Source organism: Brevundimonas sp. (assembly GCF_016463485.1).
GTDB lineage: Bacteria > Pseudomonadota > Alphaproteobacteria > Caulobacterales > Caulobacteraceae > Brevundimonas.
Genome location: NZ_JAEMRD010000007.1, coordinates 1 through 44,982 on the forward strand (window position 1 = coordinate 1; position 44,982 = coordinate 44,982).

General features: G+C 67.9%; 33 protein-coding genes and 1 pseudogene. 16 read left to right on the forward strand and 18 right to left on the reverse strand.

Annotation, left to right across the window (positions count from 1 at the left end):
- The first annotated feature begins 39 nt into the window (after window positions 1-39).
- Window positions 40-843, forward strand: a complete 804-nt coding sequence (locus tag JHC99_RS02380; RefSeq protein WP_292151904.1) for a folate-binding protein — start codon at window positions 40-42, stop codon at window positions 841-843.
- Between the two features lie 289 nt (window positions 844-1,132).
- Here the strand turns inward: JHC99_RS02380 and JHC99_RS18725 are convergent.
- A pseudogene (locus JHC99_RS18725) lies at window positions 1,133-2,698 on the reverse strand (alpha/beta fold hydrolase); the annotation flags it as partial.
- Window positions 2,699-2,724: 26 nt separating this feature from the next.
- Between JHC99_RS18725 and JHC99_RS02390 the strand changes: the two are divergent.
- Genes JHC99_RS02390 through JHC99_RS02400 form a run of 3 tightly spaced genes read left to right on the forward strand, consistent with a single transcriptional unit; the run spans window position 2,725 to window position 4,627 of the window.
- Window positions 2,725-3,375, forward strand: coding sequence for a cyclase family protein (locus JHC99_RS02390; RefSeq protein WP_292151867.1), 651 nt, complete (start codon window positions 2,725-2,727; stop codon window positions 3,373-3,375).
- Complete coding sequence (locus JHC99_RS02395; RefSeq protein ID WP_292151868.1) at window positions 3,372-3,944, forward strand: DNA-3-methyladenine glycosylase I; 573 nt, start codon at window positions 3,372-3,374, stop codon at window positions 3,942-3,944. The genes JHC99_RS02390 and JHC99_RS02395 overlap by 4 nt, the downstream gene beginning before the upstream one ends.
- A complete protein-coding gene (locus JHC99_RS02400) occupies window positions 3,941-4,627 on the forward strand; it encodes a ribonuclease HII (RefSeq protein ID WP_292151869.1) in 687 nt (228 codons plus the stop codon). Before JHC99_RS02395 ends, JHC99_RS02400 begins: the two co-directional genes overlap by 4 nt.
- Window positions 4,628-4,635: 8 nt before the next feature.
- Here the strand turns inward: JHC99_RS02400 and JHC99_RS02405 are convergent, their stop codons facing one another.
- Entirely contained in the window at window positions 4,636-7,647 is a 3,012-nt protein-coding gene (locus JHC99_RS02405) for a DUF6298 domain-containing protein (protein WP_292151870.1), read from the reverse strand.
- 272 nt (window positions 7,648-7,919) lie between these two features.
- Here JHC99_RS02405 and JHC99_RS02410 point away from each other — a divergent pair, with 272 nt between their 5' ends.
- The 3 genes from JHC99_RS02410 (at window position 7,920) to JHC99_RS02420 (ending at window position 11,782) form a co-directional block, all read left to right on the forward strand.
- Window positions 7,920-9,410, forward strand: a complete 1,491-nt coding sequence (locus tag JHC99_RS02410) for a family 43 glycosylhydrolase (protein WP_292151871.1) — start codon at window positions 7,920-7,922, stop codon at window positions 9,408-9,410.
- Between the two features lies 1 nt (window position 9,411).
- Entirely contained in the window at window positions 9,412-11,007 is a 1,596-nt protein-coding gene (locus tag JHC99_RS02415; RefSeq protein ID WP_292151872.1) for a pectate lyase, read from the forward strand.
- 100 nt (window positions 11,008-11,107) lie between these two features.
- Complete coding sequence (locus JHC99_RS02420; RefSeq protein ID WP_292151873.1) at window positions 11,108-11,782, forward strand: hemolysin III family protein; 675 nt, start codon at window positions 11,108-11,110, stop codon at window positions 11,780-11,782.
- Between the two features lie 9 nt (window positions 11,783-11,791).
- On the opposite strand, the gene hflX is transcribed toward JHC99_RS02420, so the two are convergent.
- The 7 genes from hflX to JHC99_RS02455 form a co-directional block, all read right to left on the reverse strand.
- Window positions 11,792-13,099 (reverse strand): GTPase HflX, encoded by a 1,308-nt coding sequence (gene hflX / locus JHC99_RS02425; RefSeq protein WP_292151874.1) that lies wholly within the window; start codon window positions 13,097-13,099, stop codon window positions 11,792-11,794.
- Window positions 13,100-13,355: 256 nt separating this feature from the next.
- The gene (hfq, locus tag JHC99_RS02430) at window positions 13,356-13,601 is read right to left on the reverse strand and encodes an RNA chaperone Hfq (protein ID WP_013269198.1); all 246 of its coding nucleotides are present in this window, start codon (window positions 13,599-13,601) and stop codon (window positions 13,356-13,358) included.
- Between the two features lie 140 nt (window positions 13,602-13,741).
- Entirely contained in the window at window positions 13,742-14,602 is an 861-nt protein-coding gene (locus tag JHC99_RS02435) for a D-amino-acid transaminase (RefSeq protein WP_292151875.1), read from the reverse strand.
- Complete coding sequence (locus JHC99_RS02440) at window positions 14,602-16,011, reverse strand: sigma-54 dependent transcriptional regulator (RefSeq protein ID WP_292151876.1); 1,410 nt, start codon at window positions 16,009-16,011, stop codon at window positions 14,602-14,604. The genes JHC99_RS02435 and JHC99_RS02440 overlap by 1 nt, the downstream gene beginning before the upstream one ends.
- 11 nt (window positions 16,012-16,022) lie before the next feature.
- The gene (locus JHC99_RS02445) at window positions 16,023-18,290 is read right to left on the reverse strand and encodes a PAS domain-containing sensor histidine kinase (protein WP_292151877.1); all 2,268 of its coding nucleotides are present in this window, start codon (window positions 18,288-18,290) and stop codon (window positions 16,023-16,025) included.
- Window positions 18,287-19,342, reverse strand: a complete 1,056-nt coding sequence (gene dusB, locus JHC99_RS02450; RefSeq protein WP_292151878.1) for a tRNA dihydrouridine synthase DusB — start codon at window positions 19,340-19,342, stop codon at window positions 18,287-18,289. Before dusB ends, JHC99_RS02445 begins: the two co-directional genes overlap by 4 nt.
- 50 nt (window positions 19,343-19,392) lie before the next feature.
- Window positions 19,393-19,812, reverse strand: coding sequence for an MAPEG family protein (locus JHC99_RS02455; protein WP_292151879.1), 420 nt, complete (start codon window positions 19,810-19,812; stop codon window positions 19,393-19,395).
- A 111-nt stretch (window positions 19,813-19,923) separates the two neighbouring features.
- Between JHC99_RS02455 and JHC99_RS02460 the strand changes: the two genes are divergently transcribed.
- Window positions 19,924-21,066 (forward strand): bifunctional 2-C-methyl-D-erythritol 4-phosphate cytidylyltransferase/2-C-methyl-D-erythritol 2,4-cyclodiphosphate synthase, encoded by a 1,143-nt coding sequence (locus JHC99_RS02460; protein WP_292151880.1) that lies wholly within the window; start codon window positions 19,924-19,926, stop codon window positions 21,064-21,066.
- A 160-nt stretch (window positions 21,067-21,226) separates the two neighbouring features.
- Here the strand turns inward: JHC99_RS02460 and JHC99_RS02465 are convergent, their stop codons facing one another.
- Window positions 21,227-23,530: a spermidine synthase gene (locus tag JHC99_RS02465; protein WP_292151881.1), complete on the reverse strand. Its 2,304-nt coding sequence runs from the start codon at window positions 23,528-23,530 to the stop codon at window positions 21,227-21,229.
- Between the two features lie 98 nt (window positions 23,531-23,628).
- On the opposite strand from JHC99_RS02465, the gene JHC99_RS02470 reads away from it, so the two are divergent.
- Together JHC99_RS02470 and JHC99_RS02475 are read left to right on the forward strand one after the other, a co-directional pair.
- Window positions 23,629-24,117 carry a CinA family protein gene (locus tag JHC99_RS02470; RefSeq protein WP_292151882.1) on the forward strand — a complete coding sequence of 163 codons (489 nt, stop codon included), beginning with the start codon at window positions 23,629-23,631 and terminating at the stop codon, window positions 24,115-24,117.
- The gene (locus JHC99_RS02475) at window positions 24,114-24,344 is read left to right on the forward strand and encodes a sulfurtransferase TusA family protein (protein ID WP_292151883.1); all 231 of its coding nucleotides are present in this window, start codon (window positions 24,114-24,116) and stop codon (window positions 24,342-24,344) included. Before JHC99_RS02470 ends, JHC99_RS02475 begins: the two co-directional genes overlap by 4 nt.
- Here JHC99_RS02475 and JHC99_RS02480 read toward each other — a convergent pair.
- Entirely contained in the window at window positions 24,304-25,263 is a 960-nt protein-coding gene (locus JHC99_RS02480; RefSeq protein ID WP_292151884.1) for a YihY/virulence factor BrkB family protein, read from the reverse strand. The two genes, JHC99_RS02475 and JHC99_RS02480, sit on opposite strands and share 41 nt — an antisense overlap.
- A gap of 188 nt (window positions 25,264-25,451) precedes the next feature.
- On the opposite strand from JHC99_RS02480, the gene JHC99_RS02485 reads away from it, so the two are divergent.
- A complete protein-coding gene (locus JHC99_RS02485; protein ID WP_292151885.1) occupies window positions 25,452-26,789 on the forward strand; it encodes a diguanylate cyclase in 1,338 nt (445 codons plus the stop codon).
- Window positions 26,790-26,803: 14 nt separating this feature from the next.
- Here JHC99_RS02485 and JHC99_RS02490 read toward each other — a convergent pair whose 3' ends face one another.
- The 6 genes from JHC99_RS02490 to JHC99_RS02515 form a co-directional block, all read right to left on the reverse strand.
- On the reverse strand, window positions 26,804-28,837 hold the full coding sequence (locus tag JHC99_RS02490) for a TonB-dependent receptor (protein WP_292151886.1): 2,034 nt from the start codon (window positions 28,835-28,837) through the stop codon (window positions 26,804-26,806).
- Window positions 28,834-29,481, reverse strand: coding sequence for an ATP-binding cassette domain-containing protein (locus JHC99_RS02495; protein ID WP_292151887.1), 648 nt, complete (start codon window positions 29,479-29,481; stop codon window positions 28,834-28,836). Before JHC99_RS02495 ends, JHC99_RS02490 begins: the two co-directional genes overlap by 4 nt.
- Window positions 29,478-30,185, reverse strand: coding sequence for a molybdate ABC transporter permease subunit (gene modB / locus JHC99_RS02500; protein ID WP_292151888.1), 708 nt, complete (start codon window positions 30,183-30,185; stop codon window positions 29,478-29,480). The genes JHC99_RS02495 and modB overlap by 4 nt, the downstream gene beginning before the upstream one ends.
- A complete protein-coding gene (modA, locus tag JHC99_RS02505; protein ID WP_292151889.1) occupies window positions 30,169-30,969 on the reverse strand; it encodes a molybdate ABC transporter substrate-binding protein in 801 nt (266 codons plus the stop codon). The genes modB and modA overlap by 17 nt, the downstream gene beginning before the upstream one ends.
- A gap of 57 nt (window positions 30,970-31,026) precedes the next feature.
- On the reverse strand, window positions 31,027-32,538 hold the full coding sequence (locus tag JHC99_RS02510; protein WP_292151890.1) for a tryptophan halogenase family protein: 1,512 nt from the start codon (window positions 32,536-32,538) through the stop codon (window positions 31,027-31,029).
- Window positions 32,539-32,692: 154 nt separating this feature from the next.
- Window positions 32,693-35,470 carry a TonB-dependent receptor gene (locus JHC99_RS02515; protein WP_292151891.1) on the reverse strand — a complete coding sequence of 926 codons (2,778 nt, stop codon included), beginning with the start codon at window positions 35,468-35,470 and terminating at the stop codon, window positions 32,693-32,695.
- A 352-nt stretch (window positions 35,471-35,822) separates the two neighbouring features.
- Between JHC99_RS02515 and JHC99_RS02520 the strand changes: the two genes are divergently transcribed.
- Both JHC99_RS02520 and JHC99_RS02525 read left to right on the forward strand, forming a co-directional pair.
- Window positions 35,823-37,568, forward strand: a complete 1,746-nt coding sequence (locus JHC99_RS02520; protein WP_292151905.1) for an alpha-amylase family glycosyl hydrolase — start codon at window positions 35,823-35,825, stop codon at window positions 37,566-37,568.
- Window positions 37,565-39,196 (forward strand): alpha-glucosidase, encoded by a 1,632-nt coding sequence (locus tag JHC99_RS02525; RefSeq protein ID WP_292151892.1) that lies wholly within the window; start codon window positions 37,565-37,567, stop codon window positions 39,194-39,196. The genes JHC99_RS02520 and JHC99_RS02525 overlap by 4 nt, the downstream gene beginning before the upstream one ends.
- A gap of 182 nt (window positions 39,197-39,378) precedes the next feature.
- Here JHC99_RS02525 and JHC99_RS02530 read toward each other — a convergent pair whose 3' ends face one another.
- Window positions 39,379-40,437 (reverse strand): LacI family DNA-binding transcriptional regulator, encoded by a 1,059-nt coding sequence (locus tag JHC99_RS02530; protein ID WP_292151906.1) that lies wholly within the window; start codon window positions 40,435-40,437, stop codon window positions 39,379-39,381.
- Between the two features lie 67 nt (window positions 40,438-40,504).
- Here JHC99_RS02530 and JHC99_RS02535 point away from each other — a divergent pair, with 67 nt between their 5' ends.
- The 3 genes from JHC99_RS02535 to JHC99_RS02545 form a co-directional block, all read left to right on the forward strand.
- The gene (locus JHC99_RS02535; RefSeq protein WP_292151893.1) at window positions 40,505-42,574 is read left to right on the forward strand and encodes a glycoside hydrolase family 97 protein; all 2,070 of its coding nucleotides are present in this window, start codon (window positions 40,505-40,507) and stop codon (window positions 42,572-42,574) included.
- Window positions 42,571-44,091: an MFS transporter gene (locus JHC99_RS02540; RefSeq protein ID WP_292151894.1), complete on the forward strand. Its 1,521-nt coding sequence runs from the start codon at window positions 42,571-42,573 to the stop codon at window positions 44,089-44,091. Before JHC99_RS02535 ends, JHC99_RS02540 begins: the two co-directional genes overlap by 4 nt.
- The coding region (locus JHC99_RS02545) for an alpha/beta hydrolase-fold protein (protein ID WP_292151895.1) at window positions 44,091-44,982 on the forward strand (892 nt) is incomplete at its 3' end. The genes JHC99_RS02540 and JHC99_RS02545, both read left to right, overlap by 1 nt.

Consider the following 44,982-nt stretch of genomic DNA (forward strand, 5'->3'; position numbering starts at 1 on the left):
GTCCTCGCGTATCGGGCCGGGTCGCCCTATCTAGCGACGATGACGCACATCGCCCGCCTCGACAGTCGTTCCCTGATCCGGGTCGCCGGGCCAGACGCCCGGCCGTTCCTGCACAATCTGCTGACCCAGGACGTCGAGACGTTGGAGGACGGCGATGTGCGGTTCGGGGCCCTGCTGTCGCCGCCGGGACGGCTGCTGTTCGACCTGTTCCTGATCGGTGAGGCGGATTCGGTGCTTCTGGACGTGGCGGCGGAGCGGCGCGAGGCCCTGGTCCAGCGACTGTCGATGTATCGGCTGCGCGCGCAGGTGGAGGTCACCTCCGACGAAAGCGCAGTCTTCGCCAGTTGGCCTGAGGTGGCGCCGGGATTCGTGGTCGATCCGCGGCTGAGCGCGCTCGGCGGACGGGGGTACGGCGGCGTCGCCACGGTGACGGCGACCAAAGCCGACTATGATGCGCATCGGCTGGCGCTCGGCGTACCCGACCCGTTTGCGGACGCCGGGTCTGACCGCACCTATCCGATCGAGGCCAACCTCGACCTGCTGAACGGGATCGACTTCGCCAAGGGCTGTTTCGTCGGTCAGGAGACGACGTCGCGAATGAAGCGGCGCGGGACGATCAAGAACCGGATGCTGCCGCTCGCCTTCGACGGCCCTACCCCGACCTTCGGGGCCGAGGTGCTGAGCGGCGAACGGCGCGCGGGCGAGGTGCTGAGCGGCGCTACGAACGCGGCGATCGGACTGATGCGGCTCGACCGGTCGCAGGGCGAGCTGACGATCGACGGGGTGTCGGCGCGGGCGTGGCGGCCGGACTGGATGCCGGAGTGGCAGTCGCCCGAGGCGTAGGCGCGGCCAGGCCGAACATGACGGCCAGCCGCTCGCGCTTGCGGATCAGGGCGTCGCGAGCCAGGGCGGCGGCCTTGGACGCATCGTCGTCGAGCCGGGCCAGGGCCTTTTCGATCGAGCCGTCGGCGCGGACGGTCTGGGTGTCCTCGACGAACTCCTGTTCCGGGCAGCCGCCGCCGAAGGCCCAGTAGCGACGGCCGGCGGTCTCGGCGGTTTCCAGCACACAGCGCCGTTCGGGGGCGAGCGACAGCCACATCACCGCGCGGAAGTCGGCCAGGGCACTGCCGGCGAAGTCGTCGTGACCCAGCAGGCCGCCCGAGGCCGAGGTGGTGTCCACGGTCTGCAGACCCTCGCGGACCACGACGTTGCGGGCATCGCCGACGCGCTGCATCCGGTTGATCTGTTGCGATATCTGCAGCGCCCGGTCGCGCTGGGAGGCATAGAGGGTGAACCTCTGGCCGGTCGGCAGGATGCGGGGGAAGGTCGCCTCGAACTCGTCCACCCCGACGTCGGGGGCGGCGAAGACCACCTCGTTGAACATAGGGGGGCGACCCGGCGTGCGGGCGGCGATGACGTCGAGCGCCCGCTCCAGCACCCGGTTTCCCATCGAATGCGCGACGAGGTGGACACGCCCGGCCCCCGTGCGATTGGCGACGTCGGTCAGGAAGTCGGCGACCTCGTTCAGCAGGGCTCTGTCGGCCACGGCGCGGGTATCGGCCTGATAGCCCAGCAGACTGGCCCGCGACGGCCAGGAATAGAGAATCGGCGCGCCGTCCAGGTTCATGTCCACAGCCAGCTGCGCCGTGCGGATCGCCGCCCCCTCGAACGAGGTGTTGTAGCCATGGATGAAGACGAAGACCTCCTTGCGCTCGGTCCCCGCCACCACGCTGGACACCCGGTTGAAGAAGGCGTCGCGGTCGGTCACCGGCGTCACGCTGTTCAGGATCATGTGCTTGTTGGGGTCGGGCCGGAACTCCAGGGTCCAGATCGAGGGCCGGGGGATGGACCCCGGCGCGCGGTCGCGCGGCACGCTGACCTCCGCGACGCCGAAGCTGAGTGGCGCACGATCTCCGCCGAACATCCCGGCCGGCGTCAGCTGACCGGTCCGGGCCCGGTGGGTGGCATAGTAGACGTCGATCAGGTCGAAGTTGGACGCGCCGTCCGCCGGGGCCGCGCGGGTGCCGAGCGGGTTCAGGTTGGCGGCGCGGCGGGCGGCGTCGAGCTCGGCGCGATAGGGAGCCAGGTTCGGATTGTTTGCGCCATAGACGCTCTCACGGATCTCGTAGGCCCTCAGAAACCAGTCGGCCTTCAGGCTGGGTTCGGTGGCCAGACGCCCGACTGCCTCCAGCGGCTCGATCATGGACACGTGGCCCTGCCCCCGGAACTGCAGGATGGAGACCAGGGCCTGCACGTAGGCGGCGGTCGCGTCGCCCTTCAGGCCGGCATTCTCATAGGCTTCGGCGAGGGCCAGCTGGAATTCGATCAGGGTGTCGGGGTCGGTCGCGCGCAACCGGTCGATCAGGTCGCGGTCCATAGCGGCGACGCGCAGGGCGGCGATGTCGCCCTGGTCCATGGCCTGGGCCACGGCCTCCAGCGAAACCGGGCTTGCCTCGGCAGCGGCGGGTGTGGGCTGCGGCGGCGTCTGGGCCTGAGCGCCCGTCCCGGCCAGCAGGGCACCGATCATCGCGACGGCGGTCCAGATCCTGATCGTCATGGCGGCGCTTCCCCAAGTCTTCCCCGAGCCGATCCTGTGCCAGATTTTTCCTGACGACCACGACTTTCCGAACATGACGGCGATAGGATGAGGGATGGCTGAAGCCCCGGATGACTCGAATCCTCGAGCCAGACATGCCATCCGCGCCCGCACCCATCGGAGAGCCCATGCGACTGCTGGACCTGAGCCACACGATCGAAGGCGGGATGATCACCTACAAGGGGCTGCCCGCGCCACTGATCTGCGACCACCTCAGCCGCGAAGCGTCGCGCGGAAACTATGATGCCGGGGCCGAGTTCCAGATCGGGCGGATCGACATGGTCGGGAATACGGGAACCTACCTGGACTCCCCCTTCCACCGCTACGCGGACGGCGACGACCTGAGCGCCCTGCCTCTTGAGCGCCTGGTTTGTCTGCCGGGTGTCACCGTCAGGGCAAAAGACATCCAGGCTGTGGATGTCGAGGCGTTCCGTGGTCTGGATCTTCTAGGCAAGGCCGTGCTGATCCATACCGGCTGGGATCAACACTGGCGGACCGATGCCTATTTCGAGGACCATCCGTTCGTGACGGAACAGGCGGCGCGATATCTGGTCGAGGCCGGGGCGACACTGGTCGGCATCGATTCCCACAATATCGACGACACCCGCGGCAAGGCCCGGCCGGTCCACACCGTGCTGCTGGGCGCGGGCATCGCGATCGTCGAACACATGCGTGGCCTCGAGGCCCTGCCTGACCACGGTTTCCGCTTCAGCGCCGCGCCACCCAAGATCACCGGTTTCGGGACCTTTCCGGTCCGTGCCTTCGCAGAGGTTCCATGACTCCGATCCATCGCTGCGCCTGGTGCGGGACCGACCCGCTCTATGTCGCCTATCACGACACCGAATGGGGGGTGCCCGAGTATGATGCCCGGGCCCTGTGGGAAAAGCTGGCACTGGACGGATTTCAGGCGGGGCTGGCCTGGATCACCATCCTGAGGAAACGCGAGACCCTGCGCGCCGCCTTCGACGGTTTCGATCCTGAAAAGGTCGCCCGCTACGACGACATCGACCGGGCACGGCTGCTGGCCGATCCGGGCATCATCCGCTCGCGGGCCAAGATCGATGCGACGATCCGGGGTGCGCAGGTCTGGCTGGACATGCGCGACGGCGGCGAGGACTTTTCCGCCTGGCTGTGGTCGTTCGTGGACGGTCGGCCGGTGCAGGGCAGCCCCGTTGGACTGACCCAGAGCGATGCCTCGGTCGCCATGGCCAAGGCGTTGAAAAAACGCGGGTTCAACTTCTGCGGACCGGTGATCGTCTATGCCTTCATGCAGGCCACCGGCATGGTCAACGATCACGTCTCGTCCTGCTTTCGCTGCGAGGAAGTTCGTGCGATGGGCGAGCCATGAATGCCCCGAAGGCTCCGACAACCCGCAAACCCAAGACGCCTGCGCGACCATTTCCGACGCTGACGCTGGAGACCCTGCTGGCCCAGTCGGCGGGCGGGCTCGTCTGTGGCGTGGACGAAGCGGGTCGCGGGCCGTGGGCCGGGCCGGTTTCGGCGGCGGCGGTGATCCTGAACCCCGGTGACGTGCCCCCGGGCATCGACGACTCCAAGGCCCTGACCCATGCCCGGCGAGAGGCGCTGGAGATCGAGATCAAGGCGCGCGCGGTCGCCTGGGCCGTCGGCTTCGCCTCGGTCCAGGAAATCGCCGAGCTGAACATCCTGCATGCCACGGGCCTGGCCATGTGCCGCGCGGTCGAGGGGCTGGGCCAGCCGGTCGCGGCGGCCCTGGTGGACGGGAACTACCGATTCAAGCTGCCCTGCGAGGTCCAGACCGTGATCGGCGGCGACGGCCTGTCCTTGTCGATCGCGGCGGCCTCCATCCTGGCCAAGACCGCGCGCGACCGGCTGATGGTCGAGCTGGACGCGACCTATCCCGGATACGGATTCGCCAGCCACAAGGGCTACAATGCGCCGATCCACCAGGCGGCGCTGAAGGCCATGGGCCCCTGCCCCGCCCACCGGGGTGCCTGGGCCCCCATTCGGGCCCTGCTCAAGGCCGAGCGGATCGCTGACGTTTCGGCCTGACCGACGGATCAGATCGCCGGCCTGATCCACACCGCAACGGGTCGCCCCGCCATGGCCGGCGGCGGAGTCAGCGTCGTGGTTCCGGCGGCTAGCGCGGCCTCGAGCGGAGTGCCGTCCTCCCCGATCCAGACGGCTCTCGCCGCGTCGCCGAGCGGTTGCGAGAGGGTGACGACGCCACCGTCCAGGCTGTAGGTCAACGACGCCCCGCCTCCTGCACCGAGGCTCCATGCCTTGGCGGTCTCGGTGACCGGGCCCGATACTGACCGCATCGTCTCGCGAACCGTCGCCGGGACGATCTGCTCGACGGCACGGCTGAGGCCCGGCCAGACGTCCTCGGCCCCGACGACCACGAGACCGCCGCGCCGGTCGCGGTACTCGCGATAGAGCCGATAGCGCATCTCCGGCGTCGACCGCCAAAGCGCCTGACGCGCGGCGCCGACATCCGCCTCCGCCACGCCGACGAGGTCTTCGGGCCTCGCGATCGCGTCGACCTGTTCGCGCGGTGCCTTGTTAATCCCGCCGACGACGGCGAACAGGCTGCCGTCCGGGCGATAGGCCCAGTGATGGATCTCGATCCCGTCGACGATGCGCGACCGGACCGGATCATCCAGTACGGCATCGACCTGATGCTTCGGCGCCTCCAGCACGACGTGAAGCGACGTTCCGGTTTCGGCCTCCCAGGCGGCGATGGTGTCCAGCCAGAAGCGGGTGAACTCCAGGGGCCCGGTGTATTCGGGATCCAGACCGATGACGACGTTGGGGCGGTCCTTCAGCACATCCAGGGTATGCCGGATATACAGTCGGTGAAGGTCGCGACGCATTGGGTCGGACACGTCCCAGAACACGGTGGCGGCCGGAACCTCGTTCGGCATGCCCGTCGCCTGGATGGCGTTCATCGGCCGCCACGGGAAGTCGACATAGTGCGACCGGCTCTCCAGCAGCCAGTGCTGCATGTACATCTGGTGATACAGGACCACGCCCCGCTGCGCCGCCAGGTCGGCGAAGGTCTGGATGCGGTCGAAGAACCACGGATTGAAGCGGGTCAGGTCGTACTGGCTGAGCCCGTCCCAGGCGCGGCCGGTTCCGCTGCGGGCCCAGGGAAGCTCCATGAAGGGGCCCCAGACCTCTCCGTCCTTCTGGTCCGGCGAGCCGTAGAAGTCATGATCGACGCGGCGCCGGTCGTACCAGAGGCCGTAGTTGTGGGACACCACGTCGCCGGTGTTCAACGAGGCCGCCAGGGCCGGCAGGTCGTCGGTCAGGCCGCCCCCCTCCAGCCCCGGAGCGAACCGGGTCAGGGCAGGGCCGAAGGCCGGGGCCAGGGCGGGCACCATCTGGGCCTGGAAGAAGGAGAAGCCCAGGACACGCCGCCAGGCTGGCCGGCCGTCGATCACGAACTGGCCGTCGACGATGGTCAGCGGGTGGCTCTCGGCCGTCGGGTGGGCCGTGCGGGCATAGGCCACGACCTCGGCCTCGGTCAGACGCCGGGCATTCGGGGGTACCGGGGACAAGGTTACGGGCGCGAGCGCGGCAAGGGCGGCAGGGCCCAGCCGGGTCTCCAACTGGGCGCGGTAGAGGCTTGGCGGCTGCTGCGGCGTGGCGCGATAGAAGTCGCGACCGGGCTGGATGCGGGGATCCTCGATCACGCCGTCGCCGGAGACCTCGCCGCGACAGCCGACGGCGGCGTTTAGCGCGCCCGGCGGGCTGCGGACATCGACCTCCGTCGCCTCGCAGTTCCACAGCAGGGAGTTGGCCGCGGACCAGCCCGCGCCCTGGGCATCGCGTCCCCGGTGAGTGAGGTTGAGGCCGCCGCCGCGCACCTTGACGCCGTCAAACAGGGCCCCCGAGGCCCAGCTTTCGAGGGGACCGGAATCGCCGTGGGCGTCGATGGCGGTGCAGTCGAGGAAGACATTCGGCCCAGCTGCAGTGTGCCCCAAGGCGAAGTCGTGGATGCCGTCGCGGCTGTCGCAGCGCACGAACAGCGCCTGTTGCCCGGCGGTGTAGAAGACGCGGCGACGCAGGCCGCCGAGCTCCGACACCGGCCGGGCCGCCGAGACGTCCTGGACCGTCACCCGGCGGCTGGTCGCGCCCAGATCGACGACGTAGCTTGCAAAGCCCTCCGCCGCGACGTTGCGGATCCAGACATCCTCGGCGCGGTCCACGGCGATGGCGAACCAGCTATGGTCCTCGTCCAGCGGACGGGCGGGATCGGAGGCGGAAACCAGTTTCAGCCCCTCGACCCCGACTTCGCTCAACCGGGCCGCCGACGGACCCTTGCGCAGAACCCCGCCGCCCCAGACCGCCTCGATGGCCGTGGTCAAGGGGGCGTCGAGCGTCACGGTCCGACCGTCGATGGCCGTGATCCGGCGATCCCAGACGATGTCGCGCGACCCTGGCTTCCAGTTCAGTCGCCCCTCGGGCCGCCAACCCTGAAACGCGTCCATGCCCAGGTGGGTGATCCAGTCGGCCGTACTGGGTCGCGTCACGGTGACGGCATCACCGACCCGCAGGCCGGCGACGGTGTCGAGGGTGACGGAACGGGTCCCGACAGGGGCCTCGGCGATGGTGTGTTCGACGTCCCCCGCGACGACGGCCTCATCAGTCGCCGCGATGGCGATCAGGGCGCGGCGGTCATGGCCGGTGGCGATCAGCACGGAGCCGGCCTCGCCCGCCCCGGCCCCGCGCAGCACCACCCCGCTCGCTTCGATGCGAACCTGGCCGGCGATCTCGAAGTCGCCCGGAGCCAGCTGGACCACGCCGCGATGACCCTGGGAGTCCGCCGACATCTGCTCGACGATGCGAATGGCAGCCATGATCCGGTCGGTGTCGTCGCCGGGAGCCGGCTCGACGATCAGGGTCGCGGGCTGTACCGGGGGGGCCACGCCGCCGCCCCGATATCCGGCATGCGAAAAGTCGATCCGGGGCGCGCGCCATCCAGCCAGAATCCCGGTCTCGGCGGCTTGCGCGCCCCCGACCAGCATCACTGCCAGACCCGCGATGATCGCCACAAAACTCAGACGCATCTAGCTTTCCCACTCGCAGTCATGTCTATTCGCTCCATCCGCCGGGCCCGCCCGCGCCTAGAGACCGCCGCAGAGTGGTCAGAGGAAATCCAGTGATCCCGATGCCCAGTACCGCCGCGTCACAGCAGTTTCGCACCAAAATGACACCGCTTACCAGACGTTCCTCGCTCTCCCTTTTTCTGGGCGGAGTGGCCATGTCGGCTGTGTCCTCAGGGCGTGCCGTTGCGCAGACAAATGAGGAGGCCGCGCCGCTCGGACGCGAGTGGTCCCACATGAAATGGGCGCGCGGAATCGAGAACCAGAGGAAGGCTGACCTCGGAAACGGGACCTTCCTCAACCCCATCCTCGCCGGCGATCACCCGGACCCGTCGATCCTGAAGGACGGCGACGACTACTACATGACCTTCTCGTCGTTCGAGTCGGTGCCGGGCATCCACATCTGGCATTCCCGGGACCTGGTGAACTGGCAACCAGTGGTCGCGGCCCTGACCAGGAACATCGGCTCGGTGTGGGCCCCCGAGCTGTGCAAACATGACGGCCGGTTCTTCGTCTACATCCCCGCCCGCTTCCCCGACTATCGCTCCAGCTATGTGATCTGGGCCGACCGGATCGAGGGGCCGTGGTCCGATCCGGTCGATCTGAAACTGCCCGCCCATATCGATCCGGGCCACATCGTCGGCGAGGACGGCAAGCGCTACCTGTTCCTGTCGGGCGGCGACATGGTCGAACTGACCGACGACGGCATGGCCACGGTCGGCGAGATCAAGCACGTCTATGACCCGTGGCACTATCCGGAAAACTGGATCGTCGAGAGCTTCTCGCCCGAGGGCCCCAAGGTCATGCGGCACGGGGAGTATTTCTACATGATCACCGCCGTGGGCGGCACCTCGGGCCCGCCGACCGGCCATATGGTCATCGTCGCACGGTCGAAGTCGGTCCATGGGCCGTGGGAAGACGATCCCGCCAACCCGATCGTTCGGACCGCCTCAGGAGCCGAGAAGTGGTGGTCGCGCGGCCATGCGACTCTGGTCGAGGGCCCGGCAGGCGACTGGTGGATGGTCTATCACGGCTACGAGAACGCCTACTGGACCCTGGGGCGGCAGGCTCTGCTGGATCCCATCGAATGGACCGGGGACGGCTGGTTCCGGGCCAAGGGCGGCGACCTGGCCGCCCCCCTGCCCAAGCCCGCAGGCGGCGAGGCCGTGCCCCACGGCATGGCCCTGTCTGACGACTTCTCGACCGACAAGTTCGGCCTGCAATGGAGCTTCTACGCGCCGGAAGCCGAGGAAAAGTCCCGGCTGCGCCGCGAGAACGGCGTCCTTCACATGCGCGCCAAGGGCACAGCGCCCTCGTCCTGCTCGCCCCTGACCTTCGTGCAGGGCGATCAGGCCTATGAGATCACCTGCGAGATCGATGTCGATCCGGGCGTCACCGCCGGGCTGATCATGTTCTACGACCGCGAACTCTATGCCGGGGTCGGGTTCGACAAGGACCGGTTCGTGACCCACCAGTACGGGATCGAGCGCGGCCGCCCGGCCAATCCGTTCGGCACGAAGATGCATCTGCGGATGACCAACGCCTACAATGTGCTGTTCTTCGACAGCAGCGCGGACGGGGTGACCTGGCGGCGGTTCGACCGGCATATGGAGGTGTCCGGTTATAACCAGAACGTCCGCAACGGCTTCATGATGCTGAGACCCGGGATCTACTCGGCCGGGAACGGCGAGGCGCGGTTCAGGAACTTCACCTTCAGGGCCCTCTGAGATGCTGAACCGTCGCACCTGGCTGCTGACCGCCGCCGCCCTGCCCCTGCTGCCCGCCGTGCCTGCGTTCGCGGCGGAGGCGACGCCCGAGACGGTCAGGGCCGCCATGGCCAAGGCGACCCGCTTCATGACCGACAAGGTGGCGGTGGGGGGCGGCTATGTTTGGTCCTATCTCGCCGATTTCTCACGGCGGTGGGGTGAGATGGAGGCCTATCCGTCGATGATCTGGACCCAGGCGCCGGGCACGCCGGAGATGGGCCAGACCTTCCTCGACGCCTGGCACGCCACTGGCGACGAGATGTACTATGCGGCGGCCGAGAGCACGGCGGCCGCCCTGATCGCGGGCCAGCATCCGTCGGGCGGCTGGAACTATATCATCGACACGGCGGGCGAGGAGTCGCTGAAGCGCTGGTACGAGACGATCGGCAGGAACGGATGGCGGCTCGAGGAATTCCAGCACTACTACGGCAACGCCACGTTCGACGATCATGCGACGGTCGAATGCGGGCGGTTCCTGCTGCGCCTGCACCTCGAAGAGGGCGATCCGAAGTACCGCGCCGCCACCGACAAGGCCGTCGATTTCATCCTGGAGAGCCAGTATCCGAACGGCGGCTGGCCGCAGCGATATCCGCGCATGGGCGCGTTCTCGAACCACGGCCGTCCCGACTACACCGGCTTCATCACCCTGAACGACGAGGTCGCCGAGGAGAACATCAGTTTCCTGCTGCTGGTGCTCCAGCAGTTGAAGGACGAGCGGGTGCGGGCGCCCGTGGTCAAGGCGATGGAGTTGATCCTAGCTTTGCAACAGCCGGCGCCGACGCCCGGCTGGGCCATGCAGTACACGCTCGACCTGAAACCCTCTGGCGCACGGACCTATGAACCGGCGGCGATTACGCCCCACGGCACGGCGGCCGCGATCGGCCAGTTGCTCGACTACTATGGCCAGACCGGCGAGCGAAAATATCTGGCGCGCATCCCCGAGGCGATCGATTGGCTCGCCAGTGTCGAGATCCCTGCGGACAAGCGACCGGCCAGCGGCCTGAACTTCTATCGCAACTACGAACCTGGCACAGCTCGGCTGATCGGAACGCACCGGCGGGGCTCGAACGCCCAGAACGGCGAATACTGGTCGGACTTCAACACCAGCGACACCCGCGCCGAGAAACGGGTCGATGTGCCGGCCCTGCGTGCGCGGTTCGACCGGACGGCGGCCCTGTCCACCGAGGCGGCGACGGCGGCCTCGGTGCTGATGGGGCGCGCACCCTCTCTGCTGCCCCGCTATGTCGTCACGCGAGCGGTCGGCGGGTCGGATCTGAACATCACGGCGGCCCGGACCCAGTCGGCCAACGATGCGGCCGTGCTGATCGGCGAGTTGAACACCGAGGGCTACTGGCCGCTGGAACTGCGCACTACCAGCCATCCCTATCGGGGCGACGGCCCGCCGGCACCGCCGCCCGGCTTCGTCGATCGTGGTCAGGTCGGCGACGAATGGGACACCTCACCGTTCACCGAACCGACCGGGCCAATTGGAATATCGACCGGGCTTTACATCAACAACATGAGCCGGTTGATCGGGTATCTTGAGGCACACAAGTAGGACGGCCCGGGCCTGACGTCATGTCAGGCGACATCGTGACGCCTTGATCGACGGCCATCCGGTCTTAGGTTGACGCACACCTTCCAACGACCGGCTCGACATGGCGGACATGAGAGACATCTTCCGGATCTCGGCCCATTATCCGACGTCGGGTGCTCGGCTGGCGGACCTGATTGTCCACCTGACAGGCCTGACCCTGGCCCTGTTCGGCGGCGGGGTGCTGCTGGGCCTGTCGGTGTCGCGCGGCGACGTCGGCCTGATCGCGGCGACCAGCGTCTATGCCGCCGGATTGCTGGCCATGCTGGGGTTCTCGACCGCGTACAATTTCGCCGCGCCCCGGTTCCAGCCGATCATGCGACGGCTGGATCACGCCGGCATCTTCCTCATGATCGCGGCCTCCTACACGCCCTTCACCACCCACACCCTGACCGGCGCGTGGGCCTGGGCTATGACCGGGGCAGTGTGGGGGCTGGCGACGCTGGGGGCGCTGGGCAAGCTGTTCCTGCCGGGCCTCGGCAAGGGCTTCTGGGTCGCTATCTACATCGCCCTGAGCTGGCTGGTGCTGATCGCCTTCCAGCCCATGCTGGCGCACGGATCCTGGGTCGCCCTGCTGCTGCTCGGCATCGGCGGCCTCGTCTATACGACCGGCGTCCTGTTCTACGTGCAGAAGCGGCTCAAGTATTTCCGCGCCATCTGGCACGGCCACGTGGTCGCCGCCGCCAGCGTCCACTGGGTCGCGGTACTGGTCGGAGTGGTTCTGGCCGCCAAGGCCTGAGGCCCCGTTTCAGACGCCCTGGAACTGTCGCTCGAACCGACCCAGGGCCTGAGGCGCTAGGCGGACCGTCAGGTGGGTGCGGCCCTCCTCATCGGTATCCCTGCCCGTGACCCGTCCATGCTCGTAGAGCCAGGCCAGGGCCTCGCCCTGTGACGGCGACAGGATCAACTCGGTCTCGGGATCATCGTCGATCAGGGTGGTGATCCGCTGGCGCAGGGTCTCGATCCCCTCACCCGTCCAGGCCGAGACGGCGACGGCGCGACCCTCGACCGACAGGCGTTCGGCCTGTCCAAGGATGGTCTCGCGGGTGTCGTCGTCGAGCAGGTCGATCTTGTTCCAGACCTCGAGGATGCGACGGTTCTTGCCCTCGGGAATCTCGATCTGTTTCAGCACCGCCTCGACATCCTTCGACTGGGCGTCGGAATCAGGACTGGCGATGTCGCGGACATGCAGGATCAGGTCGGCCTCGCCTACCTCTTCCAGGGTCGCGCGGAAGCTCTCGACCAGTTCGTGCGGCAGGTCGGAGATGAACCCCACCGTGTCGGCGACGATGGCGGGCCGGCCCTGCGGCAGGCGGATCGTCCGCTGGGTCGTGTCCAGGGTGGCGAACAGCAGGTCCTTGGCCAGGACCTCGGACCCCGTCAGCCTGTTGAACAGGGTCGATTTGCCGGCGTTGGTATAGCCGACGAGGGCGATGGTCGGGAACGGGACCTTCTGGCGCTGTTTCCGGTGCAGGCCGCGAGTGCGGCGCACCTCCTCCAGTTCGCCCTTCAGCTTGACGATCCGGTCGGCGATCAGGCGGCGGTCGAGTTCGATCTGCGTCTCGCCGGGACCGCCGGTCGAGCCGGTGCCGCCGCGTTGCCGCTCCAGGTGGGTCCAGGTCCGGACGAGGCGGGATTTCTCATAGTCCAGCCGGGCCAGTTCGACCTGCAGCCGGCCTTCCTTGGTGCGGGCACGACGACCGAAGATTTCGAGGATCAGGCCCGTGCGGTCGATGACCTTGCACTCCCATTCCTTCTCCAGATTGCGCTGCTGGACCGGCGTCAGGTCGTCATCGACGACGACGGCTTCTGCCTCTGCGGCGCGGACCAGGGCCGCCAGTTCCTCGACCTTGCCCGAGCCGAACAGGGTGGCGGGCGTGATCTTGCGGATACGCACGATCTCTTCGGCGCGGACATCAAGATCCAGCGCACGGGCCAGGCCCACGGCCTCTTGCAGGCGTTCCTCGGCCAGACGCGAACTGTCGCCGCGTCCGTCGGGATGGATGACGATGGCCCGGATGAGCGGGACGGAATGGTCGATCAGTTTTGAGGTCAAGAAGGCTCTGTCATTGATGATTGACGACGGTGCCTACCACAGACGCCGTCATCCTCGGGCTTGACCCGAGGATCGGACGATCCGCCCGTGTTGCCTAGATAGTGATGCACTGCCTGTGAGCCAAGCCGAAGGCATCACGCGCACGACATCCGGCCCTCGGTTGGGAGCATGAAGCCCGCATGCGGGCGCATGCGGATGGCCCGAGGGTTAACGGAGATCGGGGATACAATGTCGTTCACCCGGCGCCGGTTGGCGCTCAATCCTCGTCGGCTTCCGGCTCGTAGAGCTGGACCGGGGCCGAGGGCATGATGGTCGAGATGGCGTGCTTGTAGACCAGCTGCGACTGGCCGTCGCGGCGCAACAGCACGCAGAAATTGTCGAACCAGGTCACGATGCCCTGGAGCTTGACGCCGTTGACCAGGAAGATGGTCAGCGGGGTCTTGGTCTTGCGGACCGAGTTGAGGAAGGTGTCCTGAAGGTTCTGACGCTTGTCTTGCGACATGGCAGGTTTGTCCTGTTCTTGCTTGTTACGCCGCGTCGGGGAGAGCGCGGGTCCGGATCGATTGCCCGGCTCGCCCACCCTAGACGAGGGTTCGCGACCGCCGCAACCGTCCCGGTAGCTTATTCAGGGACTTGGCGGCCTCAGATCGCGTCGCGGCGGGTGTCGTCGATGTAGCGTTCGCGCAGACGCGTCGCGATCGGGCCGGGCTTGCCGTCGCCTATCCTGGTTCCGTCCAGCGACACCAGCGGCATGACGAAGGTGGACGACGCGGTAACGAAAACCTCCCGCGCCCGCTTGGCCTCCTCGACCGAGAAGGGGCGTTCGTCCAGTTCGACGCCTTCCTCGGCGATCATGGCCAGAAGCTGGGTCCGGGTGACGCCGCGCAGGATGTTGGCCTGGGTGTCGCGCGTGCGCAGCTTGCCGTTCTCGTCCACGATCCAGGCGTTGGTCGAGGAGCCTTCCGTGACCAGACCCATCTCGTCGTACATCAGGCACTCATAGGCACCGGCTTCGCGTGCCGCCTGTTTGGCCAGGACGTTGGGCAACAGGCCCACGGTCTTGATGTCGCAACGGCCCCAGCGGATGTCGGGGCGGGTGACACCGGCCGCGCCCTTGGCGGCCAGGGCCTCGCCCTTGCGCAGGTCGATGCGCTTGGCGGTAACGACGACGCTGGGCGGGGTGTCGATCGGAAACGCGTGGTCGCGGGGCGCCGTGCCCCGGCTGACCTGCAAGTACAGGATGCCGTTGGTCACCCGGTTTCTCCGGATGGTCTCGTCCAGCACCCGCTTGAGCGCCTGTTTCGTCATCGGGATCGGGATCTTCAGCTCGGTCAGGCTGCGATGCAGGCGGGTCATGTGCCCGTCCAGATCGCCCAGCCGGCCGTCGAACACCGACCAGACCTCATAGACGGCGTCGGCGAACTGATAGCCGCGATCCTCGATATGGACCGTGGCCTGGCTGTGCGGCAGATAGTTTCCGTTGACGTAGGCGACCCGCGACATCAGTCGATACTTCCTTCTTCGTCGTCGCCGCCGCGCGAGGGCGACACGCCCAGCGACTTCAGCTTTCTGTGCAGCGCGGAACGCTCCATGCCGATGAATGCGGCCGTGCGCGAGATATTTCCGCCGAAACGCATGATCTGGGCCGCCAGATATTCGCGCTCGAACACCTCGCGGGCCTCGCGCAACGGCAGGGCGATGGTGCGTTCGGCACCCGCCCCGCCACCGGAAGAACCCGAGGCGACCTCCTGAGGCAGCATCTCGGCAGAGATCGGGTCGGCGATGTCGCCGGTGGCCAGGATCAGCAGGCGTTCGACGTTGTTCCGCAGCTGGCGTACATTGCCGGGCCAGGGATTGACCTGAAGGACCGCGATCGCGTCGTCGCCCAAGGTCCGGCGTGGCAGCCCCTGCGAGGCGCTCAGGGTGTCGATGAAGTACTCCACCAGCTCCTGAATGTCCTCGCGCCGTTCGGCCAGGGCCGGTACCCGGATAGGCACGACGTTCAGGCGGTGGAACAGGTCTTCGCGGAACCGGCCCTCGGTGATCTCGATCTTGAGGTCGCGCGAGGTCGAGGTCACCACCCGGACATCGACCTGGACATCCTGTTCGCCGCCGACGCGGCGGAACCGCTGTTCGACCAGGACACGCAGGATTCGGCTCTGGCTTTCGCGCGGCATGTCGCCGACATCGTCCAGATACAGGGTGCCGTTATGGGCGCGCTCGAAGACGCCGATCTTGCGTGGCCGGCCGTCGTGGCCCTCCTCGCCGAACAGCTCCAGATCGAGGCGTTCGGGCGTCATCCCGGCGGCCGAGATGGCGACGAACTCGCCGCGCGCACGCGGGCTGGCCTCGTGGATCTGGCGCGCGACCAGTTCCTTGCCGGAGCCGGGAGGGCCGGAGATCAGCACGCGGCTATTGGCCGGCGCGACCTTGGCGATCGTCGTGCGCAGGATCTGGGCGGCGGCGGAGCGGCCGATCAGGCCGGTCGGCACCGAGGCCTGGGCCCGCAGACGGCGGTTCTCGCGCTTCAGGCTGGCCGCTTCCAGCGCGCGCTGAATGACGACCACGAGGCGGTCGGACTTGAACGGCTTTTCGATGAAGTCATAGGCACCGCGCTTCAGGGCGCTGACCGCCGTCTCGATGTTGCCGTGGCCAGAGATCATGACGACGGGCAGGTCGGCGTCCAGCGCCTTGACCATGTCGAGCAGTTCCAGCCCATCCATGCCGCCGCCCTGCATCCAGATGTCGAGCACCAGCAAGGTCGGCTTCCTCGCCCGGATGCCCGCCAAGGCCTCCTCGGCATTGGAGGCGACGCGGACGGCGTGGCCCTCGTCTTCCAGCAGGCCAGAGACCAGCTCGCGGATGTCCGCCTCATCGTCGACGACCAGAATATCAGCTCCGGTGGATCGCATATCGCCTCGCTCTATTCAGCCGCGACCACGCCGGTCGGGAGAGCGCCCGCCGTGGTCCTTGCATTGGGGTTGAGGGGGAAGATCAGACAAATTTTCGCGCCGTTCAGCGTGTCGGCATCTGACAGTTTCAGCTCGCCGCCGTGGTCCTCGCAGATGCGTTTGACGATGGCGAGGCCGAGGCCGGTGCCCTTTTCGCGTGTCGTGACATAGGGCTCGGTCAGGCGGTCGCGGTCGCGCGTCGGCAGGCCCTTGCCGTCGTCCTCGATGATGAAGGTCGCGATGGCGTTTTCGACGGTCAGCCGCGCACGGATGGCCACGGCACCGGCCTCGGCCGGCGTGGCCAGACGCCGCGCCGCCACCGCCTCGCCGGCGTTCTTGAGGATGTTGGCCAGGGCCTGGCCGATCATCCGGCCGTCGGCGCGACCCTTGGCGACCGGCAGGGGCTCGACCAGCTCGACCTCCAGATCGGGGGCCGCGACGCGCTGGGCAAAGACGGCTTCGTGCAGCAGTTCGGCCATGTTCACAGCCGTAAAGCGTGGGGTCGGCATCCGGGCGAAGGACGAGAACTCGTCCACCATCCGGCCGATGTCGCCGACCTGACGGATGATGGTGTCGGTGCAGCGATCGAAGATCTCGACGTCCTCGGTGATGCCCGGCCGGAATTTGCGTTTCAGCCGCTCGGCCGAGAGCTGGATCGGGGTCAGGGGGTTCTTGATCTCGTGGGCGATCCGGCGGGCGACGTCGCGCCAGGCGGCGTTTCTCTGGGCCACGACCAGCCGGGTGATGTCGTCGAAGGTCAGGACCATTTCGCCGCCCTGCCCGCCCTCGATGCGGACGCGCAGGCGTCGCGTCTCGCCCTCGCGCGCGACGTCGATGTCCTCTTCGATATGGGCCTCGACCCGACCGACCAGTTCGGACAGTTCGGGAGCCACGTCACGCAGCAGCTTGCCGTGAACGTCGGCCTCGGCGACCGAGAGCAGTTGCAGGGCGCTGTCGTTGATCGCGGAAATCCGGCCGCGCCGGTCCAGACCGATGACCCCGGCAGAGACACCCGACAGCACGGTCTCGATGAACAGACTGCGTGCCTGGGCGTCTTCGCTGGCGGTCTTGAGCGCGGCCTGCTGGTGTTGCAGGTCGCCGGTCATGCGGTTGAAGGCCTCGGACAGGTCGGCGATCTCGCCGGGTGCGCCGTCCGAGTCGACCCGTACGGTGAAGTCCCCGGCCGCGACCTGATCCGCCGCCTTTACCAATCGGCCGATGGGGGCCGAGATCGCGCTGGCCGCCGACATCCCCAACCACACCGCCCCGACCAGGACCAGCAGCGCCGTCTCCAGATAGCTGAGCGCAAAGGCCGCCTGGATCCGGGCACGGCTCTCCTCGGCCTGACGGTAACCTGCGATGGACTCAGTCGAGGTCCGCATCCGCTCGACCAGGCCGGGGGCCAGCGGTCGCACGACGTACAGATAGGCGTCGCCATAGTCAGGCAGCGGATAGAGGGTGCGGATCACATCGGGGTTCTCGGTCACCGCCAACGGCATATCGCCGCCTGCGGAGGCCTGATCCAGGGCATCGCGAGACGGTGCAACATAGGGCGGCGCGTCGGGTGCCACACCCTGTGCCATGACCTCGCCTTCGGCATTCAGAACATAGACGGCAGGGTAGCCGAAGAAGTCGGCCATCTGGCTGAGCGCATTCGAGAACTGGATGCGATTGTCGAACAGGTCGCGGACACCGCCCAATTCATTGGCCATACTGCCCAGGTCGCGCTGCATCCCGGAACCGACGTCGGCGACGTAGGCCTTGCCGATCTGGGCCCCGTTGTTGACTGCGGAACGGACATTATCGCTGAACCACTGATCCACCCCCCGGTTGACCAGAACCCCGAACACCAGGGCGATAAGGATCGCAGGGACGACCGCCACCAGCGAGAACAGGGCGACGAACCGCAGGTGCAGCCGCGCGCCCGGATCCGTCCGTCGCTCCGCCGCCAGCCGCATCACCCGTGCCCCGATGATCACGGCCATGCCGCCGATCAGGACCAGATTGGCCAGCAGGATATAAAGCACCGCCTGACCTGCCAGCGCCCTGACGCCGCCGTCGATCGCAGCACCCGGTGCGACGGCGACCAGCCAGATCGCGGCGGCCGCGATGATGACGGCCAGACCATAGACGGCCCCGAACAGGGCGCGGGCGCGTCCTTCCGAGAACCGGGTCCAGGCGGACGTCCGGTCGGCAGGCTCGCGATCGTGTTCACCGGTCGTGGCGGGTGTGTCCGTCATGCCGCATGGTTGTCCGCCAACTGTGGCGAAAAATCAACATTTGAGTTGCGCAAATGCGGCAGGTCCGTGCGCCATAGCTCGGTCAGACCCAGGGCGACCTCGGTCGGGTCGTCGAGGCGGCACAGACGGGCCTTGGCCGCACGGCGCTCCGTCGGGTCCGCGGGCCACGGTGCCTGTTCGATATACCAGCCCAGATGTTTCTTGAACGTCTTCAGACCGACAGGCTGACCATAGAAGGCGAGCGAGGCCTGCATATGATCCAGCACGATCGACAACCGTTCGTCGGCATCCGGCTCCGCCAGCTGCGTGCCGTCGGTCAGGGCCCGGTCCAGATGCGCCGCCAGCCACGGTCGGCCATAGACCCCTCGCCCCAGCATCAGGGCGTCGGCCCCTGACTGGTCCAGGGCCTCGCGCGCCTCTTCGGCGGTGATGATGTCGCCGTTGACGATGACCGGGATCGACAGGGCCGCCTTGACCTCGCCGACGGCCTCCCAGTCGGCGACGCCGGTATAGAACTGCTGACGCGTCCGACCGTGGACGGTGACCGCCGCGACGCCGAGGTCTTCGGCCCGCTTCGCGATCTGGACGGCGTTACGATGGGCGTCGTCCCAGCCCAGCCGCATCTTGACCGTCACCGGCCGTGTTGTCGCGCCGACCGCCGCCGCGATCAGCCGGGCGGCCAGTTCGGGTGTGCGCATCAGGGCCGAGCCCGAGGCCGAGCCCGTGACCTCCTTTGCCGGACAGCCGAAATTCAGGTCGATGATGTCGGCCCCCGCAGCCTCGGCCATGCGACAGCCCTGTGCCATCGCCTCGGGATCGCGCCCGACCAGCTGGATCACGGTCAGGGGCAGGCCCTCGCCCACGGCCGCGCGCCGCACCACATCGGGCCGGGCGCGCGCCAGCTCGGCCGCCGCCACCATCTCGGTCGCGACATAGGCTGCGCCCAGCCTCGACGCCAACTGGCGGAACGGTAGGTCGGTGACGCCGGTCATCGGTGCCATCAGCACCCGGCCGGGGATGGTCACGTCTCCGATGGTGAGGGTGTGGGCCATGGGCGGCCAGATAGAGGCTTTGCCCCCTCCGGTCCACGCGTGGGTGCCGATCAGAACACCGCGATCGCTGCATGCAGGGCCAGGGCGCAAAGGCACAGGCTGCCGAGCACGAAGACCGAGAACCGCAGGATGATCACATTGACCGTCGTCTGGATCAGACTGTGGACCACCCGCAGACCCACATAGGCCCAGGCGATGGCGGCGTTGATGCCGTCTCCTTGGCCGAGAACCGCCAAGGCCAGGGCGATAGCATAGAACAGCGTCGGCTGTTCCATCAGGTGGTTGTAGTTGTCCGCCTTCCATCGGACCCCGGCGGGCAGACCGGAAAGCAGGTCCGCGGGCGGAATGGTCGGATCCAGCTTGATCCTCGCCTTCAGCATGGCCGGGATGCGGGTGGCATACATCCACAGCCAGATCACCAGCGACCAGCAGACCAGCGCCACCACCGGCGCGATGATACCCGACGACATGGGCTTCCCCTCTTCCAAGCTTGGCCGTGGATGGGGCCCCGGTGCCGCGCGAATGTCAAATCCTGTGCCCCGGGGTCGTCAGGGAGCCGCCCTCCGACTAGAACCGCCTCCATGACCTTCGCCGCCATCGTCGTCGCCGCCGGAACCGGCTCCCGTGCGGGAGGGGACAAGCAGTGGCGGACGCTGGCCGGCAAGCCCGTGCTGCGCTGGTCGGTCGAGGCGCTGCTGGACGCGGGTGCCGAGGTGGTGGTGGTCACCGCGCCCAGCGAGGGCGATCGTGCGGCTGAGGCCTTGGCCGGGCTGAACGGCTGGCGTTCGGTCGATGGCGGTGCGACGCGGGCGGACTCGGTGCGCAACGGACTGGCGGCGCTCGGCGGGCCCGACAATCAGGTCGTCATGATCCACGATGCCGCCCGACCGGGCCTCAGCCAGGCCGTGATCAACCGATTGATGGACGCGCTCGGCGCAGCGGACGGCGCCCTGCCCGCCCTGCCTGTCGCCGATACGCTCAAGCGCGGTGTGGGCGGCGCAGTCGCGGGCACCGTGGATCGCGCCGACCTGTGGCGAGCCCAGACGCCCCAGGCGTTCCGGCTGGGTCGCCTCCGCGCGGCCTGGGCCAACTGGCCGGATGATCAGACCCCGACCGACGATTGCGCCGTGGTCGAGCGGGACGGTGGCCGTATCGTGCTGGTCGATGGCGATGCGCGACTGATGAAACTGACCTACCCCGAGGATTTCGAGATGGCCGAAGCCCTGATGGCGACCCGAATGCAGACGCGTGTCGGCATGGGCTTCGACGCCCATCGCTGGGGACCGGGCACGTCGGTGTGGCTGTGCGGCGTCGAGATCCACCACGACCAGACCCTGATCGGTCACTCCGACGCCGACGCCGGCCTGCACGCCCTGACCGACGCCATCCTGGGCGCGATCGGCGAAGGCGACATCGGCGACCACTTCCCCCCGACCGATCCGCAATGGCGGGGCGCACCGTCCGACGTCTTCCTGAAACACGCGGCTGAACTCGTCACGGCACGCGGCGGCCGGATCGTCCACGTCGACGTCACCCTGATCTGCGAACGCCCCAAGGTGAAGCCGCACCGTCAGGCGATGCGCGAACGCCTGGCGGATATCCTGGACCTGCCCCTCGACGCCGTGTCGGTGAAGGCCACGACGACGGAGGCCATGGGCTTCACCGGCCGCGGCGAAGGCCTGGCGGCACAGGCGGTGGCGACGGTGGAGGTGCCTTCCACATAGTTTCCTCCCCGCGCCGAAGGCACGGGGAGGTGGCGCGGCGCTTCTTCAGCGCCATGACGGAGGGGCTGTTACCCCAGACGCGGTGTGCGCTTGAAAAGCCCCTCCACCGCTTCGCGGTCCCCCTCCCCGTCGCCAAGCGGCGGCGGGGAGGAAAGTTGATTCACCCCTCCCCCCGCACATGACGCCACAGCGAGCCGAACAGGTTCACATAGTCGTCGGTCCACGGTCGCACCCCCGGATCGGGCAGGGTCTGCCAGCGCGGATCGGCCCGAAACTCGGCCAGCCCCGCCTCGGTCGGTGACATGATGATAGCCTCGGTCGAGGCCTCCGCCATGTCGGGCGAGGCCTCGTTCTCATAGTAGATCTGATGCAGGTGCGGGGCGTTCAGGGCGCGGGCCGCCGCCTCGGCCGGGCCTGTGATGTCGAGGTTGCGGTTGGACAGGTGCAGGATGACCACCCCCGTGGGTTTGAGCAGCTTCAGATAGCCGGCGATGGCCTCTCGCGTCAGCAGGTGGGTCGGCACCGAATCCGATGAAAACGCGTCGATCAGCAGCAGGTCGTAGGTCCCGGCCGGCTGGTCCGCCATGGTCAGACGCGCATCGCCCAGCACCGTGTCGATCGCCCCGCCTGCGCCCCCAGTCTGGGCGCAACCGTTGATGTAGGTGAACCACTTCGGGTCGCGCGACAGCTCGTCGACCATGGGATCGATCTCGAAGAAGGTCATCCGGTCCTCGCCCCGCTTGTAGGCGGCCATGGCCCCCGACCCCTGCCCCACCACCCCGATCCGGACGCCAGGCGCCCGGTTGCGGACCGCCAGCATGGTCTGGCCGATCGGCGAAACGGGGGCGTAGTACAGGGTGGGCGTACAGGCGAAGCGTGGGTCCCGCGCCTGGGCCCCGTGCAGGGTCGTGCCGTGGGTCAGGACGTGGACGGAGCCGCCCAGCCGTTCGTCCTGCCGATCCGCCACCCGCATCACGCCGAAGAAGCTGCGGTCGACCAGGGCCCAGTCATAGCCCCGCGCGATGTACTGGGCCGACAGGGTCATCGCGGCCAGCAGCGCGACATAGGCATAGGACCGGTCGCGCAGGATGAAGGCGATGATGGCGACTATGCCCAGGACCAGCATGGTCACCTGCTCCATCCGCAGCGGGACGTTGCGGCTGAAGGCCCAGGCCAGATCCCAGTCCGCCGCGAAGATCGCCGACATCAGGGGCGGGACCGCGCAGATCAACAGAGCGGCGACCCAGGCGATGACCTCCCACGGCTTGATTTCCCCGCCCTTCCACGGCCGCGCGAACCCGACCAGCACGAGGACCAGTGGATACTCCCAGACGAAGTCGAAGATCACCGGTGCCAGCAGGGCCGTGAAGGCCCCGCCGACGACCCCGCCCAGCGACATCAGCAGATAGAACTCGGTCAGCCGGTCGGGCGCAGGGCGTCTGGCCGCCAGCCTCTGGTGACACAGCAGGGCCAGCAGGAAGAAGGCCGCCAGATGGATGCCGAACATGGCCGGCCAGGACCCTGAATGAAACGCGGTGAACATGACCACCAGGGCCCCGACCGCGCCGCTGAGCGCCAGGGTGACCGGCAGCGGAATCCACGGCCGGTCCTGGAAGGCGATCACAAAGGTCAGCAGGTAAAGGGCCAGCGGGATCACCCACAGGAAGGGCGCCGAGGCCACGTCGGTCGACAGATGGGCCGTGACCCCCAGCATCAGGCTGGACGGGGCCGCCGCAAGCAACACCAGGATACCCTTGTCCCTCCACGCGATCGGCCCGCTGACGGCCAGCGGTGCGGGTTCGGCGGTCTGGTCCAGACGCCTGCGCCACACGATGACGGCCAGGGCCACGACCATCAGCAGGAAGGCACCGTAACCGCCGCTCCAGCCGAACCTCTGGCCCGACAGGGACATCAGGGGCTCGATGACGACCGGATAGGCCAGCAGGGCTAGGAAGCTGCCGAGGTTGGACGCCGCGTACAGCACATAGGGGTTCTGGCCGTCCGCATGACCGACGCGGACACGGGCGTACCAGGCCTGAAGCAGGGGCGCGGTCGCCGACAGCACCCCGAACGGGGCCCCGACAGACAGGGCCAGGGTCGCCAGCAGCCAGCCGATCGGCGCCGACGGGTCGGGATCGCCCAGCAGGCCGTTGATCTTCAGCGGCAGGAACAGGGCGGCGACCAGCAGCAGGCCCAGATGGATCGCCACCTGCACCTTCATCGCCTTCACCCGCTGCAGGGCGTGGGCATAGGCGTATCCGGCCAGCAGCGCCGCCTGGAAGAATACCATGGCCGTGTTCCACACCGACGGCGACCCGCCCAGCATCGGCAGAATCAGCTTGGTCACCATGGGCTGGACCACGAACACGAGCGCCGCCGAGGTGAAGATGGCCACGGCGAACAGCACAGGCGTCACCCGGTCGGGCTGGACCGAGGCGGCCGGGTCGAGCGTGGAATCGGTCATGGGCCCTCCGATGCGCCGCGCGGCTCGACAGCCGCACGCTGGATCGCCACGTTAGAGTGACTCGCCGCCGTGGCGAGCGGTGACGCGGTGCCTTGCGGATGTTTCCCGACGATATCGAAGTCCTGGCTCAGGCGGTCGTCGAGGCCGCGATCCGGCGCGGCGTCATGGTGGCCACCGCCGAGAGCTGCACCGGGGGGCTGGTCGCGAGCGCCCTGACCGCCGTCGCCGGGTCTTCTGCGGCGCTGGACCGGGGGTTCATTACCTATTCCAATGCCGCGAAGGCCCAGATGATCGGGGTCTCGCCTGAGCTGATCGAGGCCTGTGGGGCGGTCTCCGAACCCGTTGCGCGGGCCATGGCGACCGGTGCCCTGACCCATTCGGACGCCGGCGTTACCGTCTCGATCACAGGCATCGCCGGGCCCGGCGGCGGGTCGGAGGACAAGCCGGTGGGACTGGTGCATTTCGGGATCGCGGACGGTTCGGGCGTCGATCACGTCGAACACCGCTTCGGCGACCTGGGCCGCGAGGCGGTGCGGCTGGCCTCGGTCAGGGTCGCCCTGACGTTGCTGCGGGACCGGCTGGCGTGATCGTCGACGCTCGTGGGCACCTGTGTCCGGTGCCGTCGCTGAGACTGCGCAAGGCGATCGAAGGCCTGCCGCCCGGCACGCGCGTGACCCTGCTGGCCACCGACCCGATGGCGCGGATCGACGTGCCCTATCTGATGGCGGAACTGGGCGGGCGGGTAGTTGAGACGACCGAGGCCGACGGCGTTCTCACCCTCGTCGTCGAGACTGGCGACGCTCCGACAGGCTGACGACCGATCCGTTCCCGGGCGGGGTCTCCAGCAGGGGCGCGCCTCGGGCCCTCGACGCGATCTCCATCTCGGTGGTGAAGGCCCCGCCATAGAAGACCGCGTTGATGTTCCAAGACAGCCAGATCAGCAGCACGACCACGGCACCGACCGAGCCGTAGGTGGCCCCCAGCGACGCGATCTGTTCGACGTAGATGGCGCAGAGCCAGGACGAGATCATCGACATCACCGTGGCCACCACGCCCCCGGCTACAGACGGGACCCAGGCCACCGGCGTCCGATGCGACATGGCGTAACGGTACAGGAGCGTCAGCCCCAGACACAGCCCAAGCGCGGGCCACAGGGTATCGAACTGAAAGCTCCACCCCCGCGCTGCCGCCTTGGCCTGGGCCGCCGCAGTGTGCTCCAGCAGGCGCGACGTCACCACCGCCCCCGACACCACGGTGAACAGGGCGAAGGCGAACAGGGCGACGATGAAGGCCAGCAGGTTGAACTTGAAGAAGCCGTGCGGCTCCTTTTCGTCATGGATCAGGTTCAGCCCCGCCAGCAGCGCCTTGAAGCCGCGATGCGCGGCATAGGCACCGATGACGAGGGCGAAAGCCGACTGGGCCGAGACGGTGCGTGCTCCGACGCTGGCCAGCCGCTCGACCTCGGCCCGAAAGATGGTCCGCGCGGCATGCGGCAGCATGTCGGCCAGAGCCACGGCCTGTTCCGAAACCTGGCTGATCGACAGGACCGCCTTGTAGAAGCCGATCAGGATGGCGATGGCCGGAAACACGGCCAGCAGGGCGAAGAAGGACACCCCGCCCGTATAGAGCATGACATCCCTGCCCCAGCTGCGCGTGAAGGCCCGTACCGCCAGCTTGCCCCAGAACGCGGGATTGAGACCCCGCGCGCCGTCCTCGTTCGTCTGTCCGCTCAATACGGTCCCCACCGCAGCCAAGCCGGGACTCTAGCGGATTTCCCGCGCGGGGGAAGCCGGCGCTTTCGAACGAAGTTTTCCTCAGCAAACACAGCAGGAGCGTTGCGTCGCCACAGGGGCCGTCGCTATGGTCCGCGCGCCGCGAGGGGCCGCTGCTGGCGGTGGCCCTCGCGTCTGGAGACGTCTGGTTGGGCCCCGATCCGCGCGTATTGATTGTCGCCGAAACCGACGACCGGCTCGGTGCCCTGTGCCGGGGGCTGGACGCCGTCGGCTGGCGCACCCTGACCGCACGGTCGGGCGCGGCGGCCGAGGCCGCGCTGAATGATTTCGTGCTGGAAGCCGCGATCCTGGACACCGCCCACCCCGACTATCCGGCCGTGGCCGAGCGTCTTCGTCAGGCCGCGGGTGATCGGCGGCTGTCGATCATCGCAGTCGGCCAGGCAACGGCCGCGCCGGGCGTCGACCTGGCCATGTCCGAGCCGCCCCATCCGGCCCAGGCGGCGCTGCGCCTCGAGCAACTGCTCCGCGCCGCCATCGCGGAGGAGGAATTCCGGCTGCGTCAGGCGACCTTCGCCCTGCGCGGCGCGTCGCTGGACCTGACCGACGATGTAGCACGACCGCTCAAGATCCTGGTCGCGGGCGGGGTCGATTCCCGCTTTCTGGCCCTGTCCAACGCCCTCTCCGCCGGTGGAGCCGAGGTGGTGGCCGCACCGACGCCCTATACCGCCTTCGACTATCTGCATGAGACGGCGTTCGATGCCGCAGTGCTGTGGGGCTCGCCGGACCATGCCCCGGCCCTGTCGATCGCTTCGGGGATGAAGCGGAACACGCGGCTGTATCATATCCCGCTGACCCTCTATCTGCGCCATCCCGGCGAGATCAACCTGGCCGAGCTGTTCAACCGGGGCTTCGCCGACGTCGCCTCGGCCGAAACACCCGAGGCCGAGATCGCCGCGCGGGTGCTGGCCCTCGCCGACGCCCACCGCCGTCACGTGAACGTCCGCAGGGCACTGGAGGCTGCACGCGGCTCGGGCCTGATGGACCCGTCGACGGGCCTGTTCACGCCCGAACTGTTCGCCGCTCATCTGGCGCAGCTGGCCGAGGGCGCGCGCAACCGCCGGCGCCCGCTGTCGGTCTGTGTGCTGCGGGTCGCCGAGACCGACGTGCTGGCCCATGCGCGGGTCGGCGGCTGGCTGGACCGCGCCATGCCCCAGATCGGGGCCATGGTGTCGCGACTGGTGCGGGTCGAGGACACGGCGGCGCGCCTGGCCCCCGAGGTCTTCGCCCTGGCCCTGCCCGCCACGGCCGGCCCCGCCGCGCGCTTGGCGGCAGAGCGCATCGCCGCCGTCGTCGGCTGCACCGCCTTCGACGCCGGCCCCGAACGCTCCCCCTTCGTGGTCGAGTTCGACATCGGCTCGGCCGAGGTGGCCCCGGGTGAGAGCCCGGCTTCCGTGCTTGAGCGGGCCTCCGCTGACCTTGCGACCCGCCGCGCCCAGGCCATCGTCGCGGCGCGTTCTGCGGGCTGAACCGCCCGACGCGCTCACCAGTCGAGCGTGATCCCGACCCTGGCCACGCGCGGCGCACCATATCCGGCGACACCATCGCCGGTCAGCGAGACCTCGGCCTCCTGATCGAACAGATTGTCGACGGCCACGTACAGGCTGACGCCCTCCCCCACCCGGTACCCGGCGCGCGCATTCGTCGTCACCGCCGCATCGAGCGTGCGGCTGTTCAGGTCATCATCGAACCGGGCGCTCTCGTAGCGGGCGCTGAGCGAAAGGTTCAGCCGTTCGGTCGCCTGCCAGTCGATCCCGGCGGTGGCGCTCCATTCAGCGGCCTGGGCGGGACGCAGGCCGGTCAGTTGCGCCGCTGCCGTGCCGCCGTCGACCTGGGCGTCCGTCCAGGCGAGGGCGGCCGAGAGGCTGATCCGGTCCAGCCGATGCTCGGCGTTCAGCTCCAGCCCGGTCGCCTCGATGGTCCCTGCATTCCGACGCTGCCGCAGCACGCCACCAGCCGGCACGAAACCTCCGCGCGGCAGGGCGGCGATCACCCCGGGGCCGGGTCCCAGGGTCACGTTGACGATGGCGTCCTCGATCCGGTTCCAGAACAGGGTGGCCCCCAGCCGCGTGGAGGTGCCGTCCCAGCTCAGCCCGGTCTCGATCCCCTGGAGCCGCTCGGGCTCCAGCGCGGCATTGGCCTCGGTGATGTCGTTGCCGACGCGGAACGGTCGATGCAGTTCGTTGATCGTCGCGGGGCGGAACCCGGAATAGGCGGCGGCGCGGGTGCCAAACCCCCGGCCCAGATCACGCCTGACACCTAGCCGCGCCGAGGTCACTTCGCCGGATCGGTCGTCAGAATTCTCACTCAGCAAGGTCGCGCCGGTCGCCCGGTCCAGCTCCAGCCGCCGCCCACTAGCATTGCCCCAGCGATCGATGCGCACGCCGCCGGCCACCAGCCAGGCGTTACGCGTCCATGAAGCCTCGACATAGCCGCCGACCACAGAGGTCTCCCCGCCGGCGAATCGATCGCGGGTGAAGCGGTTCAGCGGCACCGACCAGTTGAAGCGTTCCTGCGTCTCGCCCTCGGCCAGCCGGGCATCGGCCCCGATTTCCCACTCCAGCCGACCACCGGCGACGTCGATGCCCGTCTGGCGCAGAGCCAGATTACCGCCCCATCCGGTCGCGGGCGTGGCGTACTGGTCGTTGGCCGGGGTCGTGCCGGACCGGTTGGCAGCGACCGAGGCGGAGCTGGTGGCGAAATTGCTCTCTCGCCGCCACGCCTGGATGCGCCAGCCGAGGCGACCCCGCGCCGGGGTGCGGGCCAGGGTCGCGGAGACGCTGTGTCCGGTCGCGGTAGACCGCGTGTTCAGCAGGCCGGAGCCCCGGTCTTCGTCATAAGCCGACGCCCGCATCGACAGGGCCGTCGCGCCGTCCAGCTCGACGTCGGCGCGCAGGGCCGCGCTCCGGGTGTCGAGATCCAGCGGGGTGTCGGCGGCCCCGGCGGCGGCCGACCGAACCGGCGTGTATCCATCGGAATGGTCCGCGAGGGCGGAGGCGGTAATGGCCACCCGGCCGGTCCTCAGGCCGGTGACGGCCGCGATCCGACGGCCGCCGTAGCCCCCGGCGGAGACGTCCAGTCGCCCGCCTTCACCGTCCCGTTCGCGCAAGGCGATGACGCCCGTCAGGGCCCCTGCGCCGTAGGCCCCTGCCCCGGCGCCGCGCACGATATCGAGGCCGTCCAGGCTTTCCGGCCCGACCTGTGACCACAGCACCCAGCCGCCGAAGGGATCGTTCAGCGGCACATTGTCGAGGGTGACCAGGGCCCGGCCGGCACCCGACGGGGCAATGGCCCGCAACGATATCCCCTGGGTCGTGGGATTGGCGGCCAGGCTGGACGTCCTGCGAAACAGGGATACCGCCGGAACCCGGCCCAGCGCCTCGTCCAGCCGCGTCGAACGGTCCAGCGCGATGCGGTTCAGACGCGTGACCGAAAAGGCCGCGTCCCCGGCGGCGGGTGGCAGTCGGGCTCCGGTGACCACGACCTCGGGCAAGGCAGGCGGCGCGTCCTGGATCATGCGGGTTCGGGCCGGGCCGCCGCACGGCCGTCCTCGATACGCAATACGGCCTGGCTCAGGGCCGAAACGTCGCGGGGGTCATGCGTCACAATCACCATCGGCGTGCCGACCTCGTCTCGCAGTCTGATCAGATAGGGAATGAGGGCGTCGCGGCGGCGGACGTCCAGACCTGCGAACGGCTCGTCCAGCAAAAGGATGCGCGGGCGCGCCGCTATGGCGCGGGCAAAGGCGACGCGTCGCATCTCACCGCCCGAAAGGGTCGCCGGCCACCGGGTCTCGAACCCGTCCAGATCGACGAGGCCGAGCGCCTCGGCCACGTCCATCGGATCGGTCGCATAGGGGCGGGCAAAGGCGACGTTGGCCTCCACGTTCAGGTGCGGGAACAGCCGCCCCTCCTGAAACAGATAACCGACGCCGCGCCGGTGCGCGGGCGGGACGGACCCAGTCGCGCTGTCGATCAAGACCTGATCGTCGATGGCCAGATGAACCTCATCGACGGGGCCCAGCCCGGCCAGACCCTGAAGCAGGGTCGTCTTGCCCGCGCCGGACGGTCCGACCACCACCAGCGACCGGACGTCGCCTGCAAAGGCCACGTCGAGCGAGAAATCCCCGCGTCGGGCGCGGACCCGGAACGACAGGCTCATGCGCGCGGCCGCCCGCGCAGACTGCGCCGATTGGTCCATTCGGCGAGGACCAGGGCCAGGACACAGACGGCGACCGAGACGACCGCCAGACGGATCGCGGCCGGTTCCCCGTCGGCCCGCTGAAGCGAGGCATAGATGGCGACCGGCAGGGTCTGGGTCTCGCCCGGAATGGCCCCCGCGAAGGTCACGGTAGCCCCGAACTCTCCGAAGGCGCGTGCAAAGCCGAGGACCAGCCCCGCGATCATGCCCGGCGCGGCCAGCGGCAGGGTAATGCGGGCAAAGACATGCAGGGGCGGCGCGCCCAGGCTGGCCGCAGCCTGTTCCAGCCCCCGATCGACGCCCTCCAGCGACAGCCGCATCGGCCGCACCACGAGCGGCAGGGCCATGATCCCGGCGGCCAGGGCGGCCCCCGTCCAGTGAAAGGCCAGGGTCACGCCGAAGACGTCATGCAGCCACCCTCCGATCGGACCCCTCACGCCGAACAGCATCAACAGAACCAGGCCCGTCACCACAGGCGGCAGGACGAGCGGCAGGTTGACCAGGGTCTCGACCAGCCACTTTCCCGGAAAGGCCCCGCGCGCCAGCAACCACGCCAGACCCAGAGCCATCGGCGCGGTCACGAGCATCGCCGCCCCCGCCACCTTCAGCGACAGCAGCGCAGCCTCGATCTCGAAGGGCGACAGCGGCTCAAACAGAGCGGGCACTCCTGACGGTCGGCGCGTCGAAGCCGTGACGCCGAAAGACCGCCATCGCCTCCGCCGATCGCAGATGGGTAAGGAACTCCGCCGCCATGGGCTTCGCAGGGCGTGTCAGGGCGGCGGGATAGAGGATCCGGGGCTGTTCCGGAGGCGGTGGCGTAAGCACGATCCGGACCTGCCCGGCCCCGACGGCATCGCTGGCATAGACCACGCCCAGAGCCGCCTCCCCCCGCGCGACGAAGGCACGAACCGCCCGCACGTCGGAAGCCAGCACCAGCCTGTCGCGAACCGCGTCCCACCGCCCGATCTGCTGCAGCCAGGTCCTGGCATAGGCCCCGGCGGGAACGCTGTCGGGATCGCCGATGACCAGCCGGCCATCGGTGCACGTCAGCCGGTCGAACGGATCGCCCTCGATCGCGGCATCGGCGGCCGCGATCACAACCAGCCGGTTGCCGACCAGATCGACCCGGGTCTCGGGTGCGATCCGCCCCCGCTCGATCAGCCGGTCCATCCAGATCGTATCCGCCAGCACGACGATGTCGGCCGGTGCGCCGGCTTCGACCTGTCGCGCCACGGCGCCGCTGGCGGCGAACGACGATCGGACCGTCACGCCCGTTGCCGCCTGCCAGGCGGACCCGATTTCCGTGATCGCCTCGGCCAGCGACGCCGCCGCGAAGAGCGTGACCTCTCGCGGCACGGACGGTGCAAAGCCGCAGCCGGACAGACCCAGCAGGGTCACCGCCAGGGCCGCGCGCCGCGTCGGCCGCCATGCTGCAAAGTCTTGCGCCATCCGCCCTCCTGCGCGCCGGTTAGCACAGATCGGGACGGTGGGAAGGCGCGGCCGACCCTATGTCGCAGCCCACATGCCGCGCGCCTTCAGGAAGTCGTCGTGCATGGGCATGCGCGCGACCGTATCGCGCCAACCCTTCGCGATCTGGCCAAAGCCGGCCTGGACCTGGTCCAGGGCCTGGAAGTCATACAGCGGGTTGCGCCCGACCGGGACGACGCCCTGACCGTACATGACCGCCAACCATGAGCCCTGGCTGAAATATTCGTCGGCACCCGACTGGTACAGCAGACCCCGATCCCGAAAGGCCTCGACCCGCTGACGCAGGGTGTCGGGGATCGGCATGGCCGCGACGTGCCGCCAGAACGGCGTGTCGTCCCTTTGGGTCGCGTGATAGTGCAGGATGACGAAGTCGCGGATCAGCTCGACCTCGGCCCCCAGGCGGCGATTGTAAGCCTCGATATTGACCGGGCTGAACCGGCTGTCGGGGAAATGCTGCAACAGCCGATAGATGCCCGACTGGACCATATGGATGCTGGTCGACTCCAGCGGCTCGATGAACCCGCTCGACAGGCCCAGGGCCACGACGTTCTTCGCCCAGAACGCCTTCCTGCGCCCCGTCGTGAACCGCAGCGGCCGGGGCTCGGCCAGGGCCGGGCCGTCCAGGTTGTCGAGCAGCACCTGACGCGCCGCTTCTTCGTCCATATAGTCGCTGCAATAGACGTGACCGTTGCCCGTGCGGTGCTGGAGCGCGATCCGCCATTGCCAGCCGGCGTCCCGCGCCGTCGATCGCGTGAACGGCGTCGTCGGCGCGACGCGCTCGCACGGCACGGCCCAGGCCCGGTTCATCGGCAGCCAGTGCGACCAGTCCTCGAAGCCGGTCTTCAGCGCGCCCTCGATCAGCAGGCCGCGAAAGCCGGTGCAGTCGATGAACAGGTCGGCGGTCAGCTCGCGCCCGTCCTTGAGCCGCACCCGATCGACAAACCCGTCGTCCGGGCGCTGGACCACCTCGACGATCTCGCCCTCGAGCCGTTCGACGCCCCGCCCTTCGCAGACCTTTCTCAGGTAGCGCGCATAGAGGCCGGCGTCGAAATGATAGGCGGTGAACAGGGCGCTCAGGGGAGAGCGCGGGTAGGGATCACGCAATCCCGCCCTGCCGGCCTTCATCGCCTGGGCGCACAGCGAATAGGCCTCGATGTCGTCGGCGATCCGGTCCCTCGCTCTCAGCGCCAGAAAGGACTGCTGGAACTCCGCCAGGGTCGGGCCGGGGCCGAAGGTGCCGAAGGGATGCAGATAGGTCTTGCCCTTGATGCCCCAGTCGACGAACTCGATGCCCAGCTTCAGCGTCGCCTGGGTCTCGCGCATGAACTCGGCCTCGTCGAGGTCGATCAGGGCGTTGAAGTCGCGGATAGGCGGCACGGTCGCCTCCCCCACCCCGACGATGCCGATGTCGTCGCTCTCGACCAGCGACACCTTGCAGTGCGGCCCCAGCGACCGGTTGAGCGCAGCCGCCGCCATCCATCCGGCGGTGCCGCCCCCGACGATGAGGATCGACTTGATCGGTTCGGCCATACCCTACGTTCCTCAATACGCGGGCCCGTGTTTCCCGGGCTCCGCTTCGACCCTAGCAGCTTGCGCCGCGGCAAAGAAAACGCCGCTCGTCGGGATCGACGAGCGGCGCAAGGTTCAGTCGGCGGGACAGGGGGGAGCGCCCGCCGCTGTGGTCTCAGTATTTGAAGCTGACGCCGAACAGGAAGGTCCGGCCGTAACGCTGGAAGTCGATCGTCTGGCGCTCGTCGCCGTTCTGGAAGGTCTTGAACGGCTCGTCGGTCAGGTTGTTGACCTGGGCCAGGACCGACAGGTTCTCAAGCGGACCTGACTGGAACTCATACCCGATCTGGGCGTCGACGATGTTCTCGGCCGCGACCGAACGCAGGGTGCGGCCGTTGCCGAAGCCGGCGACCTCACCCAGGAAGTCCGAGCGATAGCGGTTGGAAACCCGCGCCTGGAAGCCGTTCGCTTCGTAATAGACGGTGACGTTGGCGACGGTTTCCGACAGACCCGGCAGCGCGGTCGGCGGCGCGGTCGGGTCGGGCTGAATCTCGCTGTCCGTCTGGGACACGCTGAACTGACCGCCGAAGCCTTCGAGCATGGGTGAGATAATCTCGAACGGCACCGACAGGGCGAACTCAACACCCTGGATCCAGCCGCTCTGGCCGTTGTCGGGCGAGCTGACCAGGCCGGTCCGCAGCACGGGCTCGGGGCTGGTCCCGATCGGATAGCCGGTGAAGTCGAACAGCTGGTTCCGCGTATAGATGAAGGATTCGAGGTGCTTGTAGAAGGCGGCGACCGAAACGTAGCCGCGACGGTTGGCGAAATACCGCTCATACGACACGTCGAACACGTCGGCGATCGTTGGGTAGAGCTCGGGATTTCCGCCGCCTCCGCTCCACGGCGAGTTGTTCAGCACGTCGGTCGATGTGCGTTTGCCAGCATCGTATCCGAAGTTGCGCGAAGCCCGCATGTCGTCCATCCGCGGCCGCGCCAGGGTGCGCGCGAGGGCGAAGCGCAGATACTGGTCCTCGCCGACTTCCAGGATGAAGTTCGTGCTGGGCAGGATCTCGAGGTATTTCAGGCCGCCTTCGACGGCCACCGAAACTCGGGAGGCTCCGTTGCCGCTAGCCGAGAAACCGGTCGAGCTCTGGTCCGTCATCACCGCCTGGACACCGACATTGCCGGTCAGGGGCAGGCCGAACAGGGTGTGGTCGATATTGGCCTTGATGTAGCCGGTCGACACGGTCTCGTTGACCGCCCAGTTGCCGGCCAGAACGTCGGCGTTCGGGTTGCGAACCAGATTGTAGAAGCCGCTGTTGACCAGGCCCAGGGCGTCATAGCTGATGACCGAAGAGATGCCGAGATAGCCCAGGTTGGTCGGGGCCAGCAGGAACGCCGTCGGGACAGCGACCGTGGCCCCGCCCTTCACGCCGATGAAGAACTGGTCGTTGATGAACTCCTTGTCGCGTTCGGAGTAGTTGAAACCGAAGTCGATCGAACTGAACGGCGATTGGTGAAGTTCGCGGCGGCCGCTGACGCGGATGGCCTTCAGCTCGTCGTTGACGGTCGGAGTATTCAGATAGCCGTCCTGGCCACCCGGAATGACGTCGCCGCCCCAGCCTTGGGGGCTGGTCAAGCGGATCAGGTTGGGGTCGGCGTAGTTCAGGCGGCTGGAGAAGGTCGGAACCCCGTCGTCGTCGATCGTAAAGCCCAGTGTGTCGAGCGCGCCCGTCACGTCACGGCCGGTGCCGGAATAGGTTTCCAGAATCACGTCATTGCGTTCGACCTTGGAGTAGTTGAGGTCCAATGCGAAGGCCCAGTCGTCCGACGCCTGGAACTTGGTGTTCCAGCCCAGCGAGGTGATCGTGCTGTCGCGCGTGTTGACGTCGTTGCGCACCACGCCCTTCACGTTCGAGAATGATCCGGCGGTGACGAAGCCGTCTTCCGTTGTGGTGGTTGTGAGAACCGGGCCGGGGCGGCAGGTGGCGGTCTGAACAGGCACCGGAGCGCAAGTTCCCGAAGATCCACCCCAATAGAGCGGGAACTCGATGCCGCGCAGGATCTGGGTGTTCTGGAACTCTGAGTAAAAGCCGTCGATGGTGGAGGAGAACCGGTCGTTCGGCCGCCATTCCAGGGTGCCCATGAAGCCGTCGCGCTCAAGCTCGCTGGACATGACGTAGGGCTTGGTGCCGCCGATCACCAGCGAGGTCGGAGTGGCGTTCGGATAGCCCCAGGCATTGAAACGCTCGGACTGATAGGGGCTGGTGATGTGGGCATAGCCGATGGCCACGCCGATCGTGTCGTCGGCGAACTGGTCGATGTAGGAGACGCTGTAGCGAGTGCCGTTGTCGGTGGTGCCTGCGTTCAGGGCGCCGATGTCGTTCATCTCGTAGCGGACGTTGGCGGCGATGGCGCGACGGCCATAGGCCAGCGGACGAATGGTCTGAAGGTCCACCGTACCGGCCAGGCCCTGGCCGATCAGGGCACCGTCCGGCGTCTTGTACACGGTCACGCCGCCCAGAAGTTCCGACGGATACTGGTCGAACTCGACGCCGCGGTTGTCGCCGGTTGTGACCTGTTCACGGCCGTTCAGCAGGGCGGTGGTGAAGTCGGGGCCCAGGCCGCGGATCGAAATCAACTGACCGCGGCCGTCCAAGCGCTGGACCGTCAGACCGGGCAAGCGCGCCAGCGATTCGGCGATCGACACGTCGGGCAACTTGCCGATGTCCTCGGCAGTGATGACCTCGACGATCGAGGTGTTGCGGGCCTTGGCGGCGATCGAGTTGGCGATCGAGGCGCGGATGCCGGTGACGACGATCTCGTCGACCTGGGTCGCGTCCTCTTCTTGCGTGGTCTGGGCATGTGCGGTGCCGGCCAGGGCCAGCAACAGGCCTGCGCCGACGGCGGCGCCGGTCATCAGGCGCGAACGCGTGGTGAAACGATTGGTCATTGTCATCTCCCTGGGGCCGTCCGCGTTTCTGACGCTGCCGATCAAGCCTTCGCAAAAATATGCAAAGAATGACGGTTCTTGCAAGCCCGTAATGATCGCGGCGTGAAAAAGGCGCTTCTGTCGCAGCGAAACATGCACTGTCCACGCCGATATTGCGGCGCAACACGGCGATCCTTACCAATTCTTGCCGCCCGGGAAACGGTTGACAGCGGCAATCCGTTTTGCAAAATCTTGCAAAGACGCCGGGTGGACGATGTATCCCCCGCATGGCTTTGAGGGACGGATGGATCGATCGGCGCCACGAACCCGGCACAGGAATGCAGCGGTCGGCCTGCTGGGTGCGCTTGCCTGCATGATCATGCCGTCGAGCGGGGCGGCCCAGGCACCGGCCGACTACCGCGCGCGCCTGCCTCAGGACGAGGTCATCTATTTCCTGCTGCCCGACCGGTTCGAGAACGGCGACCGATCCAACGACACCGGCGGCATCGCGGGCGGCAAGCTTCAGCACGGCTTCGACCCGACCGACGAGGGTTTCTATCACGGCGGCGACCTGGCCGGCCTGACCGCGCGTCTCGACTATATCCAGGGCCTCGGCGCCACCGCCGTCTGGCTGGCACCCGTGTTCAGGAACAAGCCGGTCCAGGGCGAGCCGGGCCGCGAGTTCTCGGGCGCCCACGGCTACTGGATCACCGACTTCACCACGGTCGACCCGCATTTCGGCACCGACGCGGAGTTCAAGGCCTTCGTCGACGCCGCCCATGCACGGGGCATGAAGGTCTATATGGACATCATCGCCAACCACACGGCCGATGTGATCCGCTATCGCGAATGCCCGGCCAGCGATTGCGCCTATCGCAGCCGCGCCGACTATCCGTACTCACGGCAAGGCGGGGTCGAGGGTGCGGCGATCAACGACGGCTTCGACGGCACGAATTTCGAGCGGCTGACCCGGTCCGGCTACGCCTGGACGCCCTATGTCCCTCAGGCCGAAGCGACGGTGAAGGTCCCGGCCTGGCTGAACGACCCCATCTATTATCACAACCGTGGCGACACGACCTTCAAGGGCGAGAGCTCGCTGGACGGCGATTTCGCAGGGCTGGACGACCTCTATACCGAGCACCCGCGTGTGGTTCAGGGTATGATCGATATCTATGGCGACTGGATCGATCGCTACGGCATCGACGGCTTCCGCATCGACACCGCCCGCCACGTGAACCCCGAGTTCTGGCAGGCCTTTGTCCCCGCCATGCTGGAGCGCGCGCGGGCGAAGGGCATCCCCAACTTCCACATCTTCGGCGAGGTCTATGACCACGACCCGGGCATCCTGGCGCGGTTCACCCAAGTGGATCGCTATCCGGCCGTGCTCGACTTCGCCTTCCAGACCACCGCGACCGATGTGGCGAACGGGATCAAGGGCACCGACGCCCTGGCCCGGCTCTATATGGCCGATGCCCTCTATGCCGGGGGCGAGGCGGGGGCGATGCAGTTGCCGACCTTCCTCGGCAACCACGACATGGGCCGGATCGGCGGCTTCATCGCCAAGGCTCATCCTGACGCGTCGGCCGACGAACTCCTGGCCCGCACCACCCTGGCCCACGCCCTGATGATGTTCGGACGCGGCGTACCGACGATCTATTATGGCGACGAGCAGGGTTTCGCCGGCATCGGTGGCTACGGTGCCGCGCGGGCCGACATGTTCCCCAGCCAGGTCGCCGACTATGCGACCCACCCCCGGATCGGCGGCGCCGGCGAAACCTTCTCCACCACCGCGCCGATGTATCGCGCTGTCGCCGAGATGGCCCGCATCCGCGCCGCCTCCCCGGCCCTTCGTCGCGGCCGCCAGATCGTGCGTGCGACCAGCGAGACGCCCGGCCTGTTCGCCGTGTCCCGCGTCATCGCCGGCGAACCGGGAGAGACCCTGATCGTCTACAACTCGGCAACCACACCGATCACCGCCAACATCGAGGTCGCAGCCGCGTCACACAGCTGGACGAGCCTGCGCGGCACCTGCCCCGCCACCGCATCGGCACCCGGATCGATCCGGGTTACCGTCCCCGCCCTCGACTACATGATCTGCGTATCGAAAGACCCCGCGTGACCGTCCAGACCCTGCACCATCCCGAGACGACGACCCAGGCCGCGACCGAATGGTGGCGGGGTGCGGTGCTGTATCAGGTCTATCCGCGCAGCTTCGCCGACAGCAACGACGACGGCATCGGCGACCTGCCGGGCATCACGGCGCATCTGGACCATATCGCGTCACTGGGCGTCGACGGCGTGTGGCTGTCGCCCTTCTTCACCTCGCCGATGAAGGATTTCGGATACGATGTCGCGGACTATACCGGGGTCGATCCGATCTTCGGCACCCTGGCCGACTTCGATGCCCTCGTGGCCCGCGCCCACGCCCTGGGGCTCAAGGTCATCATCGACCAGGTCTATTCCCACACCTCCGACGAACACGCCTGGTTCCAGGAGAGCCGCCAGAACCGGATCAACCCCAAGGCCGACTGGTACGTCTGGGCCGACGCCAAGCCGGACGGTTCGCCGCCCTCGAACTGGCAGTCAGTGTTCGGCGGCCCGGCCTGGACCTGGGATGCGCGTCGTCACCAGTATTACATGCACAACTTCCTCAAGGAGCAGCCCCAGCTCAACGTGGCCAATCCCGAGGTGCAGGAAGCCCTGCTGGACGCCATGCGGTTCTGGCTGGACCGTGGCGTGGACGGCTTCCGCCTCGACGCCATCAATTTCGCCATCCACGACCCCAAGCTGTCGGACAATCCGCCCCTGACCTCCAACGGCAAGCGGACCCGCCCCTTCGACTTCCAGGACAAGGTCCACAACCAGTCCCAGCCGGGCATTCCGGTCTTCCTCAGCCGCCTGCGCGCCCTGGCCGACAGCTATGACGGCGACCGATTCCTGGTCGCAGAGGTCGGCGGCGACCGCGCCAATGCGGAAATGAAGCAGTACACCCAGGGCGACCGGTTGCTTCATTCCGCCTACGGATTTCTTTATCTGTATGCGGATCATCTGGACGCCGAACTGGTCCAGAAGGGCCCGGCCATGTGGCCCGGCGTGGACGGTGAGGGCTGGCCGTCCTGGACCTTCTCGAACCACGACGCCCCGCGCGCCATCTCGCGCTGGTCCGAGGGCCGCGACGAAAAGGCCTTCGGCGAGATGGCCATGCTGCTGCTGATGTCCTTGCGCGGGAACGTCTTCGTCTACCAGGGCGAGGAGCTGGGCCTGCCTCAGGCCCATGTGCCGTTCGACCGCCTCGTCGATCCCGAGGCCATCACCAATTGGCCCGAGACCCTCGGCCGCGACGGCGCCCGCACCCCGATGCCGTGGCGGGCCGACGCCGTTCAGGCGGGATTCTCCTCCGTCGAACCCTGGCTGCCGATCGACCCGCGCCACTATCCGCTGGCGGTGGATGTGCAGGAGGCCGATCCCACCTCGATCCTGCATTTCAGCCGCTGTTTGATCGGGTTGCGCAGACAGTACGCCGCCTTGCGGACCGGCGCGATGCGGATGGTTCAGGCAGGCCCTCTGCTGGCGTTCGAGCGGGGTGAAGGGGACGAGACCATGCTGTGCGTCTTCAACCTGGGGCATTCGACCGAGGCGTGGGTGATGCCGGAGGGCTGGCGCGTGGTGGAGGCGGTTAACGTCGAAGCTGTTGCGACCGCTGCCTTACCCCCACTGGCCGGCCTGTTGTTGGCGAAGGGCGAGTGAAGGCTCGCAGACATCTTCCTTCTCCCCTTGCGGGAGAAGGTGGCTCGCGGAGCGAGACGGATGAGGGGTACGAAGACGCTCGACCGCCGTTGGAAGCGAAACACACCAACTTTCGACACCGGGTGGCATCCCTCATCCGTCAGGCTCCGCCTGCCACCTTCTCCCGCAAGGGGAGAAGGAATTCATCCCCCGCAGGTCTCCCGCACGATCAGGTCCGTCGGGATCCGCTCGGACCGGCCGGCCCGATCGCCTGTGGAATCAAGCAGTTTCGACACCATCAACCGACCGGCCTTCATCGTATCCTGGGCGATGGTGGACAGGGCGGGGCGGCTGTATCGGCTGAAGGGCACATTATCGAAACCGATGACCGAAACGTCGCCGGGCACGGTCTTGCCGTGATGCAACAGGGACCGCACGGCGCCGAGCGCAATCAGGTCGGACGCCGCGACGATGCCGTCGAAATCCAAGCCACGCGCCAGCATCGAATCCACCGAGGCCTCGGCCGACTCGACCTCGAAATGGGCGGGCACGACCAGGTCGGGGTCGAGCGCCAGCCCCGCGTTTTCCAGCGCCTCCGCATAGCCGCGCTGGCGTTGCATCGCCTCGGGCGGATCGAGGTCGCCCAGGAAGACGATACGTTTGCGGCCCAACCGCGCCAGGTGCGAGGTCGCGCGCCGACCGCCGTTGATGTTGTCGGATCCGACCGAGCAATAGTTCTGGTCCGGCAGTTCGGCACCCCAGACCACGAACCGGCTCTCGGTCTCGGCCATCCGGTTGAAGGCGCCGTGCAGGGTGCTCTGGCCCAGGAAGATCACGCCGTCGGCGCGGCTGGTTGTCATGGCGACCGACAGGTCGTCCAGATTGGCCGGGGAGACGTGGCTCATGACCAGGTCGCAGCCCCGCTCACGCGCAGCCTCTCCGACCCCGGCCAGCAGTTCCAGGAAGAAGGGATCGCTCAACCGCCCTTCCCGCCCCTGCGGTCGCGGCGTCACCAGGGCGATCGTGCCCTGGGCCCCGATCGGGCCGGCGGGCATGTAGCGGCGGAACGGATAGTCATGCTCGCGCGCCAGCTTCCAGATCGCCTGTTTGGTGCGGTCGTTGACGGCGGGACTGTCGTTCAGCGCGCGCGACGCTGTGGCGATCGACACCCCGGCCAGCCGGGCCAGGTCTTCCAGACGGGTCGTCTTGCGGCTCAAGGATCGCGGGCTCCGACAGCGGTGTCTGCAAATTTTTCTGCAAATCTTGCTTACTCATGCGACGCCGCGGCCTCGCTTGGCAAGACCCTGTAATCGAGGAAGCGTCGCCATGATGAAACGCCGTCAATTTCTGGCCCTGTCGGCCGCCGCCGCAGGCACCTCTGCCCTGATCTCCGCCCCCGTGCGCGCCCAGACCTCGGCGACCCGGGCCAGCGCCTCGTCCCCCGGCGGCGTCCTGACCGTCCAGGCCTTCACCGACAACGACGGCCGCCCGATGTATGCCGTCAGCCGCCAGGGTCGGCCGGTGGTCGAGGACTCCCGGCTCGGCTTCCTGCTGACCGACGCCGTGGCGCTGGAACGCGGCATGGCCATGACGGCGTCCCGGCCGATGACCTTCGACGACACCTGGGAACAGCCCTGGGGCGAGCGCCGGTTCATTCGCAACCACTATACCGAATGGCGTGTCGCCTTCGCCGAGACCGGGGTGCTGGGTCGCCGGGTGGATGTGGTGTTCCGCCTGTACGACGACGGCCTGGGCTTCCGTTACGAGTTCCCCGAACAGGCAGGGCTGAAGACCGCGCGGATCGGCTCGGAGCTGACCGAGTTCAACCTGACGGAAAACGGCACGGCCTGGTGGATCCCGGCCTGGGAATGGAACCGCGAAGAGTACCTCTACAACCGCTCGTCCATCGACGCGGTCGGCAACGCCCAGACCCCGATGACGGTGAAGGGCGGCTCGGGCCTGCACGTCTCGATCCATGAGGCGGCCTGTATCGACTATGCGGGCATGAACCTGCGGCGTTCGGAAGGGACGAAGTTCCGCGCCGCCCTGACGCCCGGCCTGACCAATGCCACCGTGGTGCGCGAGGCCCCGTTCAACACGCCGTGGCGCACGCTGCAGATCTCGGACACGGCCGCAGGCCTGGTCGAGTCCAGCCTGATCCTGAACCTCAACGAGCCCAACAAGCTGGGCGACGTGTCCTGGTTCAAGCCGATGAAGTATGTCGGCGTCTGGTGGGAAATGCACCTTGAGCTCAAGAGCTGGAACGCCGGGCCCAAACACGGTGCCACGACCGAGAACGCCATCAAGCACATCGACTTCGCGGCCGAGCACGGCTTCGGCGGGGTGCTGGTCGAGGGCTGGAACATCGGCTGGGACGGCAACTGGTTCGGCAACGGCTCGGACTTTAGCTTCACGCAAACCTACCCCGATTTCGACATTGAGGCGGTGACGGCCCACGGCCGGGCCAAGGGCGTCCAGCTGATCGGTCACCACGAGACCGGCGGCAATGCCTTCCACTATGAGCAACAGATGGACGCCGGCTTTGCACTCTACGAGCGGCTGGGGATGCATTCGGTGAAGACCGGCTATGTCGCCGATGCCGGCGGCGCGCGCGTCGCGGGACCTGACGGCACGGCCGTCATGGCCTGGAACGAAAGCCAGGCCATGGCTCAGCACCACCTGCGCGTTGCCGAGGCCGCCGCCCGGCACAAGGTCGCCGTCAACGCCCACGAACCGTTCAAGGACACCGGCCTGCGCCGCACCTATCCCAACATGATCAGCCGCGAAGGCGCGCGGGGCATGGAGTTCAGCGCCTGGGGCCAGCCGGGCAATCCGCCCGAGCATGAGGCGAACCTGGTCTTCACCCGCCTGCTGGCCGGGCCGATGGACTATACGCCCGGCATCTTCGGCATGGAGACGCGCAGCCCCGGCGGGGTCCAGACCACCTGGGCCAAGCAGCTGGCGCTTTATGTCGTCATCTACAGCCCGATCCAGATGGCGGCCGACCTGCTGGTCCACTACGAGGCCAACCCCGGCCCGTTCCAGTTCATCAAGGACGTGCCCGTCGACTGGGCCGAAACCCGCGTGCTGAACGGCGAGGTCGGCGACTATGTCACCATCGCGAGGAAGGACAGGGCCTCCGACGTCTGGGCCCTGGGTGCGGTCACCGACGAGCATCCGCGCGTCCTGACCGCCCCGCTCGACTTCCTCGACGCCGGCCGCCGCTATCGCGCCGAAATCTACCGCGACGGCCCCGACGCCGACTACAAGACCAAGCGCGAATCCATCGTCATCGAGCAGCGCGAGGTCACCTCGGCCGACGTCCTGACCCTGGCGCTCGCCCCCGGCGGCGGTCAGGCGATCCGCTTCGTGCCGCTGGGTAGAGTCCGCCGCGCATGACCCTCCAGGCGTCCATCCTGTCCGTCCGCCCCCGGCTGTCCCCCGCCGCCATCGTCAACATGTGCGTCGGCTTCTTCGGCATCCAGATCGGATTCGGGCTCCAGAACGTTAACACCAGCCGCATCTTCCAGACCCTGGGGGCCGAGGTCGACAGCCTGGCCATCCTGTGGATCGCCGCGCCGATGACCGGCCTTCTGGTGCAACCGTTGATCGGCCATCTCAGCGACAAGACCTGGGGCCGGCTGGGGCGGCGCAGGCCCTATTTCCTGTTCGGTGCCATCCTGACGACGATCGCCCTGATCGCCATGCCGAATTCGCCCAGCCTGTGGTTCGCGGCCCTGATGCTGTGGGTCATGGACGCATCGATCAACATCACGATGGAGCCGTTCCGCGCCTTCGTCGGCGACAATCTGAACGAGGACCAGCGTACGGCCGGCTATGCGATGCAGAGCGTGTTCATCGGGGCCGGCGCCGTGTTCGCCTCGGTCCTGCCCTGGGTGCTGTCGAACGTGTTCGACGTGGCCTCGGTGGCGCCTACGGGTGTCGTCCCCGACAGCGTCCGCATCGCCTTCTATGTCGGGGCCGGTGCCCTGCTGGCCGCCGTCCTGTGGACCGTATTCACCACCCGCGAATACAGCCCCGAACAGCTCGCCGCCTTCGACCGCGCCGCCACGACCACGTCGCAGGCCGACGCCGAGGCCCCGGCCCGGTCGATACGCGCCTATCTGATCGGCGGCCTGATCTGGCTGGCCGTCGGCGCGATCGGGTTCGCGGGCGTCGCGATCTCCGGTATCGAGAAAGAGCTCTATGTCCTGTTCGGCGGTCTGGCTGTCTTCGGTCTGCTCCAGATCGCCGTCGGTCTGATGCATCGGGCACGGGCCTCGAACGGCCTGTCCGAGATCGTCGACGACATCTTCCGCATGCCCGCCACCATGCGCGATCTGGCCATCGTCCAGTTCTTCAGCTGGTTCGCCTTGTTCGCCATGTGGATCTACACCACGCCCGCCGTCACCACCGTCCACTATGGCGCGCCGTCGCCGACCTCGACCGGCTATGGCGAGGGGGCCGACTGGGTCGGCGTCCTGATGGGGGTCTACAACGGGGTCGCGGCCCTGGCGGCCTTCATGATCCCCGTGCTTGCCAAGCGGATCGGCCGGCGCGGCGCACATGCGCTGAACCTGGCGCTCGGCGGCCTGGGCCTGATCGGCATCTTCCTGATCCGCGATCCGGCCCTGCTGTGGCTGCCGATGATCGGGGTCGGCTTCGCCTGGGCCTCGATCGTGTCCATGCCCTACGCGATCCTGTCGGGGGCGGTGCCGTCCAGAAAAATGGGCGTCTACATGGGCATCTTCAACATCTTCATCGTGGTGCCCCAGCTGGTCGCCGCCACCCTTCTGGGCCTGATCCTGAAGAGCGTGTTCGACGGCCAGGCCATCTGGGCTCTGGTCATCGGCGGCGTCAGCTTCTTCATCGCCGCCCTCGCCGCCCTGCGGGTCAAGGAAGCGGTGCGCGCCTGATGTCGCCCGACCGCCGCACCCTGATCGGCCTGCTCGCCGCCCTGCCATTCGCGGGCGTGGCGAGAGCCGACGTCCCGACCGACGGCCGCTTGGTCGAACACCCGGACAGGGCCTCGGCGCATGCCGCGACCCGCAACGTCACCGTCTGGCTCCCGCCCGGCTATGACGCGACCCAGGCACGCTATCCGGTCCTCTACATGCACGACGGCCAGAACCTGTTCGACGCGTCGAAGGCGGCCTTCGGCGAATGGGGCGTGGACGAGCATCTGACGCGCCTGGCGGAGACAGGCCAGGTCCGCCTGCCCATCGTCGTCGGTATCTGGAACACCCCGCTGCGCCTGCGGGAATATGTCCCCGCCGACCTGATCACCGCCCTGCCCGCCGAGGTCCGCGACAGCCTGCTGACGATGTACGGCGGCGCCCCCCTGTCCGACGGCTACCTGCGCTTCCTGGCCGACGACCTGAAGCCGATGATCGATGCGACCTATCGCACACTGCCCGGCCGGGACGACACATTGATCGCCGGGTCCAGCATGGGCGGGCTGATCTCGCTCTATGCGATGATGAAGTATCCGCAGGTGTTCGGCTCCGCCGGCTGCCTGTCCACCCACTGGCCGTTGCGGCTCGAACGACTGGAGGGCGACGCCCTCGAGCGTTGGCGCGAGGCGGTCGTCGACGCCTGGTCGCGCGTCATCGCCGCCGGCCTGCCGGACCCCGCGACACACCGCCTGTATTTCGATCGCGGCGACGAGACGTTGGATCAGTTCTACGCCTTCTTCCAGAGCCGGATCGACACCATCGTCCGCGCCGCCGGCTGGGGCCCCGACCGCTTCCGCACCCTGGTCTTCCCCGGTGCCGAGCATAACGAAAAGAGCTGGAATAGCCGGCTCG

What these genes read in the sequence shown, in the direction of transcription:
- JHC99_RS02380 (WP_292151904.1), top strand. Translation starts at nt 40, where the DNA reads ATGACGCACATCGCCCGCCTCGACAGTCGTTCCCTGATCCGGGTCGCC.
- JHC99_RS02390 (WP_292151867.1), top strand. Translation starts at nt 2,725, where the DNA reads ATGCGACTGCTGGACCTGAGCCACACGATCGAAGGCGGGATGATCACC.
- JHC99_RS02395 (WP_292151868.1), top strand. Translation starts at nt 3,372, where the DNA reads ATGACTCCGATCCATCGCTGCGCCTGGTGCGGGACCGACCCGCTCTAT.
- JHC99_RS02400 (WP_292151869.1), top strand. Translation starts at nt 3,941, where the DNA reads ATGAATGCCCCGAAGGCTCCGACAACCCGCAAACCCAAGACGCCTGCG.
- JHC99_RS02405 (WP_292151870.1), bottom strand. Translation starts at nt 7,647, where the DNA reads ATGCGTCTGAGTTTTGTGGCGATCATCGCGGGTCTGGCAGTGATGCTG.
- JHC99_RS02410 (WP_292151871.1), top strand. Translation starts at nt 7,920, where the DNA reads ATGAAATGGGCGCGCGGAATCGAGAACCAGAGGAAGGCTGACCTCGGA.
- JHC99_RS02415 (WP_292151872.1), top strand. Translation starts at nt 9,412, where the DNA reads ATGCTGAACCGTCGCACCTGGCTGCTGACCGCCGCCGCCCTGCCCCTG.
- JHC99_RS02420 (WP_292151873.1), top strand. Translation starts at nt 11,108, where the DNA reads ATGGCGGACATGAGAGACATCTTCCGGATCTCGGCCCATTATCCGACG.
- hfq (WP_013269198.1), bottom strand. Translation starts at nt 13,601, where the DNA reads ATGTCGCAAGACAAGCGTCAGAACCTTCAGGACACCTTCCTCAACTCG.
- JHC99_RS02435 (WP_292151875.1), bottom strand. Translation starts at nt 14,602, where the DNA reads ATGTCGCGGGTCGCCTACGTCAACGGAAACTATCTGCCGCACAGCCAG.
- JHC99_RS02440 (WP_292151876.1), bottom strand. Translation starts at nt 16,011, where the DNA reads ATGCGATCCACCGGAGCTGATATTCTGGTCGTCGACGATGAGGCGGAC.
- JHC99_RS02445 (WP_292151877.1), bottom strand. Translation starts at nt 18,290, where the DNA reads ATGACGGACACACCCGCCACGACCGGTGAACACGATCGCGAGCCTGCC.
- dusB (WP_292151878.1), bottom strand. Translation starts at nt 19,342, where the DNA reads ATGGCCCACACCCTCACCATCGGAGACGTGACCATCCCCGGCCGGGTG.
- JHC99_RS02455 (WP_292151879.1), bottom strand. Translation starts at nt 19,812, where the DNA reads ATGTCGTCGGGTATCATCGCGCCGGTGGTGGCGCTGGTCTGCTGGTCG.
- JHC99_RS02460 (WP_292151880.1), top strand. Translation starts at nt 19,924, where the DNA reads ATGACCTTCGCCGCCATCGTCGTCGCCGCCGGAACCGGCTCCCGTGCG.
- JHC99_RS02465 (WP_292151881.1), bottom strand. Translation starts at nt 23,530, where the DNA reads ATGACCGATTCCACGCTCGACCCGGCCGCCTCGGTCCAGCCCGACCGG.
- JHC99_RS02470 (WP_292151882.1), top strand. Translation starts at nt 23,629, where the DNA reads ATGTTTCCCGACGATATCGAAGTCCTGGCTCAGGCGGTCGTCGAGGCC.
- JHC99_RS02490 (WP_292151886.1), bottom strand. Translation starts at nt 28,837, where the DNA reads ATGATCCAGGACGCGCCGCCTGCCTTGCCCGAGGTCGTGGTCACCGGA.
- JHC99_RS02495 (WP_292151887.1), bottom strand. Translation starts at nt 29,481, where the DNA reads ATGAGCCTGTCGTTCCGGGTCCGCGCCCGACGCGGGGATTTCTCGCTC.
- modA (WP_292151889.1), bottom strand. Translation starts at nt 30,969, where the DNA reads ATGGCGCAAGACTTTGCAGCATGGCGGCCGACGCGGCGCGCGGCCCTG.
- JHC99_RS02510 (WP_292151890.1), bottom strand. Translation starts at nt 32,538, where the DNA reads ATGGCCGAACCGATCAAGTCGATCCTCATCGTCGGGGGCGGCACCGCC.
- JHC99_RS02515 (WP_292151891.1), bottom strand. Translation starts at nt 35,470, where the DNA reads ATGACCAATCGTTTCACCACGCGTTCGCGCCTGATGACCGGCGCCGCC.
- JHC99_RS02520 (WP_292151905.1), top strand. Translation starts at nt 35,823, where the DNA reads ATGATCATGCCGTCGAGCGGGGCGGCCCAGGCACCGGCCGACTACCGC.
- JHC99_RS02535 (WP_292151893.1), top strand. Translation starts at nt 40,505, where the DNA reads ATGAAACGCCGTCAATTTCTGGCCCTGTCGGCCGCCGCCGCAGGCACC.
- JHC99_RS02540 (WP_292151894.1), top strand. Translation starts at nt 42,571, where the DNA reads ATGACCCTCCAGGCGTCCATCCTGTCCGTCCGCCCCCGGCTGTCCCCC.